49 protein-coding genes and 1 pseudogene (2 of these 50 running past the window's edge) are annotated in these 57,197 nt (G+C 63.7%); 34 read left to right on the forward strand and 16 right to left on the reverse strand.

Annotated features, from left to right (window positions below):
• The 9 genes and pseudogenes from LNV08_RS15700 to LNV08_RS15740 all read left to right on the forward strand — a co-directional run.
• Window positions 1–511, forward strand: the 3' portion of a protein-coding gene (locus tag LNV08_RS15700; RefSeq protein WP_263534663.1) for a substrate-binding periplasmic protein. 281 nt of this gene lie to the left of the window's left edge; 511 of the gene's 792 nt are visible here — the last part of the coding sequence; the start codon falls outside the window, past its left edge; it ends in the stop codon at window positions 509–511.
• Between the two features lie 86 nt (window positions 512–597).
• Complete coding sequence (gene msrP, locus LNV08_RS15705; RefSeq protein WP_263534664.1) at window positions 598–1,578, forward strand: protein-methionine-sulfoxide reductase catalytic subunit MsrP; 981 nt, start codon at window positions 598–600, stop codon at window positions 1,576–1,578.
• Between the two features lies 1 nt (window position 1,579).
• Entirely contained in the window at window positions 1,580–2,188 is a 609-nt protein-coding gene (locus LNV08_RS15710) for a sulfite oxidase heme-binding subunit YedZ (RefSeq protein ID WP_263534665.1), read from the forward strand.
• 34 nt (window positions 2,189–2,222) lie between these two features.
• Window positions 2,223–3,119: pseudogene (locus LNV08_RS15715) on the forward strand (NAD(P)/FAD-dependent oxidoreductase); the annotation flags it as partial.
• Between the two features lie 87 nt (window positions 3,120–3,206).
• Window positions 3,207–3,575 (forward strand): dihydroneopterin aldolase, encoded by a 369-nt coding sequence (locus LNV08_RS15720; protein ID WP_263534779.1) that lies wholly within the window; start codon window positions 3,207–3,209, stop codon window positions 3,573–3,575.
• Window positions 3,576–3,598: 23 nt separating this feature from the next.
• Entirely contained in the window at window positions 3,599–4,537 is a 939-nt protein-coding gene (ttcA, locus tag LNV08_RS15725; RefSeq protein ID WP_263534666.1) for a tRNA 2-thiocytidine(32) synthetase TtcA, read from the forward strand.
• Complete coding sequence (locus tag LNV08_RS15730; RefSeq protein WP_263534667.1) at window positions 4,538–5,278, forward strand: response regulator transcription factor; 741 nt, start codon at window positions 4,538–4,540, stop codon at window positions 5,276–5,278.
• Window positions 5,275–6,588 carry an ATP-binding protein gene (locus LNV08_RS15735; protein WP_263534668.1) on the forward strand — a complete coding sequence of 438 codons (1,314 nt, stop codon included), beginning with the start codon at window positions 5,275–5,277 and terminating at the stop codon, window positions 6,586–6,588. Before LNV08_RS15730 ends, LNV08_RS15735 begins: the two co-directional genes overlap by 4 nt.
• Before the next feature lie 85 nt (window positions 6,589–6,673).
• Window positions 6,674–8,200, forward strand: coding sequence for a Do family serine endopeptidase (locus LNV08_RS15740; protein WP_263534669.1), 1,527 nt, complete (start codon window positions 6,674–6,676; stop codon window positions 8,198–8,200).
• Window positions 8,201–8,231: 31 nt separating this feature from the next.
• Here the strand turns inward: LNV08_RS15740 and LNV08_RS15745 are convergent, their stop codons facing one another.
• Window positions 8,232–9,110: a Kdo hydroxylase family protein gene (locus LNV08_RS15745; protein ID WP_263534670.1), complete on the reverse strand. Its 879-nt coding sequence runs from the start codon at window positions 9,108–9,110 to the stop codon at window positions 8,232–8,234.
• A 135-nt stretch (window positions 9,111–9,245) separates the two neighbouring features.
• On the opposite strand from LNV08_RS15745, the gene glmU reads away from it, so the two are divergent.
• The 4 genes from glmU (at window position 9,246) to LNV08_RS15765 (ending at window position 12,892) form a co-directional block, all read left to right on the forward strand.
• The gene (gene glmU / locus LNV08_RS15750; protein WP_263534671.1) at window positions 9,246–10,631 is read left to right on the forward strand and encodes a bifunctional UDP-N-acetylglucosamine diphosphorylase/glucosamine-1-phosphate N-acetyltransferase GlmU; all 1,386 of its coding nucleotides are present in this window, start codon (window positions 9,246–9,248) and stop codon (window positions 10,629–10,631) included.
• A gap of 127 nt (window positions 10,632–10,758) precedes the next feature.
• Window positions 10,759–11,205, forward strand: a complete 447-nt coding sequence (locus LNV08_RS15755; RefSeq protein ID WP_263534672.1) for a hypothetical protein — start codon at window positions 10,759–10,761, stop codon at window positions 11,203–11,205.
• An 82-nt stretch (window positions 11,206–11,287) separates the two neighbouring features.
• Window positions 11,288–11,824: an SRPBCC family protein gene (locus LNV08_RS15760; RefSeq protein ID WP_263534673.1), complete on the forward strand. Its 537-nt coding sequence runs from the start codon at window positions 11,288–11,290 to the stop codon at window positions 11,822–11,824.
• Window positions 11,825–12,004: 180 nt separating this feature from the next.
• Entirely contained in the window at window positions 12,005–12,892 is an 888-nt protein-coding gene (locus LNV08_RS15765) for a LysR substrate-binding domain-containing protein (RefSeq protein ID WP_263534674.1), read from the forward strand.
• 2 nt (window positions 12,893–12,894) lie between these two features.
• Here the strand turns inward: LNV08_RS15765 and LNV08_RS15770 are convergent, their stop codons facing one another.
• Window positions 12,895–13,800 carry a transposase gene (locus tag LNV08_RS15770; protein WP_263534675.1) on the reverse strand — a complete coding sequence of 302 codons (906 nt, stop codon included), beginning with the start codon at window positions 13,798–13,800 and terminating at the stop codon, window positions 12,895–12,897.
• 140 nt (window positions 13,801–13,940) lie between these two features.
• Window positions 13,941–14,468 (reverse strand): thioredoxin family protein, encoded by a 528-nt coding sequence (locus LNV08_RS15775; RefSeq protein WP_263534676.1) that lies wholly within the window; start codon window positions 14,466–14,468, stop codon window positions 13,941–13,943.
• Window positions 14,469–14,562: 94 nt separating this feature from the next.
• Here LNV08_RS15775 and LNV08_RS15780 point away from each other — a divergent pair, with 94 nt between their 5' ends.
• From LNV08_RS15780 to LNV08_RS15795, 4 genes are all read left to right on the forward strand, one after another.
• Window positions 14,563–15,495, forward strand: a complete 933-nt coding sequence (locus LNV08_RS15780; RefSeq protein ID WP_263534677.1) for a DUF808 domain-containing protein — start codon at window positions 14,563–14,565, stop codon at window positions 15,493–15,495.
• Window positions 15,496–15,563: 68 nt separating this feature from the next.
• A complete protein-coding gene (locus LNV08_RS15785; RefSeq protein WP_263534678.1) occupies window positions 15,564–15,791 on the forward strand; it encodes a hypothetical protein in 228 nt (75 codons plus the stop codon).
• A 25-nt stretch (window positions 15,792–15,816) separates the two neighbouring features.
• Window positions 15,817–16,467, forward strand: a complete 651-nt coding sequence (locus LNV08_RS15790) for a UPF0149 family protein (RefSeq protein ID WP_263534679.1) — start codon at window positions 15,817–15,819, stop codon at window positions 16,465–16,467.
• 9 nt (window positions 16,468–16,476) lie between these two features.
• On the forward strand, window positions 16,477–18,006 hold the full coding sequence (locus LNV08_RS15795; protein WP_263534680.1) for a M48 family metalloprotease: 1,530 nt from the start codon (window positions 16,477–16,479) through the stop codon (window positions 18,004–18,006).
• Window positions 18,007–18,015: 9 nt separating this feature from the next.
• Here the strand turns inward: LNV08_RS15795 and LNV08_RS15800 are convergent, their stop codons facing one another.
• Entirely contained in the window at window positions 18,016–20,739 is a 2,724-nt protein-coding gene (locus LNV08_RS15800) for a S9 family peptidase (protein ID WP_263534681.1), read from the reverse strand.
• Between the two features lie 123 nt (window positions 20,740–20,862).
• On the opposite strand from LNV08_RS15800, the gene LNV08_RS15805 reads away from it, so the two are divergent.
• Window positions 20,863–21,174, forward strand: a complete 312-nt coding sequence (locus LNV08_RS15805; RefSeq protein ID WP_263534682.1) for a hypothetical protein — start codon at window positions 20,863–20,865, stop codon at window positions 21,172–21,174.
• 46 nt (window positions 21,175–21,220) lie between these two features.
• Here the strand turns inward: LNV08_RS15805 and LNV08_RS15810 are convergent, their stop codons facing one another.
• Window positions 21,221–23,086: an amidohydrolase gene (locus LNV08_RS15810; protein WP_263534683.1), complete on the reverse strand. Its 1,866-nt coding sequence runs from the start codon at window positions 23,084–23,086 to the stop codon at window positions 21,221–21,223.
• A 121-nt stretch (window positions 23,087–23,207) separates the two neighbouring features.
• A complete protein-coding gene (gene uvrA, locus LNV08_RS15815; protein ID WP_263534684.1) occupies window positions 23,208–28,877 on the reverse strand; it encodes an excinuclease ABC subunit UvrA in 5,670 nt (1,889 codons plus the stop codon).
• A gap of 391 nt (window positions 28,878–29,268) precedes the next feature.
• Here uvrA and LNV08_RS15820 point away from each other — a divergent pair, with 391 nt between their 5' ends.
• Window positions 29,269–29,793 carry a response regulator gene (locus tag LNV08_RS15820; protein WP_263534685.1) on the forward strand — a complete coding sequence of 175 codons (525 nt, stop codon included), beginning with the start codon at window positions 29,269–29,271 and terminating at the stop codon, window positions 29,791–29,793.
• 66 nt (window positions 29,794–29,859) lie between these two features.
• Here the strand turns inward: LNV08_RS15820 and LNV08_RS23080 are convergent, their stop codons facing one another.
• The gene (locus LNV08_RS23080) at window positions 29,860–31,401 is read right to left on the reverse strand and encodes a methyl-accepting chemotaxis protein (RefSeq protein ID WP_318014130.1); all 1,542 of its coding nucleotides are present in this window, start codon (window positions 31,399–31,401) and stop codon (window positions 29,860–29,862) included.
• 211 nt (window positions 31,402–31,612) lie between these two features.
• On the opposite strand from LNV08_RS23080, the gene LNV08_RS15835 reads away from it, so the two are divergent.
• From LNV08_RS15835 to LNV08_RS15840, 3 genes are all read left to right on the forward strand, one after another.
• Window positions 31,613–33,163, forward strand: coding sequence for a malonate--CoA ligase (locus LNV08_RS15835; protein ID WP_263534686.1), 1,551 nt, complete (start codon window positions 31,613–31,615; stop codon window positions 33,161–33,163).
• Window positions 33,160–33,384, forward strand: a complete 225-nt coding sequence (locus LNV08_RS23210) for a cysteine-rich CWC family protein (RefSeq protein ID WP_409993952.1) — start codon at window positions 33,160–33,162, stop codon at window positions 33,382–33,384. Before LNV08_RS15835 ends, LNV08_RS23210 begins: the two co-directional genes overlap by 4 nt.
• Window positions 33,385–33,527: 143 nt before the next feature.
• Complete coding sequence (locus LNV08_RS15840) at window positions 33,528–34,700, forward strand: response regulator transcription factor (RefSeq protein WP_263534687.1); 1,173 nt, start codon at window positions 33,528–33,530, stop codon at window positions 34,698–34,700.
• Between the two features lie 4 nt (window positions 34,701–34,704).
• Here LNV08_RS15840 and LNV08_RS15845 read toward each other — a convergent pair whose 3' ends face one another.
• From LNV08_RS15845 to LNV08_RS15875, 7 genes are all read right to left on the reverse strand, one after another.
• Complete coding sequence (locus LNV08_RS15845) at window positions 34,705–36,045, reverse strand: NRAMP family divalent metal transporter (RefSeq protein WP_263534688.1); 1,341 nt, start codon at window positions 36,043–36,045, stop codon at window positions 34,705–34,707.
• Window positions 36,042–36,476 carry a universal stress protein gene (locus LNV08_RS15850; protein WP_263534689.1) on the reverse strand — a complete coding sequence of 145 codons (435 nt, stop codon included), beginning with the start codon at window positions 36,474–36,476 and terminating at the stop codon, window positions 36,042–36,044. Before LNV08_RS15850 ends, LNV08_RS15845 begins: the two co-directional genes overlap by 4 nt.
• A gap of 81 nt (window positions 36,477–36,557) precedes the next feature.
• Window positions 36,558–37,043 carry a hypothetical protein gene (locus tag LNV08_RS15855; RefSeq protein ID WP_263534690.1) on the reverse strand — a complete coding sequence of 162 codons (486 nt, stop codon included), beginning with the start codon at window positions 37,041–37,043 and terminating at the stop codon, window positions 36,558–36,560.
• 32 nt (window positions 37,044–37,075) lie between these two features.
• Window positions 37,076–37,699 carry an EcsC family protein gene (locus LNV08_RS15860; protein ID WP_263534691.1) on the reverse strand — a complete coding sequence of 208 codons (624 nt, stop codon included), beginning with the start codon at window positions 37,697–37,699 and terminating at the stop codon, window positions 37,076–37,078.
• A 115-nt stretch (window positions 37,700–37,814) separates the two neighbouring features.
• Entirely contained in the window at window positions 37,815–40,799 is a 2,985-nt protein-coding gene (locus LNV08_RS15865) for an adenosylcobalamin-dependent ribonucleoside-diphosphate reductase (RefSeq protein WP_263534692.1), read from the reverse strand.
• Between the two features lie 235 nt (window positions 40,800–41,034).
• A complete protein-coding gene (locus LNV08_RS15870; protein WP_263534693.1) occupies window positions 41,035–42,087 on the reverse strand; it encodes a 2-dehydropantoate 2-reductase in 1,053 nt (350 codons plus the stop codon).
• Between the two features lie 48 nt (window positions 42,088–42,135).
• Window positions 42,136–42,681 carry a DUF962 domain-containing protein gene (locus tag LNV08_RS15875; protein ID WP_263534694.1) on the reverse strand — a complete coding sequence of 182 codons (546 nt, stop codon included), beginning with the start codon at window positions 42,679–42,681 and terminating at the stop codon, window positions 42,136–42,138.
• 251 nt (window positions 42,682–42,932) lie between these two features.
• On the opposite strand from LNV08_RS15875, the gene LNV08_RS15880 reads away from it, so the two are divergent.
• On the forward strand, window positions 42,933–43,556 hold the full coding sequence (locus tag LNV08_RS15880; protein ID WP_263534695.1) for a hypothetical protein: 624 nt from the start codon (window positions 42,933–42,935) through the stop codon (window positions 43,554–43,556).
• On the opposite strand, the gene LNV08_RS15885 is transcribed toward LNV08_RS15880, so the two are convergent.
• Window positions 43,507–44,076 (reverse strand): GNAT family N-acetyltransferase, encoded by a 570-nt coding sequence (locus tag LNV08_RS15885; RefSeq protein ID WP_263534696.1) that lies wholly within the window; start codon window positions 44,074–44,076, stop codon window positions 43,507–43,509. The genes LNV08_RS15880 and LNV08_RS15885 overlap by 50 nt on opposite strands.
• Window positions 44,077–44,277: 201 nt before the next feature.
• Here LNV08_RS15885 and LNV08_RS15890 point away from each other — a divergent pair, with 201 nt between their 5' ends.
• The 10 genes from LNV08_RS15890 to LNV08_RS15935 all read left to right on the forward strand — a co-directional run bounded on the left by LNV08_RS15890 (window position 44,278) and on the right by LNV08_RS15935 (window position 54,670).
• On the forward strand, window positions 44,278–45,516 hold the full coding sequence (locus tag LNV08_RS15890; protein ID WP_263534697.1) for an efflux RND transporter periplasmic adaptor subunit: 1,239 nt from the start codon (window positions 44,278–44,280) through the stop codon (window positions 45,514–45,516).
• 35 nt (window positions 45,517–45,551) lie between these two features.
• Complete coding sequence (locus LNV08_RS15895) at window positions 45,552–46,274, forward strand: ABC transporter ATP-binding protein (protein ID WP_263534698.1); 723 nt, start codon at window positions 45,552–45,554, stop codon at window positions 46,272–46,274.
• A 5-nt stretch (window positions 46,275–46,279) separates the two neighbouring features.
• Complete coding sequence (locus LNV08_RS15900; RefSeq protein ID WP_263534699.1) at window positions 46,280–47,590, forward strand: TolC family outer membrane protein; 1,311 nt, start codon at window positions 46,280–46,282, stop codon at window positions 47,588–47,590.
• Window positions 47,587–48,894: an ABC transporter permease gene (locus LNV08_RS15905; RefSeq protein WP_263534700.1), complete on the forward strand. Its 1,308-nt coding sequence runs from the start codon at window positions 47,587–47,589 to the stop codon at window positions 48,892–48,894. Before LNV08_RS15900 ends, LNV08_RS15905 begins: the two co-directional genes overlap by 4 nt.
• 27 nt (window positions 48,895–48,921) lie before the next feature.
• Window positions 48,922–50,142, forward strand: a complete 1,221-nt coding sequence (locus tag LNV08_RS15910) for an ABC transporter permease (RefSeq protein ID WP_263534701.1) — start codon at window positions 48,922–48,924, stop codon at window positions 50,140–50,142.
• Between the two features lie 19 nt (window positions 50,143–50,161).
• Window positions 50,162–51,511 carry a sigma-54-dependent transcriptional regulator gene (locus LNV08_RS15915; protein ID WP_263534702.1) on the forward strand — a complete coding sequence of 450 codons (1,350 nt, stop codon included), beginning with the start codon at window positions 50,162–50,164 and terminating at the stop codon, window positions 51,509–51,511.
• On the forward strand, window positions 51,511–52,842 hold the full coding sequence (locus LNV08_RS15920; RefSeq protein ID WP_263534703.1) for a sensor histidine kinase: 1,332 nt from the start codon (window positions 51,511–51,513) through the stop codon (window positions 52,840–52,842). Before LNV08_RS15915 ends, LNV08_RS15920 begins: the two co-directional genes overlap by 1 nt.
• Window positions 52,843–52,912: 70 nt before the next feature.
• Window positions 52,913–53,563, forward strand: a complete 651-nt coding sequence (locus LNV08_RS15925; protein WP_263534704.1) for a GGDEF domain-containing protein — start codon at window positions 52,913–52,915, stop codon at window positions 53,561–53,563.
• A gap of 196 nt (window positions 53,564–53,759) precedes the next feature.
• A complete protein-coding gene (locus tag LNV08_RS15930; RefSeq protein WP_263534705.1) occupies window positions 53,760–54,203 on the forward strand; it encodes a hypothetical protein in 444 nt (147 codons plus the stop codon).
• 86 nt (window positions 54,204–54,289) lie between these two features.
• On the forward strand, window positions 54,290–54,670 hold the full coding sequence (locus LNV08_RS15935; protein ID WP_263534706.1) for a PilZ domain-containing protein: 381 nt from the start codon (window positions 54,290–54,292) through the stop codon (window positions 54,668–54,670).
• On the opposite strand, the gene LNV08_RS15940 is transcribed toward LNV08_RS15935, so the two are convergent.
• The gene (locus tag LNV08_RS15940) at window positions 54,671–55,519 is read right to left on the reverse strand and encodes an alpha/beta fold hydrolase (RefSeq protein ID WP_263534707.1); all 849 of its coding nucleotides are present in this window, start codon (window positions 55,517–55,519) and stop codon (window positions 54,671–54,673) included.
• A 131-nt stretch (window positions 55,520–55,650) separates the two neighbouring features.
• Here LNV08_RS15940 and LNV08_RS15945 point away from each other — a divergent pair, with 131 nt between their 5' ends.
• Window positions 55,651–57,197, forward strand: the 5' portion of a protein-coding gene (locus tag LNV08_RS15945) for a molybdopterin-dependent oxidoreductase (RefSeq protein ID WP_263534708.1). 661 nt of this gene lie beyond the right edge of the window; the window shows 1,547 of its 2,208 coding nt (coding positions 1–1,547); it begins with the start codon at window positions 55,651–55,653; its stop codon lies off the right edge, out of view.

The raw sequence follows: 57,197 nt of genomic DNA on the forward strand, positions 1-57,197 counted from the left end.
GCGCGACTTTTTGCTCAGCGACAACATCCTGACCGAACAATGGCTGATCGTGCACCGCAAGAGCATCGCGCTGCAATGGACGCAGCCGCGTGATCTGCGCCCCTACACCCTGGGCGTGATACGCGACTACACCTACACCCCCGAGTTCTGGGCCTTGATCCGCAGCAATGAGCTGCGCAGCGACAACACGCCCAACGATCTGGCCGGTTTGCGAAAAATGATACGCGGGCGCATCGACGCGATGCCGATGGAGCGCAACGTCGCTTGTGACCTGCTAACTCATAACTTCAGCGCTCAGGAGCGGGAAGAATTCGCGGCCCACCCGCGCTTGCTGACCGACAGCTTCAGCACTCACCTGATCTTGCCGCCACAGCAACCCCGCAGCGCTGCGCTGCTGGCCGACTTCAATCGCGGGCTCAAAGCACTGCGCGACAGTGGTGAGCATGCGCGGCTCTTGCAGACCGTGCAATGCCCGCCAAGCTGGGCCAATAGCGCCCTGCCCTTGCGCTGACGAGATTTCGTCAAATCACGTAAGCTTTTGGCGATTGGCGCGACAGAAGATAAAGCCAGCGCCCACAACCGATTGAAAGTTGCCCCATGTTCAGCAAAAGTCCGCTCATCTCCGCCTCGGAAATCACCCCGCAAGCCGCCTACGAGGATCGCCGCCAATGGCTGCGCCTGATGGCCAGCGGGGCAGCAGGCACAGCCTTGGCCAGTTGGGCCGGCCGCGAGGCTCTGGCGCAGGTACCAGGCGGCGGCAAACTGGCCAAGTTGCCGGGTGCGCGCAGCGCGGTGGCAGGTAGTTTGGTGATGGACAAGCCGACCAGCTACCAAGATGCCAGCACCTACAACAACTTCTATGAGTTTGGCACCGACAAGGCCGAACCGGCACGCACCGCCGGCTCGCTCAAGACTCGGCCCTGGAGCGTGAGCGTCGAGGGCGAAGTCGGCAAGCCCGGCGTATTCGACCTGGACAGCTTGCTCAAGCTCAGCCCCATGGAGGAGCGCGTCTATCGGCTGCGCTGCGTCGAAGGTTGGTCGATGGTCATTCCATGGGTCGGCTACTCCTTGGCCGAGCTGATCAAAAAGGTCGAGCCCACCTCCAAGGCCAAGTTCGTCGAATTCACGACGCTGGCCGACAAATCCCAGATGCCGGGCCTGCGCGGCGGCTCGCTGGACTGGCCCTATGTCGAAGGCCTGCGCATCGACGAGGCCATGCATCCACTGACATTGCTGGCCTTCGGCATGTATGGCGAGGTCTTGCCGAATCAGAACGGCGCGCCGCTGCGCTTGGTCGTGCCCTGGAAGTACGGCTTCAAGTCTGCCAAATCCATCGTCAAGATCCGCTTCGTCGAGAAGCAACCGACCAGCAGCTGGACCAAGGCGGCGCAGCAAGAATATGGTTTCTATTCCAACGTCAACCCGCAGGTTGATCACCCACGCTGGAGCCAGGCGTCGGAGCGCCGCATCGGCGAAGACGGGCTGTTCGCCAAGAAGCGGCCGACGCTGATGTTCAACGGCTATGCCGACCAAGTCGCCTCGCTTTATGCAGGCATGGACCTGAAGCGCAACTTCTGAGATGGCGCGGCGCTCGCTCTGGCTGCACCCCGCCGCCAAACCGCTGCTTTTTGCGCTGTGCCTGCTGCCCTTGCTTTATTTGATCTGGGCGGCGGCGGGCAATCAACTCGGCGCCAACCCGGCCGAGGCGCTGATACGCGGCCTGGGTGACTGGAGCTTGCGCGCGCTATGCCTGACGCTGGCTGTCACGCCCGCGCGCCAGCTGTTCAATCTGCCGGCCTTGGCGCGTTTTCGCCGCATGCTGGGTCTGTTCACCTTCTTTTACGCATCGCTGCATTTGCTGTCTTACGCCTGGCTGGACATGGGCTTGGTGCCGGCCGATATCGCCAAAGACATCGCCAAGCGGCCGTTTATTCTGATGGGCTTCACGGCCTGGATCTTGTTGCTGCCCTTGGCCGCCACCTCCTTCAACCGCGCCATCAAGGCCCTGGGCGCCAAGCGCTGGCAGACCTTGCACAAGGCGGTCTACGCCGTCGCAGTGATAGGCATGCTGCACTTCATCTGGATGCGCGCGGGCAAGCAGAATTTTGGCGAGCCTTTGATTTATGGCCTGGTGCTGGCCGTGCTCATAGGCTGGCGCCTTCAAAGAGTTTGGCGCGGCCGGGGATAATCGGGCAGTCACCTCCACGCCTTCGCCCCTCGACATGCCCGATTCTCAGCCGCCCAACCCCTACGACGTTGCCATCATCGGCGGCGGGCCGGCCGGCTGCAGCGCGGCTTCTTGGCTGCATCAGTTGGGCCTGAGCGTTGCCCTGATCGAGCGCGAGCCGCAGCTATGCGCCGGCTTGCAGTCGCTGCAGTTCGGCCAAGACTGGGTGCTGGGCGCGCCGGGCCAGAACCTCGCGACCTTGGGCCAACAGTACGCGCGCCACATCGAAAGCCTGCCCGCCGTGCAAGTCTTGCTCGGCCAAGCACTTGCCCATCTGGATTGGGCCGCCGACGCAGCTTGGCGCCTACAGTTGGCTGATGGCCGCAGCCTGAACGCACGCGCGCTCTTGCTCGCCACAGGCCTGAAGCCCCTGCGCCCCGAACTCTATTTCCCTCCGGCCGCAAGGCCTAGCCCGCGCCTGATGGACGCGCTGAGCCTGACCGCTTGTCGCGATCAACTGCCCGCTGGCAGCATAGTGCTCTTGGGTGGCGGCGACAACGCGGCCGAAAACGCCTTGTTCCTGCAGGCGCGCGGCCACCAGGTCACGCTTTGGTCGCGCAGCGATTGGCGCGCCCAGCAAAGCCTGGTGGAGCGACTCAAAGCCCAGGCCGGGGTCATCACCATGCGCCCGCGCAATCCCATGCCGACGCGCTTGTTGGCTGATGAACAGGGGGTCACGGTGCAGTCACAGCAGTTCGGTGACGAGCGTTTTGACCATGTGGCCGTGCTCTTAGGCTTCGAGGCCGAACCGAGTGCTTGGCTCTTGGTTGGTGACGCGCTACAGCGCGCCGGCATCACCGCGCCGTCCCACCCCTTCCGCGACGAGCCGCGCTTTTCCCCGTTAGGCTTGTTCATCGCCGGCGACGCCAGCGGCCACCAGCATCCCAGCGTGCAGACCGCGCTTGGCGACGGCGTCGTCGCGGCCAAGGCCGTGGAGGCATTTCTGCGCCCCTTGAGCGAAGGCCAGCCGACGCTGGCAATGCGCCGCAACAACCGCCAGATCATCCACATCACCGGCCTGCGCTTCGGCGCGAATCTGGGTGTGCTGGACTTCGAGCGCGAAGGTCCACAACCGATTCAGGTCGATGCCGAGGTCAATCTGGGCGCGCAGGCCATCGTCTCGCGCGACGCCGACATCGGCCACGTGCTGGACTACCGCCGCGTGCGCGCCATCATCATCGACGAGTGCACGGCCGAGCACACCGATCTGCTGGAAGCGCTGCTGGGCAAGCTCTGCACGCGCTTGATGAAGCTGCCCGGCGTCGCCGGTGTGCGCATCAAAGTGACCAAGTTAGAAATTTTCCCCGACTGCCAAGTCGCCATCAGTGCCGAATGCGGCGCTTGGTAAACCCCTGAAGTCTTATGACCGCCATGAATACCGAAACCTTCGCCCGCCCCGAATTGGATGACGTCGAGACTAAAGACGACCCCAAGCTGTCGGTCGAGCTCAAAAAACTCTCCAAACGCCTGCATCGCCAGGTCGGCCAGGCCATCGTCGACTACAACATGATCGAAGAAGGCGACAAGGTGATGGTCTGCCTGTCCGGCGGCAAAGACAGCTATTCGATGCTGGACATCCTGCTCAATATGCAGCAGCGCGCGCCCATCAATTTCGAGATCGTCGCGGTGAATCTGGACCAGAAGCAGCCCGGCTTCCCCGAGCACATCCTGCCCGAGTATCTGAAGGCGCGCGGAGTGCCTTTCCATATCGAGGAGCAGGACACGTACTCCATCGTCAAGCGCCTGGTGCCCGAAGGCAAGACCACCTGCTCGCTGTGCTCGCGCCTGCGCCGAGGCAATTTGTACCGCGTGGCCGAGGAGTTAGGTGCCACCAAGATCGCGCTGGGTCACCACCGTGATGACATCATCGTCACCCTGCTGCTGAATATGTTCTTCGGCGCGCGCATGAAGGGCATGCCACCAAAGCTGGTCAGCGACACCGGCCGCCATGTGGTGATTCGCCCGCTGGCCTATGTGGCCGAACCCGATCTGGTGCGCTGGGCCGCGCACCGCGAGTTCCCCATCATTCCGTGCAATTTATGCGGTAGCCAAGAAAACCTGCAGCGCGTGCAGGTCAAGGCGATGATCAATGAATGGGAGACCAAGTACCCCGGCCGGCTTGAAAATATGTTCACCGCCATGAGCAAGGTCGTGCCCTCGCACATGATGGACCGCGAGCTCTTCCCCTTCCAAACCCTCAAAGCCACCGGCGTACCGGACACCAATGGCGACATCGCCTTTGACGAGGACGAGAGCTGCGCGCCGCAGCCGCAGGCACAGAGCTCGGTCATCACATTGCGCCCACGCTGAATGCGCCTGCTGCTGGTCGAAGACGATTTGATGATTGGCGAGAGCCTGCGTCTGGCCTTGCGCCAGGACGGCTACGCGGTCGACTGGGTGCGCGATATCAGCGCCGCCAAGGCTACGCTGGCGAGTGAGCGCTTCGACCTGGTGCTGCTGGATCTGGGCCTGCCCGAGGGCGGGCCTCAGCCTGCTCATCCCGCTCATCCCGCTCAGTCCAGCAGCGGCCCCGCTGCCAGCGGCTTGGATGTGCTAAAGGCACTGCGCGCACGCCAGGACAACACGCCGGTGATCGTGCTGACCGCACGCGACGGGCCGGGCGAGCGCGTGTTGGGCCTGGACAGCGGCGCCGACGACTATCTGGTCAAACCGTTTGAGCTGGATGAGCTCAATGCGCGCATACGCGCAGTGCTGCGCCGGCACAGCGGCCGCAGCCAGCCGCTCTTGACTTGCGGTGCCGTCAGCTTGGACCCCGCAACCCGTCAGGTCACGGTGGGCGGCCAGCCTGTCCTGCTGTCGGCCCGCGAGCTGGCCCTGCTGGAGGCCTTGATGCAGCGGCCCGGCGCCTTGCTGTCACGCGCCCAACTGGAAGACCGCCTTTACGGCTGGGGCGAGGAGATCGAGAGCAATGCGGTGACGGTCTATATCCACCAATTGCGCCGCAAACTCGGGGCCGACTTCATCCAGAATATGCGCGGGGTCGGCTACTACGTCGGCTCGCCCAAGGCTGGCGGCAGCGAAAGTTCATGAGCTTGAATTCGATGCGCGCGCGCTTGCTGCTGAGCCTGCTGGCTCTGTTGGCGGCCGCAGCGCTGGTGATGGGGGCCAGCAGCTACCGCACGGTGCTGGCAGAGACCGAGGCCTTGTTCGACTATCAGCTGCGCCAGATGGCTCTGGCGCTGCGCGATCAAGGCGAGATCGCGCCCAGCCAGGCGCGCACCTTGGGGGACGAGCAACTCGACTTCGTCGTGCAGATCTGGACCGCCGATGGCCGCAGCATCTATGCCTCGCGCGAGCATGCCAATCTGCCGGCGCGCGCCTTGCTGGGTTTGGCCGAAATCAATGTCGGCGGCCAGCGCTGGCGCACCTTCAGCGTGGCCACACCGGGCCGGGTGATCCAGGTCGCGCAGCCGGTGCAGATTCGCCAAAAGCTCGCGGCTGCGGCCGCCCTGCGCAGCGTGCTGCCGCTGCTCTGGCTGGCACCCTTGCTGGCCTTGCTGGGCTGGTGGCTGAGCGCTTTGACTGTGGCGCCGCTGCGAGCGGTGGCGGCAGAGGTCAGCCAGCGTGATGCACAGGCCCTGGCGGCGCTGCCCACGGCCGGTTTGCCCGATGAAGTCGCACCCTTGGTCAAGGCGCTGAATGCCTTGTTGCAACGGCTGGGCAGCTCGCTGGATCAGCAGCGTGCTTTTGTGGCCGATGCCGCGCATGAGCTGCGCTCGCCGCTGACCGCTTTAAAGCTGCAAGCCCAGCTGCTGCAGCGTGCACCGACCGAGGCCGACCGCGCCGCTGCCATGGCCGCCTTGACCGCCGGCATCGAACGTGCCGCCCGCTTGGTTGAGCAGTTGCTGGCGCTGGCGCGCGCCGAGCCCGGCGGCCCGGCGCTGGCCCTGCAGACGCTGGATTTGAGCGAGTTGGTGCGCGGCGTGATGGCCGACTGTCTGCCGCTCGCCCTGGCGCGCGGCACCGAGCTGAGCTTGCAGGCCGAGGCGCCCGTCCAAGTGCAAGCGGAGCCGGCGGCGCTGGCCATGCTGGTGCGCAATCTGCTCGACAACGCAGTGCGCCACGGCAAGGCCGGCGGTCAAGTCGAATTGAGCGTTACCAACACAGAAGGCCGAGCAACGCTGTGGGTTGATGATGATGGGCCCGGCATTCCGCCGCAAGACCGCGAGCGGGTGTTTGATCGTTTCTACCGCCGCAACCCCGGCGGCGCTGGTCAAAGCACGATCGGCTCCGGCCTGGGCCTGGCCATCGCGCGCAATCTGGCCGAGCAGCATGGCGCCAGCATCAGCCTGGGCGACTCGCCGCTGGGCGGCCTGCGGGTCAGCCTAACTTTCGCCTAATCTTGGCCTAATCAGGCCCTAATCGGCCAAGCCTATCGTTCAGTTCATGCGGAATCTTCCGCGGCTTTGACGACAGGAAAACGCCATGAACATCAAACCACTGAATGCAGCCTTGCTGGCTGCGGGCCTGGCCGCAGGCGGTGTGGCCACTGCACTGATCGCGCCGCAATGGCTGAAGTCTGACCCCGCTCAGCATCAAGCGACGAGTGCGAATGCGCTTGCAGCCGCCGGCACTAACGAAGCAACTGCTCAGCAGCTGCAAAGCCCACAGATCGCCCCCGTCCCCTATCTGAACGCCGGCGGTGCGCCCGACTTCCGCGCCATCGTCAAGCAGGCCGGCCCGGCCGTGGTCGGCGTGACCGTCGAAGGCATGCGCCATGCCAGCCGTGAAGAGCAAGGCATGCCCGAAGCCTTCAGCGACCCGCAGTCACCCTTCTCGCAGTTCTTCCGCGGCCAACCCGGCCAGCGTGGCCGCGAGCAAGGCGGTCAGCCTTTCCGCGGCCAGGGCTCGGGCTTCATCATCAGCAGCGATGGCCTGATCCTGACCAATGCCCATGTGGTCAATGACGCCAAGGAAGTCACCATCAAGCTGAGCGACCGGCGCGAGTTTTCCGCCAAGGTCCTGGGGCTGGACAAGGCCACCGACATTGCGGTTTTGCGCATCGAAGGCAAAGACCTGCCGACCGTGCGCCTGGGCGACCCGCGCCAGTTGGAAGTGGGCGACCCGGTGCTGGCCATTGGCGCGCCCTTTGGCTTGGAGCAGACTGCCACCCAAGGCATCGTCAGCGCCAAGGGCCGCTCGCTGCCCAATGACGCAGTCGTGCCCTTTATCCAGACCGATGCGGCGGTCAACCCCGGCAATTCCGGCGGCCCGCTGTTTGACGGTTCGGGCGGGGTGATCGGCATCAATTCGCAGATCTATTCGCAGTCCGGCGGCTACCAAGGCCTGAGCTTTGCCATCCCTATCAATGTGGCCTTGAAGGTCAAGGATCAGATCGTCGCCACCGGTAGCGCCCAACACGCCAAGCTCGGCGTCGCCGTGCAAGACCTGAACCAGTCGCTGGCCGATTCCTTCGGTATGGCGAGGCCCGACGGTGCTTTGATCGCGCAGGTCAGCCCAAACAGCGCCGCCGCCAAAGCCGGGCTCAAGCCCGGCGATGTGGTCACCGAGGTGGACGGCGAGCCGGTCGTGCGCTCGGGCGCCTTGTCCAGCCTGATCGGCCTGTCGGCACCTGGTGACAAGGTCAAGCTGAAGATCTGGCGCGACCATGCGCCGCAAACGCTGGACATCGTCTTGGGTGGCGCCGAGGCCGAGGCCAAAGTGGCCAGCACAGCCGCCGCCCCGCAAGGCCGGCTAGGCCTGGCGCTACGCCCCTTGAGCAAAGAGGAATCGCGCGCCGTAGGTGGCGCGGCCGGCCTCCTGATAGAAGACGCAGACGGGCCTGCAGCGCGTGCCGGCGTCAACGCCGGCGACGTGCTCTTGGCCATCAATGGTCGCCCGGCACAGTCCAGCGAGCAGGTGCGGGAAGTCTTGGCCAAATCCGGCAATATGGTGGCCTTGCTGATCCAACGCGGCGACAGCAAGATCTTTGTGCCGGTGAAGCTGGGCTGAGCCCTGCCCGCCGGGCCACTTGGGCAGCGGGCTAGCGCAGTTCGCGGCCGAGCAAACGCTCCAGCGTGCCCTGTGGCGATGCCTCGGGACGCTGCTGGTGCGCCGCGTCGAGATAGAAGGTTTGCTCCATCATGTACTGCCCGCCCATCGCGGCATGCAGCACTTGGTCGCTGAACACCACCCAGGTCGTACCGGGCGCAAAGTCGACTCGGGCTTGCGGACTGCTCCGCTGAAATTCGGCGTCAGCCTTGGCCAGATCGTGCAGCTTGAGCATCAGGTGGTCGCTTTCGGTGCGGCGGCGCTTGGTGATGTGCAGCATTTCCAACAAGGCTGCCGAGCCATAAATCGGCCGACCGATCTTCGGCAAATAGCGCTTGGCATGGTCCTCGAAGGGCTCGCCCACCCGCCATTGGCGCGGCAGCCCGTTTGGATTGATATTGCAAAAAACGCGCAGCAGCCTTGTGCCCTGCATGGGGTTGGACGGGAAGGCATCGACATGTAAACGCGTGTCGTCCTTGCGCCAGCTGGTCTCTCGCCCGGCCACATTGACCGGCCTGAACGAACTGTTGCCACGCCGCAGATGACCCCGGTAATGCGGGAACAAGCGCAGTGCCAGGGCCTCACTTTGCTCGGCGTAGCGGCCTATCATCGCCTGCAGCGCCGCCAGATCGGCAGCATCGCCGGAGGCACCCCGCAGTTCATTGGCCGGCCAACGCACCGAAATATTCTTGGCTTTTGCATCGGCCCAGCGAGGGTCCAAGAACTTGCGCTCGGCCGCCGTCAAAACAAATGGCAAGTGGGGGAACTGCAGAACTTCCCCGGCCTCAATCACAGCCTCAACGCCCCGAGTCGGCCCATCTTCGGACCAAGTGCTGTCGGGATACACGCGGATTGGAGTAATGCTGCTCATAGATTCAAGACTGGTCGATGACTGGTGATTTGACGCCTTGAATATTAACTTGCAGCGTCGTCGCCAAAGCTCGTCATTTCTCGGCCACGCGGCCCCGCCATAATTGCGACTTCTCAGACCGTACCCACCACACTCATGTCGCTGAATATTGTCATCATGGCCGCGGGCAAAGGCACCCGCATGAAGTCCGCCCTGCCCAAGGTGCTGCACAAGCTTGCCGGCCGCTCGCTGCTGCAACATGTGCTGAACATGACCGAAGGCCTAGGCGGCGCGCGCAATGTGGTGATCACCGGCCATGGCGCAGAAGTGGTCGAAGCGGCAGTCGCCGGCCCCGGTGTGCAGTTCGTGCGCCAGATGCCTCAGCTGGGCACCGGCCATGCGATCCAGCAGGCGGTGCCCGCCATCGAAGGTGATGGCACGACGCTGATCCTGAACGGCGATGTGCCCTTGATCAAGCAGGCCACGGCGCGCCGACTGGTCGAGGCCTGCGACGGCAAGGCGCTGGTGCTGCTGACCATCCATTTGAGCGACCCCAGCGGCTATGGCCGCATCCTGCGCCAAGGCGGCACGGCGGACGGCAATGTGCTGGCCATCGTTGAACACAAAGACGCAAGCCCCGAACAGCGCGGCATCAAGGAAGGCTATACCGGCATGATGGCCGCGCCCACGGCTGCGCTGAAGCGCTGGGTCAGCCAGTTGAACAACAACAATGTGCAGGGCGAGTACTACCTGACCGACATCGTCGCGATGGCGGTGGCCGAAGGTGTGCCGGTCTTGGGCATTGCCGCACCGAACGAAACCGAAGTCTTGGGTGTCAACAGCCCCGTGCAATTGGCCGATCTGGAGCGCCGCTTCCAGCGCGAGCAAGCGAATGACTTGCTGGAAGCCGGGGTGCGTCTGGCCGACCCGGCGCGCTTCGATCTGCGCGGCACTTTGAGCTGCGGCCAAGATGTCGAGATCGACGTCAACTGCGTCTTTGAGGGGCAGGTCAGCCTGGGCGACGGCGTGCGCATAGGCGCCAACTGCGTGATCCGCAATGCCACGATCGGCGCCGGCGCCCGTATTCATGAATTCACCCATATCGACGGCGAGGCCCAAGGCGTCAAGGTCGGCGCGGGCGCCTTGGTCGGGCCTTTCGCGCGGCTGCGGCCCGGTGCAGATCTGGGCGAGGAAGTGCATATCGGCAACTTCGTCGAGGTCAAAAACTCCACCCTGGCCAAGGGCGCCAAGGCCAACCACCTGGCCTATTTGGGCGACGCCACCGTCGGCGAGCGCGTCAACTACGGCGCCGGCTCCATCACCGCCAACTACGACGGCGCCAACAAACACCGCACCGAAATCGGCGCCGATGTCCATGTCGGCTCGAATTGCGTGTTGATCGCACCGGTGGTCATTGGCGCCGGCGCCACCATTGGCGGCGGTTCCACCATCAGCAAAAACGTTGCCACCGGTGAGCTAAGTGTTGCGCGCGGCAAACAGGTGGCCATTGCGGGATGGACAAGACCGGTCAAGAAACGCTGACGAATGCCGACCGCGTGCGCGATAATTCACGCCGACGGTCGCTTTCACCGCGCGCTCCCCCCGATTTGCGGGAAGCGCCGGCCGGGGCCTCCGCCTAGTATTGGGCCGATAGCAGTGAAAGCACATCATGGCGCGACATTCCAGGCTTCCCCCGATCCCGCAAACCCAGCAGGACGACAGCATTTTGATCGACAGCACTTGGCCGACGAGCTTGGATGAAGCACAGACGCGCCAAGAGCAAGCCGCTCGCAGCGCTGCGCTGGAAACGCAAGCCCAGTACCACGCTCAGTGCGACGACGCGGCGAGCGCCTGCTGGTATCTGTGCCGCAGCCTAGGTCTTGCTCGCCAAATGGAAGCCGGTGGCGAGCCCACGCTGGAGCTGCTGTTCGAATTGCTCGGCGCCTTGGCCGACCTGCCGGCCGAAATCGGCAATGCACCCATGCCCGAACATATCGGCGCCGACAAGCTCGGCGTGTTCGAGCTCTGCCAGCAACTGGCCGCCGCACGCGAAGCCAGTCAGGAAGCCTGGGTGGACGCCGATCTGGCTGCTCCCACGCAGGCTCAGACCCACTGAAGCTTGCTTGCCGCAGGTTTGCGAGGATTGCAATCTTCGCAGCCGGGCTGCATGCTGACGGGCAGTTCAAACGGAGCTGCGCATGAAAATCCTGAAAGTTCTCGGCCTCAGCCTTGTTGGCTTGGTGGCCCTCCTTCTGATAGGCGGCTGGCTGCTGCCCTCTACCTTCAGCGTCTCTCGCAGCGTGCAGATTGCCGCCAGCCCGGAGAAAATCTACCCATTGGTGGCCGCCCCCGGCGCATGGCGGCAGTGGAGCGTTTGGAACCGGCGTGACCCGGCCATGACGATCGAATACAGCGGCCCGGACACGGGGGCCGGCGCGGTCTGGGCCTGGAAGAGCGCCAGCGAGGGCGACGGCAAGATGACTTTCACGGCGGCCGAGGCGCCCAAACGGGTCGCCTACGATCTGTACTTCCCCGACTTCGGGACCACCTCCAGCGGTGAGTTTCGCTTCGAGGCGCAAGCCAGCGGCGGCACCCAAGTCACTTGGCTGATGAATGGCGATATGGGCAAAAACCCCTTGTTCCATTGGCTGGCTTTGTTCGCCGATGGCATGGTGGGCAAAGACTTCGAGGCAGGCCTTAAGAATCTCAAAGCGGTCGCAGAGACGAAACCTTAGGCCTGGGCTGCCCCAAAAAGCAGCAGACCGCTATAAGACCAGTCATATCAATGACTTAAAAGCGCTGGCCGCAGCTTGCCCACGGACTTTTCCACAGAAAGCAGGGATAGATCGGGCCGATTCCTGGGCGAATAGGCCCAAGAAGGTCAAAGTGCCACGCCCATCATTGAAAATGCCGGCATGCGTATCCGTTCCCCTTCTTTGCATGAGCTGCATGCATTTGCGGCTTCGGCCCGGCTCGGCAGCTTTTCGAAAGCGGCCGAAGAGCTCTGCGTCACCCAGGGCGCCATCAGTCGCGCCATCGCGCATCTTGAAGAGCAGTTGGGCCAGACGTTTTTTGTACGCCAGTCTCGCGGTATCGAATTGACGGCGCGCGGCCGTGACTATCTCAGCCAAATCAGCGCCGCCTTGCAAACCTTGGAGTCCGCAGCGACCGCCCAGCGTTCGCCGGACATCCCGACCCGGCTGCGCTTGGCCGTGCCACCCACCTTGGCCGCCAAATGGCTGATCCCTCGCCTGGCCGATTGGCAGGCCCTGCATCCGCAAATTTCGCTCTCCTTGGCCCCTTCGCAATATGACGAAGACTTCAGCGACGCTGACATCGACGCCTGGCTACGACCGAGCAGCGGCAGCTTCCCCAGCGGCATAGACGCCGAGTACATCGTCGGCCGCGAGCTGGTGGCGATCTGCCACCCCAAAGACCTGCAAGGCAGCGATGCGCTGAGTGAGCCGGTCGATCTTTTGAGTCGCCCGCTGCTGTGCAATACCAACTACCAACAGAACTGGCGCCTCTGGCTGGACTCCGTCGGCCTGGGCGCGCATGAGTTCAAGCCCAGCGCCGACTTCGAGCAGGTTTCCATGCTGGTGCAGGCAGTGGTGGCCGGCTTGGGCGTGGCCGTCGTGCAGCGCTGCTTGATAGACGATGAACTCGGTGCCGGGCGCATCGTCATGCCATTTGAAGACAAGGTTGCCTTCACGGTTGGCTATATGCTTTGCACCCGCCGCGCCAGTCACTCCAATCGGGCCTTGCAGCAATTGCTGCAATGGCTGAAGGCGCAGGCGGCTTAAGCCTACCTTGTCCCCAGTGCAGCCGCCTGTTCGTAGGCTGAGATCAGGCGGCTAACGCGCGACACCGACAGCCCCAAGAGCGCCGCCAAGGCACTCATCGTTTGCCCCGCCTCGGTGTGAGCGCGGTACAGCGCTTGTTCGCGCGAGTCGCTGTCGCGCAAACATGCTGGCCAGTCAAAGCCCCCGCTTACCGCAGGGCTGTGCGGGCTTTTGGCAGTTGGAGGCTTGGTTTGAGCTGCAGCTTGGGTGGACGTTGGGCCGAGCGCCAGCATGGCCTTGGCGAAGGCCTCATCACCCAAAAATATCTGCTGCCGCAAGCGCCCCGGCCAGAGCTGCAAAGCCGGCTCTTTGACGACCAATTTGGCATAGCGTTCGGCGGCCTGCCGTTGATCGGCCGGGTTACGCAGCTCCCGTCCAAGCACATAACGCCACAGGCCGACTACATCCAACCACGCCGGCGCGGCCTCGAGACCGGCGTGCGCAGCGAAGCTGGACCAGGGCCACTGCTCAGGCGAGGCCACCAGGCCCATGCGCAAGGGGTTGAGCTCCACATAGCGGCAGGCATCGAGCAGATGCGCCTCGCGATCAACCAAGACTGCCTTGAAGCGGCCACGGAACAGCGCGCCTTCGCCGCGCCGCTGGTGCATGTGATGCTGGGTGTAAACGCCGCCCAAATGGCGCATCAAACGCGACAGATTGGCACGGCGGGTGTACAGCAGCAAATGGTAATGGTCGGGCAGCACGCAAAAGGCCAGCAGCTGGGCGTCAAAGCGTTGCATGGTTTGGGCCACGAGGCTTAAGAAGGCCGCACGGTCGGACTCCTGCGCGAAGGCCGCGTGACCCGCCTCAGACCAAGCGCTGACGTGGTAAACCGCACCGGGGAATTCAATGCGTGGAGGGCGAGCCATGCCCAAACATAGTCCAGCCCACTCGAAAAGGCAAGGCCTGACCCCGCCCTAGTCCAGCCGAAGCCCGCATCAAAGCCACATCAGTCACGGCAGGTCCGACAGCCACGATCTGGTCGGGGGTCAGGTCATTCAAAAACTCGTCAATGCTTGGGATGCAGACCTTCAAGCACCGTCAACACGGCCGCGTCGCCCATATTGCGGGCGTCTGCCAACTCGCCGCCATTGGTGGCGCTGAGCACCTCGCCGTCGCGCTTGAGCACCGCCACCGCTGGGATGCCTTTCTTCAAGGACACGCCCATCTGGGCGGCCAAATCGGTGTTGCGATCAAAGCGCCCCACATTGACCTTCAGCAACACCAAGCGCTTGTCCACGTGCTCGGCCAAGCTGCCCGCGCTCATCTTCTTGTCGAGCGCCACGCAGTCACCGCACCAATTGGCACCGAAGACCACCAGCACATTTTTCTGCTGTGCCTGCGCCTTGGCCAGCGCGAGATTCAGCTCGGCGCGCGCATCGGCCGCCTCGTTATAGATTTGTTTGACGCTGCTCGGAACCGCCGTTGCAGGCAAAGCCCTCGGTGCGCTGGCCGAGCTGGCGGCCTGACTCTGAGCATGGGCGGGCAGCACCGCAGACAGCGAGGCAAAAGAAATGATGGCGGCAAGGAGCTTCATAGGAGGCGATGAAATTTGAATGAGGCCGAGTTTGCCACGCACGAGATGCGGTACAAAGCGGCACCTCCCTCGCTACGCATCGAAAGAAAATCCCATGGCGGCTTCCAGCCTGTTTGCCTTGATCGACGACATTGCCACTTTGCTGGACGACGTGGCCCTGCTCAGCAAGGCTGCCGCCAAGCAGACCACCGGCGTGCTCGGCGACGACCTGGCCCTCAACGCCCAGCAAGTCAGCGGCGTAGCCGCCGAGCGCGAGTTGCCGGTCGTTTGGGCCGTGGCCAAGGGCTCGGCTCGCAACAAGGCAATATTGGTACCGGGCGCATTAGCCATCAGTGCCTGGGCGCCCTGGGCCGTGACCCCGCTGCTGATGGTGGGCGGCACCTATCTCTGCTTCGAGGGCTTCGAAAAGATCGCCGAGAAGCTGCTGCACAGCGCCGACGATGAAGCCAAGACGCAGCAAGCACTGAAAACAGCCGCACTCCATTCGGCGCAAGACCTGCTCGACTTCGAGCGCGACAAGATCAAGGGCGCCATCCGCACCGACTTTGTGCTCTCGGCCGAGATCATCGCCATCACCCTGGGCACCGTTGCCGCCGCCTCCTTCCCCAAGCAGGTGCTGGTCTTGAGCGGCATCGCGGTGCTGATGACCATAGGCGTCTACGGCCTGGTGGCGGCGATCGTCAAGCTGGATGATGCCGGCCTCTATCTGAGTCGAAGCAAACTCGCACCGCTGCGCGGCTTGGGCAGAGGCATGGTCAGCCTGGCACCCGGCTTGATGCGCACGCTGATGGTGGTGGGCACGATCGCGATGTTCTTGGTCGGTGGCGGCATCCTCAGCCATGGTCTGCCGCAGCTCCACGGCTTGGCCCCGGCGCTGGCTGCCCACCTGGGCCCAGCGGCGCCGCTGGCTGGCTTGATTGTTGACGGCTTGGTTGGCCTGGCCGCTGGCGCCATCGCGGTGGCCGTGTTCACCTTGGGACAGCGGCTCTGGCGCATCGCCCGAGGCCAGGCCGAGGGTCAGGTCTGAACCCTGTTGAAAGGGCGGAGCTGCCGCAGCACTGGCGCGAATATGACAGTCCGGAGTAGGATGCCGGCATGAAAATTTACCAAATCGAAGTCCAGAAGTTCAAGGCCGCCTCGAACAATATCCACGGTCAGGTGCTGTTCAAGGTCGATGCCCTGATCAACCCCAAGGCCGAAGTCGAGGGCATTGAGCCTAGCACCATCATTGCGCTGACCGAGAAGAATGCGCGCGTGCTGATGGCCTTGCTGAAGGCGCAACTGGCTGAATTCGACGGCAAGAAAGCGCGCAGCCGCTTCTAAGACCTGGGCCTGCGACAATCACGCGATGGAATATCCCCAATACGATCCCCAATCCGACAATCTGCCACTCTCTGACGAGGAGTTGTCGACGCTGGATGACATGCTGACCAAATTGCCCACCGAGGCCTCGATGAATATCGAAGCACTGGACGGCTTCCTGGCAGCGCTGCTTTTGAGCCCGAAGCCCTTGGCCGATTTGCCCGGTGCAGCCTGGCTGCCGCTAGCCTGGGGCGGCGACGGTGACGACCTCGAAGCTTCGACCAAACCCGAAAACTACCCCTTCGCCAGCGGCAAGCAGCGCAAGCGCGTGACCCTGCTGGTGCTGCGCCATCTGCGCTCGATTGCCTGGCAGTGGACAGCCAAGCCGGAGTTGTGGGAGCCGATCTTCAGCGTCGCTGAAAGCGATGTCGAAGGTGAGCCCGATCTGACCGATGCCGAAGAATGGGCGATTGGCTTCCTGACCGCCGTGGACCTGGCCCCCGAGGCTTGGGAGCCGCTGTTTGACGACGCCGTCACCGGCCCACTGCTGGCTCCGGTCGCCTTGTTGGGTGGCGACGAGACGCAACTCAGCGATGAGGAGCGCGCCCGCCTGGCCGACCCCAAGGAGCGCGATGCTCTCAGCCGCGCGGTGCTGGACAATGTGCTGCTGCTCTGGGCCGCACGCAACAAGCATTGAATGAGGCCCTTGCCTAAGGCATTGCTTCGCCGGGCGGCCTACGCCGCCTTGTTGATCGCCTTGGGTGCCCTGAGCGCTTGCGGCACGACTTCGGTCAACCCCGTCACCGGCAAGACCGAGCGCACGGTGATGGACGAGGCCAGCGAAATCGCCGAGGGCCGCAAGGCCCACGCGCAGGTGCTGCAGGAGTACACCCAGCTTGCCGACCCCAAGCTGCAAGCCTATGTGAACGAGCTGGGCCAACGCTTGGCCAAGGCTTCGCACCGCAGCCACCTAACTTGGCATTTCACCGTGCTTGACAGCCCTGAGGTCAATGCCTTTGCGCTGCCCGGCGGCTATGTCTATGTGACACGCGGCATCATGGCTTACCTGGAGAGCGAGGCCGATCTGGCCGGCGTGATCGGGCATGAAATCGGCCATGTCACCGCCCGACACGGTGCGCAGCGCGCTACCCGCCAACAAAGCGCCGGCATCGGTGTGCTGGCCGCCAGCGTGCTCGGCGCGGTGCTGGAGTCGCAAGGCCTGGGCGGCGCCGGTCAGTTGATCGGTCAAGCCTCACAAAGCGTGGCCGCCGGCTATAACGCGTCCTATGGACGCGAGCAAGAATTGCAGGCCGATGGTCTGGGCGCCGAGTATTTGTCACGCAGCCACTACGACCCCAAAAACATGGTGGACGTGATCCATGTGCTGAAGAACCAGGAGCGCTTTGCCGCCGAGCAGGCTAGGCTGGAAGGTCGGCCCGCCCCCAGCGGTAGCAGCTGGCTGGCCTCGCATCCCAGCAATGATCAGCGTCTGAGTCAAATCAGCCAAACGGCCCAGCAATATGCCGGCATTGACGGCAGCAAGAATTACCAAGACGACGGTCGCGCCCGCTACCTGGCCGCCATTGAAGGTATCAGCTATGGCGAGAGCGCCGAGCAAGGCCTGAGCCGGGGGCGTAATTTCTATCACCCGGGCCTGGGCTTCGCCCTGACCGCGCCTGCCGGCTGGAAGATCCAGAACGGCGCCGAAGCGCTGATCCTGAGCAACCCGGAGCAGGATGCTGGCCTGGTGCTGCGCCCCGTGCCGGCCAAGTTCAGCGGCAGCCACGAGCAAATCCTGCGCCAGATCTTGCCGCAAGCAGAGCAGGTGCAAGTCGACAAGCTGTCGCTGGGCGGCCTGCCGGCCAGCCATATCAACGCCGTGCAGCGCAACGCCCAGGGCCAGCGTCTGCCGATCGAATTCACCCTCATCAGCGGGCCGAACAAGGCCAACTACATGCTGATCTACCGCGCCCGCGATGCCAATGCGATGGCGCGCGCCTCGCGCCGGATGCAGGAAGCCGAAGCCAGCTTCCGCCCCATGACGCCGGCCGACCGCGCTGCCGCCAAACCCTGGGTTTTGCGCAGCGTGACCATGCCGGCGGGCGGCTTCGCCCAGTTGGCCAAGACCTCGCCGCTGGGTGAACGTGCCGAGGCCCAGCTGCGCCTGCTGAACGGCGCCTTGGACGCTGACCCGAAACCGGGTCAGAAGGTCAAGATCGTGGCAAGCGCGCCCTGATCCGCTGCCTCAAGGCTGGGCGGGCTGGGCGCGGCCCAAATGCTGCAGCCAAAAAGCTTCGTACTTGCGGTGCCAGCCCACGGTCTTGACCGCGCCGCCCATGCCGTGCTCGCCGTCCGGGTCCAGGAAGAGATCAACCAAGCCTTCCTTGCCGGACTCCAACAGCGCGCGGTAGACATTCACCGTGTCTTGATACAAGACGTTAGGGTCCATCATGCCGTGCACCAGCAGCAGTGGCTTTTTCAGGCCTTTGGCCATGGGCAGCAGCGAGTATTTGCGCAGATTGGGCTTGCTTCTATCGACCTTGCCGATGGTGCGTCCGCTGTACCAGCTGTTGTAGTTCTCCCATTCGGTCGGTCCCGCTCCGGCGATGCCTGCGGCAAACAGATCGGGCTTGTTGTACATCGTGTACTGGGTCTGGAAACCGCCAAAACTCCAGCCATTCAGGCCGACACGTGCCGGGTCGATGCCGAAGTTGGCACGCATATGGGCGAACAAATCCTCCAAGTCCTCGGTCTGCGGCAGGCCAGGGTTCTCCCAGTTCGCATCGGAGAAGCGTCGGCCGTAGTTCGAGTGTCCGCGTGAATCGATCGTCACCATCACATAGCCATGCTTGGCCGCCATATACATGGCGAACACATAGGCGCTGGGCTGAAAGCTGTCGGCCTCGACCGAATGGCGGTCGTTCAAGGGGCCGCCGTAGATGTAGACGACCGCCGGGCGCTTGTCGGCAGCGGTCCAGCCATTGGGTTTGAACACATAGGCGGGGATGCTGTCGCCATGGCGGTTCTTGAACGAGAAGCCCTCGGGACGCAATACATCGACCTCGGCCCAGGCCTTGTCATGGCTGTCGGTCAAGACCTTGCTGGAGCCCTTGCCGGAATCGATCAGCTTCAGCTCCGGCCGAGCTGCCCAGTTGCCTGCGTTGGCCGATAACCATAGCCCGTCATAGGAGACCACGCCGTTGCGGTGATAGTCGCCGGTAACGCCCAGCGCTTGCATCGCGCCGTCGGCCAGATTGACGCGGAACAGATTCATTGCCGCCAGGTCACCCTTGTTGGCGACGACAAACATGGCCTTGCTATCGGGCGTAAAGCCCAGCACCTGATGCGCCTCGAACTCGCCCTTGCCGCCTTCCAGCAAGGGGCGCAGGCTGCGCGCCGCGATATCCCAGCCATAAGGCTGGCGAAAACCCTTCTCGTCCAGCGTCAGTACCAGCGTCTTGCCGTCCGGTGTGAACTGCGGGTTGACGACGTTGACAACCTCGTGGCCCACATCGCCGCGTCGCTCCAAAACCAGCTCCGGCTTGGCATTCTCATCCGCGCCGCCGATGTAGACGCGCAGCAATTCTTTCTCGCGCTCCCAGGTGCTGAAGGCATAGCGGCTGCCGTCGCGCGCCCAGGCAATCGGGCTCAGCTCAAACCAGCTGTCACCACCCGCATGGGTGAAGACCGGCGCAGGCTGCTTAGCCGGTGCATCCTCGAGGCCGGGCACCTTGCGGATATAGATCGCCAGCGGCTTGTTCGTCAGCTTGTCGTCGGAGACCTCGCGGTCGACCTTTTTGGCCGTGGCGAAACGCTCGGCGTAATTCATGATCTCGACCTTGCGGCCGCTCGGCTCAGGCGCGGGCTTGCCCTCTTCGGCAGGCTTGAGCGGTGCCCGGCCGACCAAGGCCATCCAGCGGCCGTCTTCGCTGATCGTGGTGGACTCGATCTGGTACTTCTTCTCGGCATCATCCGGGTGGATCAGCTCGCGGTTGAGCACTTGCACGCCGCCGGCGCCAAGCCTTGCGCGCAGCACGCGCTTGTCGTCCATATAGACATAAGCCTGATCATCGGCGCTGTAGGCGACCATGCGCAAAGCTCGCGAAGTCGACTGCAGCGGCATGATCTTGCTGTCACCGGCGACCCAGCGGAACAGACCGCCGCGGTAGGCAAAGATCAACTCATCCTTGTGATTGGCCCAGACGATTTGAGTCGCACCGGGATACAAATCGGTCGGCTTGAGCTTGTCCTTGGCCTGCTTTTTCTTCAGCTCGTCGCGCCACTCCCATTGCTCTTTGTCTTTCTCGGGCTTGTCGGCTGCCGCAGAGGCGGCCGAGGCTGGGCTCGCAGCTGCCAGCGGCTTGCCGGCCCGCTTGGCTTCCAATGCTTGCGCCGCGAGCTTCTCGGCCTCGGCTTCGGCCTTGTCGATCGCCTTTTGGGCGTCGTCGCGGGCCTTCTTGGCGGCGTAATCCTTCTTCACCTGCTCCAGGGCAGCCGCTTCCCATTGACCCAGGTCGACAGGGGCTCCGAGCAGATAGGCCGCCTGCGCCTCTTCCTTGGCTTGCCGCTCGGCGGTTTCGCTGCGCTTTTGCTGCAGTTTTTTATCGAAACGAGCCAGATCTTCCGGCGCATCAAAAGCGGCCATCAGCGCAGGCGAAGTCAGGCGCTGCGTCTTGCCGGTCTTGCTGTCATGCACATAGAGATCGGTCCCCGGCTCGCCGAAGGGATTCCAAAGGTAGGCCAGGTAGCGGCCGCTGTGGCTGAACTCGGGGGATTTGGCGTTCTCGCCGCGATACGGCTCGGCACGAAAGACTTGCTCCAGCTTCAAGCCGGCCGGCGCCGGGGCCACCGGTTGTGCAAGCGCCGACAAGGTCAGCGCGCTCATCAGCGCCGCCATCAGACAGCTGGTGGCCAAGGCCTTGCTGCGCTTGGCATTCTCAAGTGGGTGTGGGGTTTTCTTGTGGTTCAACAAACCGCGTTCTCCAGGCTCGCCCAGGGTCAGGGCAGCCGGCATTCTAAAAGGCCGGCCCCTGGTCAAACGATGGTCATGGCCGCTGAACGCCCTGTCAGCCAATTCAGGCAAACTCGCGCCATGAACCTCAGCACCGTGTTGGCCGCCGCCGGCCTTTTGACTTGTATCTTCCTGGCGATTCGCATGTGCTTGAGCCCACGCTTGCGCCAGCAAATGGACGCGCGCCTGCGCCGCGCCGCCTGGGGCTTGCGCGATGCCGGCCACCGCTTGGGTGTTTACTGGCGCAGCCGGCGCTTCAAAAAATCAGCCGCCAGCGAGGCCGACGCGGCGATACGCCGCGCCAAAACGGCGCACAAGCCCGACGGCGAATGGGACGGCAATGTCTACCGTCCCAAGAGCTTTGGCAAAGACAAGCCGCGCAAACCGCACTGAAGACCGTCTTCGCCAAGGTCAGCGCATTTGGCGCGGGCTCGCCGGCTCAGCGCTTCCCGTCGCCGCCCGCCATCACAGCCGTCATGCGGAACATCGCATCATGTGCACAGACCTCGCCGGGCTCGCCGCTGTGGCCGCCGAAGGCCGTCAGCAGCGGCGTGATGTCGGGTGCTGCGACGGCCTTCTTGGTGCCGGGCTCAAGGCGGAAGATGGTCTTGCCTTCCTTGATGGTCTCGGTGACCTTGATCTCGGCAATCGTGTCCGGCTTCACCGCCGTCGGGTCTTTCGACAGCAGCGCGAAGTCGGCCAGCTTGCCGACCTCCAAGCTGCCCTTGGTCTTTTCTTCGAAGTGGTGATAGGCCGGCCAGATCGTCATCGCTTTCAAAGCAGTGATGACATCAACCCGATGCTCTGGGCCAACGATGCGACCCGAGCCGCGCGCGCGGCGGGTGACGGTAGCGTCCAGCACCCGCATCGAGTCCGGGAAGGCCACCGGCGCATCGTGATGGCTGGAGAAGATCATGCCGCGCTTGCGTGCCCAGCCGGTGGGCGAGATGTTCAAGCCCGCCTGCGGGCCAACCGTGTGATCAAGATGCCAGTCACCCCAGTAAAAGGTATGCATGGGGAACAGCGAGGGAATGACGCCCAGCGACTTGTAGCTGTCGAGTTGATCCTCGCGCAGGAACTGGCCATGGATCAGCACTGGGCGCAGAGCCTTGGCTTGCGGGAAGCGAGCCTGCGCCGCTTGGTGTGAGGCAATCAAGAGGTCGGAGGCCCGCTCGCCATTGGAGTGAGTGATGACCTGGATGCCGTTTTCGGCCGCCCATTGCACGGCGCCCATCACGTCTTCGGCAGAAGCTGCGGCATAACCCGAATAACCCTCGGGATAGTTGCCGACCAGCTTGTAATAAGGCTTGTCACGCCAAGCGGTGAAACCCTGCGGGCTGCCGTCGATGGTGAGCTTGGCACCGGCGACGCGGAAGCGGTTGGTGTAAGTATTGCTCTGGTTCGCCTTGATGAAGGCCCGGTCCACCAGCACATCGGGATAGGTGTTGACGTCATTGGCGAAGCCGCCCTCGGCCGCCACCTGTTTCATGACGGCGACAATCTGCGGCGTGGACCGGCCTTCTTCGGCCGTGGTGTAGCCAAAGCGGGCCCAGAGCTTGGCGCCTTCGCGCGCAAAGGTCTTCAAGCCCTCAGGCCCCACACGACCCAACACCGCCGGGAGGGCGCTGGAAAAAGCTGTTTCTTCGATCGTGCCATTGGGCTCGGTGCTGCCGGGCTTGCGTTGGATCACGCCGCCTGCGGGGTTTTTGGTGCTGGCGTCATAACCGATGACCTTCAACATGGCGGAATTGGCAGTGGCCAAATGGGCCGACTGGTGCACGATCAGAATTGGAATGTCTTTGGAGACCTCGTCCAGCTCCTCTTTGGTCGGATGGCGCAGTTCTTTCAGTTGGGCGTTGTCATAGCCAAAACCAAGAATGAGTTGGGTCTTCTCGACCGCAGCGGCGTTCTTTTGCACCCAGTCACGCAGCGTCTGCTGCAGCGAGGCGATGTCCTTGACTTCACCATCGGGCGGCGCCAGCAGATTGGCCGAAAGTGCCTGCAAACCGCCACCAAAAATATGGCCATGTGCGTCGACAAAGCCGGGAATGAGGGTTTGACCCTTGAGATCCACGAGCTGTGTGGCGGGGCCCTTCAACTTCATCACCTCGCGGCTCTTGCCCACGGCAATGATCTTGCCGTCGGCGACAGCCACCGCTTCGGCGCGCATGGCCTTGTCGTTCATGGTCAGGATGGTGCCGCCCGACCAGATGCTGTCGGCCATCTGCGGGGCGGCCATTGCTGGCGCGGCAAGCGTGAGGATGGCCGCCATCAGTGCGGACGTATTCAGGTTTACTCGGTTCATAGCTGGGCTCCTCGCTGAGAGTGGGGTGTTTGATCGGTATGGTTTCATGCCGCGAGACTCGGGCGCCAACGGGCGCCAAAGTCAAACTACGCCGACGGATTTTGCCACCACAGATGAGCCGTTATGTGCCCCGCGCCAACACCGGCCGCAGCGCTACGCCGGTGTGCGAGCCCGCCGCCACGACCACCTCCGGCGTGCCCTCCACCACCACCTCACCACCTGCCGTGCCGCCATCCGGCCCCAGGTCGATGACCCAGTCGGCTTCGGCGATCACGTCGAGGTCATGCTCGATCACGACGACCGAATGCCCGCCCGCCACCAGCCGGTGCAGCACGCGGATCAGCCGCTCGACATCGGCCATGTGCAGGCCCACCGTCGGCTCGTCCAGCACATAGAGGGTGTGCGGCGCCTTCTGGCCGCGCCGCCCGACCTCGTCGCGCACCTTGACCAGCTCGCTGACCAGCTTCATCCGCTGCGCCTCGCCGCCGGACAGCGTCGGTGACGGTTGACCCAGGGTCAGATAACCGAGGCCCACGTCCTGCATCAGCTTGAGTGGATGACCAATCGCCGGCATCGCGGCAAAAAACGGCGCGGCCTCGTCGACCTCCATCGCCAGCACATCGCCGATGCTCTTGCCCCGCCAGCTAACGCCCAGCGTCTCCGGATTGAAACGTTGGCCATGGCATTGGTCGCACAGCACCTTCACATCGGGCAAAAAGCTCATCTCGATGGTGCGCATGCCCTGGCCCTCGCAACCGGGGCAGCGGCCTTCGCCGGTGTTGAAGCTGAAGCGATTCGCCGCATAGCCGCGCGCGCGGCTCTCCAGCGTGTCGGCAAAGAGCTTGCGGATCGCGTCCCAGAAACCGATGTAAGTCGCAGGGCAGCTGCGCGGCGTCTTGCCAATCGGCGTCTGGTCAACCTCCAGCACCCGGTCGACCAGTTCATGGCCTTCAATGCCGGCACAACCGATCCAATGCGCGGGCGCTTTGCGCAGCGGCACGGCCTGCGCCATATTCGCGAGCAGCACATCGCGGGCCAGCGTGCTCTTGCCGCTGCCCGACACGCCGGTCACCGCGACGAGGCGGTGCAGCGGCACATCGAGCGTGACGTGTTGCAGGTTGTGCAAGCTCGCATCCAGCACGCGCAGGCGCGGCGCACCTTCGACCATCTCACGGCGTGCTTGCAGCGGATGGATCAGCGGCTTGGACAGAAAGCGCCCGGTGACCGAGTCCGGCCGCAACGCCAGATCGGCGACCGAGCCCTCCGCCACCACATGCCCGCCGCGCTTGCCGGCACCGGGGCCGATGTCGATGATGTGGTCGGCGCGGCGAATCGTGTCCTCGTCATGCTCGACCACGACCAGCGTGTTGCCCAGGTCACTCAAGCGCCCCAGCGCCTTCAAGAGGATCTGGTTGTCGCGCGGATGCAGGCCTATCGTCGGCTCATCCAAGACATAGCAAACGCCTTGTAGATTCGAGCCCAACTGCGCCGCCAGGCGGATTCGCTGCGCCTCGCCGCCGGACAAGGTCGGTGCGGCGCGGTCCAGGGTCAGATAACCAAGACCCACCTCTTCCAGAAACTCCAGCCGGCCCTTGATCTCGCTGACCACATCCCGCGCAATTTCGGCGTCACGACCCAGCAGCGTCAGGCCGTCGACCCAGGCGCGCGCGTCCTTGACGCTCCAGGACGCCACCGTGCTGATGGCCTGATCCTCGAAGGTCACCGCCCGCGCGGAGGGGTTGAGCCGTGCGCCATGGCATTCACCGCAGGGCTGGTCGGCCAGGCCTTCGATCTCGACCTCCTGGCCGGCAAAGCTCTGCTCGCGGCCGCCCTTGTCGTCTTGAATGGAGTCGTCCAAGGCCTTGCGCTGCTCGCGCGTCAGCGCCAAGCCCGTGCCCACGCAGCCGGTGCACCAGCCATGTTTGCTGTTGTAGCTGAACATGCGCGGGTCCAGCTCGGCATAGCTGGTGCCACAGGTCGGGCAGGCACGCTTGGTGCTGAAGACCTTGACCGTACCGATGCCAAGCGTCGAATGCGCCTCGGCCAAAGCGCGGTGCAAGCCGTCCAAGGGCGTCAGCAAATGCAGCACGCCCTTGCCGAGGTCCAGCGCCTTGGCCAACATCTCGCGCAGCTCGCCTTCGTTGGCGGCCGAGATGACAAGATCGCCGACCGGCAACTCCAGCGTGTGCTCCTTGAAGCGATCCAAGCGCGGCCAAGGCGCGGTGGCAATGAACTCGCCGTCCACACGCAGATGCGTGTAACCGCGCGCCTTCGCCCATTTCGCCAAATCGGTGTAGAGGCCCTTGCGGTTCATCACCAAGGGTGCCAACAGGCCGACATGCTGGCCCATGTGATCGCGCAGCAGCTGCGCGGCGATCGACTCGACGCTTTGCGGCCGCACCGGCGTGCCGTCATGCATGCAATGCTGGACACCTAACTTCACATACAGCAGGCGCAGGAAATGCCAGACCTCGGTGGTGGTGGCCACCGTGCTCTTGCGGCCACCGCGGCTGAGGCGCTGTTCGATCGCCACCGTCGGCGGGATGCCCCAGACCGCATCGACCTCGGGCCGGCCGGCCGGCTGCACGATGGAGCGCGCATAGGCGTTGAGCGACTCCAGATAGCGGCGCTGACCCTCGTTGAACAGAATATCGAAGGCCAGCGTCGACTTGCCCGAGCCCGACACGCCGGTGATCACATTGAACTTGCCACGCGGGATCGACACATTGACCGACTGCAGATTGTGCTCACGCGCATTGACGATCTGGATTACCTCGTCGGCCTTGGCACGGGCGCGGCGGGCTCGGATCAAGCTCTGCAGCGGCATGCCCTCCTCGACCTTGTGATCCACCGCCACCGCCGGCCTGTCCATATGGGCCGAGTACTCGCGCAGCGCCAGCGCGGTATGCGATGTGGGGTGCTCCTTGACCTGCTCGGGCGTGCCGACGCAGACCAGCTCGCCGCCGCCCTCGCCGCCTTCGGGGCCGAGGTCGATCAACCAATCGGCCGCGCGGATCACGTCCAGGTTGTGCTCGATCAGGATCAGCGAATGGCCGATGGTCAGCAATTTGCGCAGCGCCCGCATCAGCTTTGCGATGTCATCAAAATGCAAGCCTGTGGTCGGCTCGTCGAACATGAAGAGCGTGCCTTTTTTGGCCAGCGCTTGGCGCGGCTTGCTCGCCGCCTCGGCGAGGAAACCGGCCAACTTGAGCCGCTGCGCCTCGCCGCCCGACAGCGTCGGCACCGGCTGGCCCAGCTTCACGTACTCCAAGCCCACATCGACAATCGGCTGCAGCTTGGCGACCACCTCGCGGTCGTCTTTGAACAGGCGCACCGCTTCGCTAACGGTCAATTCAAGCACGTCGGCGACGCTCATGCTGCGCTCGGCTCGTTCGAGCTTGACGTCCAGCATCTCGGCCCGGTAGCGCCGGCCATCGCAATCGGGGCAGCGCAGATAGACGTCAGACAAAAACTGCATCTCGACATGCTCGAAGCCCGAGCCACCGCAGGTCGCGCAGCGGCCGTCGCCGGCATTGAAGCTGAACATGCCGGCCGTGTAGCTGCGCTCGGCCGACATCGGCGCGGCCGCAAACAGCTTGCGCAACTCGTCAAACGCGCCGACATAAGAGGCCGGATTGGAGCGCGCGGTCTTGCCAATCGGCGACTGATCGACGAACACCGCGTCGGCCAACCAATCGGCGCCGAGCAGGCGTTCATGCTGGCCCGGTGTCTCGGTCTGCTGGCCAAAATGGCGCGCCAAGGCTGGATACAAAACATCTTGCATCAGCGTGCTCTTGCCCGAGCCGGACACACCCGTCACCACCACCATGCGCTGTAAGGGGAACTCGACCGTGACATTGCGCAGATTGTGCTCACGCACGCCTTCGATGATCAGCTTGGGCGTGCTGGCTTCGACCGGGCGCTTCACCCCCATGCCAACTAGCTTGCGCGCGCCCATATAGGCGCCGGTCAGCGTGTCGGCAGCGCGGATCGTCTCGGGCGTGCCGTCAAACACGATCTGCCCGCCGCGCTCGCCGGGGCCCGGCCCCATATCGATCAAGCGGTCGGCCGCCAGCATCACCGCCGGGTCATGCTCGACCACGACCAGCGTGTTACCGGCGTCGCGCAGCCGGTGCATGGCCTGGACGATGCGGCCCATATCGCGCGGGTGCAGGCCGATGCTGGGTTCGTCCAGCACAAACAAGGTGTTGACCAGCGAGGTGCCTAAAGCGGTGGTCAGGTTGATGCGCTGCACCTCGCCGCCGCTGAGCGTGCGGCTCTGGCGGTCCAGCGTCAGGTAGCCGATGCCAACATCGCAGAGGTATTTGAGCCGGTTGCGGATTTCCTCCAGCAGCAACTTGAGGGCATCGTCCAAGAGCGTGCTGGGCAGCTGCAGTTGGTCGAGGAAGCTGCGCAGCCGGTGGATCGGCAGCTGCATCAAATCGTGCAAGGCCAGGCCTGGCAAGGACTCCAGTTGTTCGCGCGTCCAGTCCACGCCTTTGGGCAACAAGCGCTGATGGGCCGGCAACCAAGCATCGGCCAGTTCCTTGCTGCCGACACGCCAGAGCAGCGATTCGGTCTTCAGCCGTGCGCCGTCGCAAGTGCCGCAGGTCGTGTAGCTGCGGTACTTGGACAAGAGCACACGGATATGCATCTTGTAGGCCTTGCTCTCCAGATATTCGAAGAAGCGCTTGACGCCATACCACTGCTTGTTCCAGTTGCCGGTCCAGTTCGGCGAGCCATTGATGACCCAGTCTTGTTGAGCCGACGAGAGCTGATTCCAGGAGGTGTCGCGCGGGATACCGGCGTCGGCGGCGTACTTGAGCAGGTCGTCCTGGCTGTCTTTCCAGGCCGGCGTCGACAAGGTCTTGATCGCGCCATTGCGCAGCGTCTTCTTGCCGTCCGGGATCACCAGGCCGAGGTCAACCCCGATCACCCGCCCAAAGCCCCGGCAGGTCTCGCAAGCGCCCATCGCCGAGTTGAAAGAGAACAGCGGCGGCTGCGGCTCCTGGTAGCGCAGATCGCTTTCAGGGCAATGCAGGCCGGTGGAGTAACGCCATAGTTCAGGCTCTGGCCCTTCTTCCTTGGGCAGAACATAAACATTCATCCGTCCGCTGCCGCGCTTCAGGCAAAGCTCAATCGCCTCCATCGCGCGTTGCTTGTCGGTGCCTTGCAACCTGAATCTATCCGCCACCACATCCAGCAGCTTGCGCGGGCCGGTGATGGAGGCCACTTCACGTTCGGCCTGCACCTTGGTGAAACCGCTGGCCGACAGCCATTGGGTCACCTCGTCCGAGCTGGTCGTCGCCGGCAACTCGACCGGGAAGGTCAAAACAATCCGGGGATCCAAGCTCTTGGTCCGCTCCAGCAACTCCAGGTAGACCGTCTGCGCCGTGTCATGCCTGACCGGCTGCGCGGTTTTCTTGTCGAACAACTCGGCCGCACGGGCGAACAAGAGCTTCAGGTGGTCGTTCAGCTCGGTCATCGTGCCGACCGTGGAGCGGGAGGTGCGCACCGGGTTGGTCTGGTCGATCGCGATCGCCGGCGGCACGCCGTCAACGCGGTCAACGGCGGGGCGATCCATGCGGTCAAGGAACTGACGCGCATAGGCCGAGAAGGTCTCGACATAGCGGCGCTGACCCTCGGCATAAAGGGTGTCAAAGACCAGACTGGATTTGCCCGAGCCGCTTGGGCCGGTGACCACGGTCAACTCCCCCGTGTGCAAATCAAGATCGATGTTCTTCAGATTGTGTTGACGGGCGCCGCGGATGCGGATGGTGCCTTCTGACATGGAGTAGACCTGCTGCTGCACTGGGACCGATCATTCTAGGAAGCCTGGATGACCAAAGCTGTCAGCAGACATCCCGTCCTGCCAAGAAAAAGGCCAAATCGGCGCTTGATGGCAGTGCAGACAACTATTCAGGCCGGTCAAGCCCCCCAATCGCGGGGGGTTGTGGGCTGCGCGGGACGAAGCACCGATCAAGCCTGTTGCAGCGCGGCCGCGCAGCAGCAACAATGCAGGCCGGCAGCAATTTGGCTCAAACAACGCTCGGATCAGCGCCTAGTCAAGCGCCCGAGGCTATAAAAAGCACTGCTGACGCCAGGCGCAGGAGCCGCCAGCAGCGCAGGCAGCGCCAAATTCGCGATGAGGTGTGCAAGCGGCACAAAGGGGAGGGAGCGATATGGAAACCAGCAGTTTTAAGAACGCCGTTGCGGCCAACTGGTTGCGCATGTCTGCTCAGCATTCGAACGAAGGCGGCATGCCGGACGAGCAAGACAGCCTGCTGGGCGGGGCCAAGTTCGCCGCCGGCACTGAGCCGCCCACCGTGCTCTTGGTGGAAGACAATCAAATCAATCAAGTCGTCGCCTTGGAATTCCTCGCCGTCATGGGTCTGCGCAGCCGCCTGGCCAAAAACGGCCTGGAAGCCCTGGCGTCTTGCAAGGCCAGCCCGCCCGATCTGGTCTTGATGGACATTCAGATGCCCGGCATGGACGGCCTGGAATGCACCCGCCAGCTGCGCGAGTTGCAGGCGACGGGCGCCTTGCCGGCCTTCCCCATCTTGGCCTTGACGGCCCATGCGCTGGAAAGCGATATCGCCGCCAGCATGGCCGCCGGCATGGACGAGCACCTGACCAAGCCGCTGGACTTCGTCGCCTTGCGTGGCCGCCTGGGCCGCTGGTTGGCGCTGCCGGGCCTGAAATCCTGACGACTCACACGAAAACGGGAATATTCACAATTTTCGTTTTCGGGCCCTTGCGGACCCGACCGGGCATCAGCGTTTGGTCTTGAACACCGCCACCGTATCGTTCAGCCCCTGTGCCTGCTGCTTGAGTGATTCAGCGGCGGCGGCCGTTTCTTCCACCAAAGCCGCGTTTTGCTGCGTCATGCTGTCGAGTTGGGTGACGGCCTGGTTGACCTGCGCGATCCCATCCGACTGACCCGCACTCGCCTGGCTGATCTCGTTGACGGTGGTGGTGACGCGTTGCACCGCGCCCAAAATCTCATCCATCGAGGCCCCGGCGCGGCTGACCTGCTGCGTACCGGCATTGACACGCTCGACCGAGTCCATGATCAGCGTCTTGATTTCCTTGGCGGCTTCGGCCGAGCGGCCGGCCAAGCTGCGCACCTCGCTGGCCACCACAGCGAAACCGCGCCCTTGCTCGCCCGCGCGTGCCGCTTCGACGGCGGCGTTCAACGCCAAGATATTGGTCTGGAATGCCACGCCGTCAATGACCGAGATGATGTCTGAAATCTTGCGGCTGGCGGCCGAGATGCCCTCCATCGTGCCGACCACCTCGCTCATCACCGCCGCGCCGTCGCGGGCACGGTCCGCCGCCGTGTCGGCCAGCTGATTGGTTTGCCGTGCCGCTTGTGCCGTGTGTTTGACCTGCTCGGTCAGGCCTTGCATGGAGGCCGCTGTTTCCTGCAGATTGGACGCCGCTTGCTCGGTTCGCATGGACAAATCCTGGCTGCCCGAAGCCACCTCGCTGGAGGCATGACCGATCGAGTCCGTCGCGCCGCGAATGGCCTGCACCAACTCACTGAGCCGGTCCTGCATCGCCACCACCTGCTCCATCACCAGGCCGATCTCATCGCGCTGGCCGACTTCGATCGTGACACGCAGATCACCTTCGGCCACCGCCTGCATCACGCTTTGCATCGCGCTCAATCGACGCCGCAGCCCGCGCACAAAGATCTCGACCGCCAGCATGGCCAGCGCGCCCACCACCAGCACCGCAACCATGCCAAATGCGGCATCGCCATTGGCGATCGCCTGCACGTCATCGATGTAAATGCCGGAACCAAAGACCCAGCCCCAAGGCGCAAAGCCCATCACAAAAGAGCGCTTGGCCACGGGCTCGGAAGCGCCGGGCTTGGCCCACAAATAATCCACATAGCCTGAACCGCTGGCCCGAACCACTTGCACCATCTCGACAAATAAGGCCTTGCCCTTGGGGTCTTTATTGCCACTCAGGTCTTTGCCGTCAAGCTCGGGCTTGATCGGATGCATGACCATCTGCGGCCCCATATCGTTGATCCAGATGTACTCGTTGCCTGAGTAACGAATCTTGCTGATTTCAGCGGCGGCGGCAGCCTTGGCGTCCGCCTCGCTCATCGCGCCCGACTTGGCCTTGTCATGAAAGCCGCTCGCTATTTTTTCGGCACGCTTGACCTGCTCTATCGTGGTCATCATCTTGACGGTCATCAGACTGCTGCTGGCTCTTTGAGCCAGCAAGACCATCAACAAGGCAAAACCCAGCACCGCCAACAGCACGGCCGCACGCAAACGCGTCGCCAACATCATCTTGGACATGGTTGTCTCCTCTTCTTTTCTATGACCAATTTGTGAATCGAGTCGATGGTCGTGTCAATTTTTCTCACTATGCTGGAGGAAGGCCGGGCGTGGCAAGCTGCGCAAACGGCGATAAGCGAGCTGAATCACTGCCTTTCTCGGTTCGGTACAGAGCAATCAGCGGCAGGTCACAATCGCTGCATCTGCTGTTTCAGCTCTGCCTCCAAGCCACATGAACGCCAATCTTTTTGCCGCCCTGCAGGGCGCCTTCCCCGCCGACCTGGACAGTTGCGCTATTGAATGCGCCGAGTGTTCCGACGGAAGCGCGCAGGGCCAAGCGCTGCACTACAGCTGGCGCGACCTTGAGCGCGGCACGGCAATGCTGGCGAACTTGTTGCTGTCGCTGGATTTGCCTGCCGGCAGCCGCATCGCCGCCCATACCGAAAAAAGCGTCGAGGCACTGATGCTTTACCTCGCCGTACTGCGAGCCGGCTACGTCTACCTGCCGCTCAACCCCGCCTACCAAGCGGCCGAGCTGGACTATTTCCTCAAGGACGCCGAGCCAGCCGTGCTGGTTTGCGCCGGAGCTCAGTTTGGCTGGGTCTCCAAGCTGGCGTTTCTGGCCGGCACGACCTATGTCTTCACCCTGAACAGCGACCGCAGCGGCAGCCTGCTGGACCGAGCCTCATCGATGAGCGATCGGCACGATGTCGCCGAAAAGAGCGCCGGCGACCTGGCCGCCATTCTCTACACCAGCGGCACCACCGGCCTGTCCAAGGGCGCCATGCTGAGCCACGGCAATCTGCTCAGCAACGCACGCACGCTCAAAGATTTTTGGGCCTGGCGCAGCGACGATGTCTTGATCCATGCGCTGCCGATCTTTCACGTGCACGGTCTGTTTGTCGCCTCCCATGGCGCAATTCTTGCTGGCGCCAAGATGATTTGGTTTGCCAAGTTTGAGCCGCGCGAGGTGATACGCCGCTTTGCCGACGCGACGGTCTTCATGGGCGTGCCCACGCTCTATGTGCGCATGCTCGGCGAGGCCGCCTTGACGCCCGCAGCCTGCGCGAGGATGCGGCTTTTCATCAGCGGCTCCGCGCCGCTGCTGCTGGACACTTTTGCCGACTGGCAGACCCGCAGCGGCCACATCATCCTGGAGCGCTACGGCATGAGCGAAACGCTGATGCTGAGCTCCAACCCCTGCCGCGCCTTGGACGGCGAGCGGGTGGGCGGCACGGTCGGGCCGGCGCTGCCCGGCGTTGAGCTGCGCGTGCAAGATGAGGCTGGCCGCCTCTGCGCGCCGGGCGAGATCGGAGCCATCGAGGTGCGCGGCCCGAGTGTATTCAGCGGCTACTGGCGCATGCCGGAGAAGACACAGCAGGAATTCACCGCCGACGGCTGGTTCAAGACCGGCGACGTTGGCAAACGCGATGCCAATGGCTATGTCACGATTGTTGGGCGCAGCAAAGACCTGATCATCAGCGGCGGCTTCAATGTCTACCCGGCCGAGATCGAAGGTTTTTTGAACGAGCTGGAGGGCGTTGCCGAGTCGGCGGTGATTGGCGTGCCGCATGCCGACTTCGGCGAGGCCGTCATCGCCGTTCTGGTGGCCAAGCCCGCCCACAGCCTCGACGGCGCGGCGCTGATCGCCACACTGAAACGCCAGATTGCCGGCTTCAAAGTGCCCAAGCAAATCTTCGTCGTCGGCGAATTGCCGCGCAATGCAATGGGCAAGGTGCAAAAGAAGCTGCTGCGCGAACAGCATGGCGGGTTGTTTGCATGACCGCGCTCGGCAAGCCACTTGAGGACCGCTGCCCACGCTGCGGCGGCAGCTTTCACTGCGCTGCGGCCGAGGGCTTTTGCGACTGTTTCGAACTGCAATTGAGCGCCCCGCTGCGCCAAGCTTTGGCCGCGCAGTACAGCAGCTGCCTGTGCATCAATTGCCTCAAACAACTACAGTCACAAACGCCTACACAGCTGGGAGCCGGGCCCGCTCAAGTCTGAGCGCTTTGGCGGAAAAGCGGCCCCAGCGGGGGGCATTTCCGAGCTATGCTGGCAAGCATCGCACCGTAATATGGAAGAGCAACGACAGTCTGTATTGCCTGGACTCACGCCCTCCACCTTCAAGCCTTGCGCCGAAAGTCAGCATGAACGCACCTCAGCACAACGCCGCCCTGCCCACTATTTTGGTCGTTGATGATTCGCCCGACATCTTGATCCTGATGGAAGAGTTGCTGAGCGATCAATACAACATCCTGACCGCCTCCGGCGGCGCCCAGGCATTGGAAATCATTGACGGCTCGGTGCCGCCGGATCTGGTGCTGCTCGACTGCATGATGCCGGGCATGGACGGCTACGAGACTTGCCGCAAATTGCGCAGCTCAAGCGCTGCCGGCACACCGGTGATATTTTTGTCTGCGCTGAGCTCGATCGAAGAGCGCCTACTGGGCTATTCGGCCGGCGGCGACGACTATGTCTGCAAGCCCTTCGACATGCCTGAGCTGATCGCCAAGATCGAGCGCCAGTTGGCCGTCGTGAGCTCCAAGCGCGAACTGGGCAACCAGCTCAACGAGGCCGTCAACGCGGTGATGAGCAGCGCCGATATGGTGGGCGAAGTCGGCGTGGTGCTGGACTTCCAGCGCGCCCTGAACGCCTGCACCGATTACGCCGGCATCGCCGCCCAGCTTTTCGAATCGTTCGAGAGATATCGCCTGGACGGCTGCATACGCATCCAGGGCAAGATGGGCATGGTTTCACTCAATAGCAAGACCACCTGCACCGCGCTGGAGCTGTCCATCCTGGACCACCTGGCGGCGCAAAAACCCGACCCGCGCATCCGCCCCTTCGGCCCGCACACCAGCTTCAACTTCGGCAGCATCATCCTGTTTTTGCGCGATCTACCGATGACGCGCTCACCCGATATGGACCCCGAGCTGGCCGAACGCCACGGCCGCGCCATTGACAATGTGGCGCTGCTGATCGAGGGCGCTTGCACCAAGGTGACGGCGCTTGACAACGAGCTGGCGGTGCGCGAACTCAACAGCACCGTGATCAAGATGGTCAGCATGACCCGCTTGGCGCTGGCGGATATTTCAGCCAAGAACAAGGCCATGTCCAACGAGGTGCAGACCTTGTTCGAGTCCTTGGCCAAAGATGTGGACGACAGCTATATGAATCTCGGGCTGCTGTCACAGCAAGAGGAATTCCTCAGCGGGCTGATCAAGTCCTATATGTCGGCGGTGATTCAAGCGCTGGCCAAAGGCCGTGAGACTGAAGGCAAGCTGGGCAAGGTGATTGAGCAGCTCGGTCAGCTGAAATAGCCCATCAGGCAATCACCCCCAGCCAACTCAGGCCCAGGGCACCCACGCACGCGACGATCAAGCCAATGCTGACCCAACCGGCCAGCGCACCCCAAGCGCCGGTGCGCGCCGTGCCCATCACGCCCGCATCGCGTGCCAGCAATTGCAGTGCGATCACATGCAAGGGCAGCATCACCGCGTTGACGACCTGGCTGGTGTAGATCAGCGGAATCAAGGGCAGGCCCGGCAGCGACACGACACTGGCCGCCGCCACCGTCAAGCCCACAAAGGCGGCATAAAAGAGCTGAAAGTGGCGCGAGTCCAGGTCCAGCGACGCCGGCGCTCCTATCCCTTCGGCGATCGAATAAGCGGTCGCCAAAGGCACGATGGCCGCGGCCAGCAGCGAGGCCCCGAGCAGGCCGGCGCCGAACAAAACGGTGGCGAAGTTGCCTGCCAGCGGAGCGAGCGCGGCGGCCGCGTCGCTGGCGTCGTTGATGTGCACACCGGCCCGGTTCAAGGTGGCCGCGCAGGCCACCGCAATCGCCAGCCCGATCACGCCGGTCAGCACCGACCCCACCACCACATCGACACGCTCCCAGCGCAACTTGTCCAGCGTCACCTTCTTGTCCACCGCATAGGATTGGATGAAGGCCAGGCCCCAAGGCGCCAATGTCGTGCCCAGGGTGGCGGCAATCACCACCCAACCGGCCGGGCTGCTTGGGAGATGGGGGACGACCGAGTTATGCAAGACCTGACCCCAATCCGGCCCGGCCAGAATCCCGGCGACGATGTACAGCGCCAGCGTGGACGAGATCAACAGCAAGACCCGCTCGACGCGGTGAAAAGAGCCGTAAACCACCAAGCCGCACATCAGCAGCGCAGCGAGCGGCGAGCTGATCCAGTTGGGAATGGCGACCAGCGAGCCGGCAGCGGAAATGCCAGCGTACTCGGCGCAGATGGTGCCGAAGTTGGCGAACAGCAGACCCAAGGCGCCAAAGTAGCCGGCGCTCTTGCCCCAGCGCTGCCGGATCACACCGACAAAGCCCAAGCCTGTCACCGCACCCAAGCGCACCGCCAGCAGATGGAACTGCACCAGCAAAATGGTCGAAGCCGGGATGATCCAAAGCAGCCGGTAGCCAAAGTCGGCCCCTAACACCGAATAGGTGGTGATGCCGGCCGGATCATCGTCGGACAGGCCCGCCAGCAGGCCCGGACCCAGTACCGCCAGGAAAGCGGCGAAAGCGCCGGCGCCGGCCGCCCGAAACCGCTGAAACCTTAAGGCAATGCCACGCCGATGATGCGCAAGCCCATGCGGCGGCGCTGTCAGGCGGGCATGATGAGGCGTCTTGCTTTTCTTTGCCCTCACTTCACAACCAAAACCGGCATCTTGGCGAGGGTCAACACCTTTTGTGCGACGCTGCCCAACAAGACTGCGTCCAGGCCGCGCCGGCCATGCGAGCCCATCACGATCAACTCGCAGCCGCTGCTGCCCGCATGTTCGGTGATCGCCTGCGCCGGGCCATGTTCACGCAAGACATGGCTGCTGTATGGAACGCCTGCAGCTTTGGCTCTTGAGGCTGCGCCGTCCAAGCCGACTTTGGCCGCAGCCTCCGCCGCATCCATGTAATAGGCCATGGCCTCGGCGCCGCCATCGGGAAAATACATAAAGGGCACCGGGTCGATGACGCTGACGATCTCCAGCGTGGCGCCGTAGCGGCCTGCCAAATCGATCGCGACCAGCGCCGCCCGTTGAGCGGTTTCCGACCCATCGGTGGGCAAAAGAATCTTCTTGAACATGGCGATCTCCTCGCTGAACAGTCAGCCATGATCCATCGGTGCAACCGGATCGGCCTTGCTCTGCATCAAGGCAAGCAGAGCCTAATCTTGCTTGACCCGCTGCAATGTCAGTTGCAAGACCAGCGCATCACTGCTGGCGCGGTGCCGGCGCAACTGCTGCTCGGCGCGCACCTGGTCTAAGACCTCGCCCCAGCGCATGGCTTCGGCCTCGCTGAGCAGGCTGCGCAAATCGGCCAGGCGAAAACTTGGCGCCAGGTCGCAGACATCGAAGAGCCGCGCGAGCCAAGGGTAGTCATGGGCCCAGGCATCGCAGTAAACGGTCTGGCCGGCCAAGCGCCGATTGATTTGCTCGGCCACCCATAGCGGCGGCTTACCATGACGTTGCAAGATTTCGCGCGTGATGCCGTGCAATGTCTCGGCCGAAGCGTCCCAATGCAACCAATCAGGTTCGGGCCGAATCAAACAACAGAAGACCGTACCCACCGGTTCAACAAAACCGATCTCGATCGGATAGCTGCCCCGGCCGAAGCCCGAGGCTTCCACATCAAGAATGGTGGGTGGCGTCATGGCCCTCAGTGTAGGCGCCAGCTGCATTAGCTTTAGTCAGGGTTGTCGATGATGAGTTCGCGTTCAAACAACTCGATTGCCGCCTTGGCAACTTGCTGGGTGTCGTAATAGGCATAGGCGCTGACGGCCGCCGCACCGACTACCGGCACCCAGCGCGACACGCCTTTTTGCAGCACCCGCTGGCTCAGCTTGGCGCCGACCGCGCCGACCACGCGCTGCACCAGCGCGCTGCTGGCCGGCCGGACCAAGACCCGTTGGCCGACCCGCACCGCCAGGTCGCGCACCGCCTGCGCCGCCGTATGGCGGAACAGGCAGTAAATCATTTGCGCCTGGCCGAGCTGCGCCGAGCGGCCGTAGAGTGCGGCGATGTCGGCCACCAATTGCGACTGGATATGCCAGACCGCCGCCATCTCCGGCAGGATCGTCAACCAGCCCAGCGGCCCTGGCGGCAGCGCGAATGCGCCGGCGGCCATCGCGGCTTTGGACGCCGCATCACTGGCTGCCTTTTTGGCAGCCTGCGCTGCCAAGGACGGGCTGGCACTGGGCAGAGCCTTGGATTCGGGCGCCGTGCCTATCAGTTTGAGCAAGGCAGTCGACAGCTTGGACTGCATTTGCTCTCTGGCAGGATCGATGGGCAGATATTCCTTTTGGGTCATGGCGTGACTCTACATGGCGCGGGGCGAGCACACTGCGTCGATAGTGCAGTGACAGGGCCGTTTGTCAGTCAATCTGCTCTCCCTCGGTGAGCATCAAGCCTCGCGCCCTACTCCCTCACCCACACTGCCCCACATACCCACAGGCGGTGCAGAAATCACAACCGTCCTTGTGAATCATCGTGCTGTTGCCACACTCCGGGCAGGGCTTGCCGGCCATCGCCTGGACCTTCTCGCCCACATGCGCCTTGGCAATCGGCGCCTGCAACAGCCCCATCTCGACCAAGGGCAGGCCCTGCTCATCCAACACACCTAACATCGCATAGCGATGGATGATCAGGCGCGCCACATAGGCCACCGTCGAGGGCCAGATCTGCTGGCGGCGCTCGCCGGTCAGCGTCGGCACCGGCGCCATGAAGTGGCCCAAGGGCTCGCCCACGTTCAGCAGCTTACGCAGCTTCATGCCTATCCAGGCCGGGTCCATCACCCGCATGTCCAGGCTCAGCAGTCGTGCCATGCCGTCCAGTGCCTTCGGATAATTGCCCGAGAAGCCCATCGCACAAGGCCGAGTGACGAAGCCACCTTCCGGCGTTGGCAGGCTGACCTCTTTCAGCGTCAGCGTGAATTGTTCGTTAGTGGCAGGATTGTCCACGTCCACCGCCCAGGCCAGCGTACCCATGGTGCTGGTGCGTGGTTCTTCACGGCTGAACATCGCGTCGATCACCGGCGTGGCGCCGCCGTCTTGCAAAGCTCCCAACTGCTCGCAGCGCCAGCGTATCACCGCGGCCGTCGCCGCCACCACACCGGGGAAGAGGCGCGACTCGCCGCTCGGCGGGATCGGCATCTCAAACGCCCGCTCCTCGGCCACCGTCGCCAGCGCATCCAGCTTCAGGCGCAACCAGGCCGCGTCATTGGTGCGCAGGTCCATAGACAAGGTCTTGGCCACCGCCGCCAAGCCGCGCGGCTGCTCGGCGCCGTTGACCCAAACCTCAAACGGCAGATTCTTGCCGAACAGACCGGCGTCAGGGCCTTCGGCCGGTAGCTCGCCGACGAAGAGCGCAAAGTCGCCATGCGGGTGGCGGATCATGTAGCTCCAGGCCGGGTTGCCGCCGGGCAACTCGGGCCGGCTCGGCCAACGCAGCGAGGCCAAGACAGCGTTCGGCAGGCGCGACACCAACATGCGCTGATTGCTGCCATCGGCCAACACCGGTTTCAAGGCTTCAGGCTCCTTGACGGCGCTCGGCTCGACGCTCAAGACCGAGCCCAGAATGCTGTTAGGCCGGTAGGTGGCCAGGCCCTTCAGACCCGCTTTCCAGGCATCGGTGTACAGATCCTGGAAGTCGGCATAGGGGTAGTCGGCCGGCACATTGACGGTCTTGGAGATCGAGGTGTCTACAAAGGGTGCCACCGCCGCCACCATGGCCGCATGGTCGGCCGCGCTCAGCTCCAGCGCGGTCACAAACGCGTCTGTCAGCTGCGCGTCTTTGCCAAACATATGACGGTACAAGCGCCAAGCATGGTCCTCGACCGCGTATTCCTTGAACGAGCCATCGGCCATGCGCTTCTTGCGCGTATAGCTCCAGCTGAAGGCCGGCTCGATGCCGTTGGAGGCGTTGTCAGCAAAGGCCAGGCTGATGGTGCCGGTCGGGGCGATCGACAGCAGGTGCGAGTTGCGCAGGCCTTGCGTGCGGATCTTGTCCTTCAAGCCATTCGGCAGCCGCGACGCAAAGTTGCCGCCGGACAGATACAGATCGGCATTGAAGAGCGGAAAGGCGCCGCGCTCAACGGCCAGATCGGCCGAGGCCTCATAGGCGGCATTACGCATCACTTCGCTCAAACGGCGCGCCACATCGCGTGCGGCCTCGGTGTCGTAACGCTGGTTCAACATCACCAAGGTGTCACCCAGGCCGGTGAAGCCCAGGCCGACGCGGCGCTTGTTGCGCGCTTCTTGCTGCTGCGCCGGCAGCGGCCAGGGCGTCACATCCAGGACGTTGTCGAGCATGCGGGTGGCAACCCGGCAAACCTCGGCATAGCCCTCTTCATCGAAGCTGGCATTCGGGCCGAACGGGTCACGCACAAAGCAAGTCAGATTGACCGAACCCAGGCAACAGCAGCCATAAGGCGGCAGCGGCTGCTCGGCGCAGGGATTGGTTGCCGCGATCGACTCGCAGTAATGCAGGTTGTTGTCGACATTGATGCGGTCCAGGAACAGCACGCCGGGCTCGGCGTGGTCATAGGTGCTGCGCATCACCTCGTCCCACAGCGCGCGCGCCTTGAGCTTGCGATAGACCCATTGCCCATCGGCGCGCTGATAGGCGCCGGCTTCGCGCTGTTTCTGGCCCGGCTCGGCCTTGTGGGTCAGCTCAATCTCGCCGTCAGCTTCAACCGCCTGCATGAACTGATCGGTGACGCCGACCGAGATATTGAAGTTCTTCAGGTCACCCTTGTCCTTGGCGCGGATGAACTCTTCGACGTCCGGGTGGTCGCAGCGCAAGACGCCCATCTGCGCGCCACGACGGCTGCCTGCGCTCTCGACCGTCTCGCAGCTGCGGTCGAACACGCGCATATAGCTGACCGGGCCAGAAGCGCTGCTCTGGGTCGAGCCGACCCAGGCGCCATGAGGACGAATACGCGAAAAGTCGTAGCCCACGCCGCCGCCACGGCGCATGGTCTCGGCCGCTTCGGTGAGCGCCGTGTAGATGCCGGGGTGGCCGTCTTCGCTGGACGCGATCGAGTCGCCAACCGGCTGCACAAAGCAGTTGATCAAGGTGGCAGACAGCTCGGTGCCAGCGGCCGAATTGATGCGCCCGGCGGGCACAAAGCCGCGCCGCTGCGCGTCCAGAAAGCGCGCTTCCCACTCGGCCCGCGCCTCGGGCGCCTCGGCCTGCGCCAAAGCGCGCGCCACGCGTTGGCGCAACTCGTCCAACGTCTGCTCGTCGCCCTTGGCGTATTTCTCCAACAGCACTTCGGCGCTGATCTCTTGGGCCGGCAGCGCAGCAGCAGGAGCGACTGCAACGCGGAAGGCCGGCAAGGCCGGCGCTGAGCCGAAGATGTCGCCTTGGGCAGCGTTGCTGGTGTTTTGAGTGGGGGTGGGCGAGGTCATGCAAAGTCTCCGGGACGGCGGGATCAAATTCGGTGCGCGATGTTGCAGGCATCTTAGCGAGCGGGGCTTGATGCCGATCATGAGCCGGGCCGCTGCAGCCCAAATTTCGAGCCAAACCGCTCGGCAAAAATCATCAATTGTGAGCGATCACTCTTGGCCAGAATTCGATAGAGACTCGGCCAAAGCGAAATCCTGCTGCGGCGCAAGGACTGAAAAATTCACCGATAGAAAAAACTCAAACGGCTCGCAAACCGAGTGCTATTTGCAGCTGTTCTGGGCTGTAACAACCCTGCTGATCTTGTGCCCAAGCCTGCACCAGCGCCTGCATGCGGGCGTTCAAGGGCGCTTGGCCGCCCTGCCCGGCGGCGAACCGAACGACCTCGCCGCATAGGGCGTCGATCTCGGTCGGACGACCCAAGGCGAGGTCGTCAGCCATGCTGGAGCGGGCCTTGGCGTCGATCTTGAGCATGCGCGCCGCCAGCAAACGAAACAGCGGCGTAGGCAGGCGCAGCATCGTGATGAGGCGGCGCGGCGGCAGCGGCGTCATCGCGGCGACCTCGATACCGGCTTGCTCCAACACATCCAAAGCCTCGCTTTGCAGCGCCGCAAAACAGCGCCGATAGCCACGCTGCAAGAGCTGGGCACGCAGCGGCACGCCGGACAGCGCATTGACCGGATTGTTAAGATTGATGAGGAGCTTGCCCCACTGCACCGCGCGCAGGTCGGCGTGCAGGCGCAAGTCCACGCACTGGCACTTGAATGCAGCTTGCAAGGCCAGCAAGCCCGACTCATCGGGCGAGCCCTGCATCGCCAGCGCGCCCATGGTGCCGCGGTGGAAATGCCCGGGCGCCAGCTCGGCCACATTGAAGGGTGTCATACCGGCTCGCCAATCAAGCGCCGGCGCGACGGTGCGCGCGCGCTCTGTATTGCCGACGCCGTTCTGCATTGAAACGACCAAACTGCCGGCCGGCAACCCCGCCTGAAGTTGCGCAGCGGCCTCGGCGGTGGCGCCACTCTTCACGCATAACAAGGTGATCGCGGGGCTGAGCCCGGACGGCAGGCTGTCATGCAAATGCAGCTCGGCAGCGGGCAAATGATGGCGGCCATCGCCCAGATCGCTAACGGTCAAACCCTGCGCACGCAAATCAGCCAGGACACGGGGCCGCCCAACAAAGTCGACCCGCAGCCCGGCCGCAGCCAAGAGCCCGCCAAGATAGCAGCCGATCGAGCCGGCGCCCATGATCAAGACGGAAATTGCTGCGGCCGCTGGGGCCCGCCCCCCGCTCATGCGAGAAGGACTATCAATCCGCTCATGCGAGCGCGACCCTCAATCCGCTCATGCGAGCGGATGGGCCAAATCGCGCAGATGGGTTGGGCCGACGCGGCGTTCAATTTCGCCTAGCAAGTCATGCCCCCAGCCGAGTGCAAACATCGCCTCGGCGACCACGAACATCGGGCCGACCAGCAGCCCCACCAGATCATCAACAAAGGCCGGCTTCTTGCCTTCGTAATAGTGACCGAGGAACTGGACCACCCAGCCGACGACAAAGGCGCCAACACCCCAGCTCAACCAATTGCCCAGGCTGCCGGCAGCCAGCGGCTCCGCCAAGGCCATCAACACGCCATTGACGGCACTAACGGCCAAGCCCAAGACCAGATTGCCGCGCGTCAAATACCAAGCCGTGCTGGCGCCCCAGAGCAGCCAAGCGGCGGTCAGCTGCACGCCGCCAAAGCTGAGTTCGGCCCGCGCCAGCAGCACACCGATGGCGAAAACGATCAGTGGAATGCCGACGAAATGGGTGGCGATATTGCGGCGATCGCGGTGGTAGCTGGCGTATTGCGCCATCAAATCGAGCGCTGAGCGGAACGGGCTTGCAGCCATAAAAGTCTCCCTAATCAAGGCTTGGAGCCTGCCAACCATACTAATTCAGCACGGAGCGGCTTGGCTGTCAAAATCAAGTCAAATTCTGCGGCAATTTGGCCAACAAAATGAACCCGACCCCAATATTCAGACAATTTTCAAGGGTTTGGCCGGCGATTCTTGGCGTCTGGCTTTTGATTGGCTGTGCTGCCGCGCCGCGGATCGCGCCAGCAACAGCTCAGGCGAGCGACTGGGCCGCGGACTTTGGCGACTTGCGCCAAAGCGCCGCCGCCCAGCAGCAGGCGCTGTGGCAGATTGACGCCGCCGCCTCTACGCTCAGCGTCCATGTATTCCGCGCCGGCCGCGCCGCCAAACTCGGTCACAACCATGTGCTGAACGCGCCCAAGCTGATGGGCAAGCTGCGCCTGCCCCAGGGGGAGCCGGAATTGGCCGCAGCCGGGTTCGAGCTGGCCTTGCGCCTCGACGAGTTGCAGCTCGACGCGCCGGCGGCCCGCGCGGCCTTGGGTGCGGCCTGGGCCTCGACCTTGGCGCCGGAAATGGTTGCCGCCACGCGCGCCAATATGCTGGGCGAGTCGGGCTTGCAGGCCGGCGCTTTCCCGCTGCTGCGCCTGCGTTCGCTGCGCCTGGCCGGCGCCTTGCCCAAATTGGCCACCTTGGTCGAAATCGAGTTGCATGGCCGGCGCCAGCAGCAATGGCTGGCCTTGCACGCGACCATGGAGAGCGCCACCGTCCATGCGCGCGGCGCCATGGTGCTGCGCCAGAGTGACTTTGGCTTGACGCCGTTCTCGGTCGCCGGCGGCTTGCTGTCGGTACAAGACGAGTTGCTTATCGAATTTGATCTGTTGGCGAGGCCGCAACAAGAGCCGGAGCGCTGACAAAGCATTGCACCAGCCCCTGCCACCAGCCCTCGCTCAACACATGCTCGGTGAAAGCGCCGCCCGTGTAGCCGGCAATGACGCGGCGCCAAAATGCTTGTGCCGCCAAGTTATCCCTCATCTGACCGACCTCCCACTGGCCGGGCAGCGCGCTGAACACCGCGCGGGCCAACTCGGCGCCCAAGCCGGTGCGGCGGTATTTTTTCAGCACGAAGAACTGCGCCATCCAATGCGCCGAGGCGCCGGGCTCACCCACTTTGAGCGCAGGATTGACCAGCGCAAACCCTGCGTAGCGGCCATTGACGAGAGTCACAAACGCATGGTGGCTGCGGTCGCGCCAATACTGATCAAGCTCGTAGCCGTATTCGCCATGGCTGTCCAAGTCCTGGTCCCAGATATCGGACAAATCATGCTGGTACAGCTCCAGCATTCGAAACAGCGGCAAGCGGTCTTCGGGCAAGGCCCGGCGTATCTGTAACTCGGTCAAGGTCATCGCTAGGTTCCAGCTTTGTGAAGGCATTGTCCGGTCGCCTTGTCCGCACATTCTGTCCGAATACTGTCCGCGGACAGTCCCCGACCCGGCCAAACCGTCCTAAGCCCTTGATTTGACTGACGCCCGGCAAATGGCAAGACCTGGCACGCCGCTTGCGTTGAATAGACCAAGCAGGCCACCCAACACAAGCACCCCATGATTCGAGACACCTCTGCGCAGGACCAAATCTTGCCCCCCACCAAAAACCGCCGTCGCTTCGCGCTGGCCGGCGCGGCCCTGGCTGCCTTGGTACTCGCCGCCTACGCCGGCCCAAAATTGCTGGGCCAGTTCGGCGGCGGCGCCTCGGTCGGCCTCGCCAGGCTGTCACTCGCCACCGTTGATATTGGGCCGCTGACCCGCGACATCGCCGCCGAAGGCCGCGTCGTCGCCGCCAACAGCCCGACCCTGTTTGCCGGCAACCCGGGCAGCGTCAGCTTGAGCGTGCAAGCCGGCGACCAAGTCAAACGGGGTCAGGTCTTGCTGAAGATCGCCAGCCCGGAGCTGACGGCGCGCTTGGGCCAGGAACGTGCCAATGCCGATGCATTACAAAGCGAATGGCTGCGCGCGCAAGCCGACTCGCGCCAGCAGCGCGCGCAGGCGCAAAGCCAGCTGGAGACCGCCCAGATCAGCTTCAAGACCGCTCAGAACGAGCTGGCGCGCCAGACCCAGGCCTTCCAGGCCGGCGCCACCGCTGCGGCCCAAGTCGATCAAGCGCGTGACACGCTGGCCAAGGCGCAAGTCGCCTTGAAGCAAGCACAGGAGCTGCTGGGTCTGAAAGATGACGCGCTCAAGTTCGAGCTGCAGGCCAAGCGCCAGGCCTTCGAGCGCCAGGCGCTGATGGTCAAGGATGTCGAGCGCCAGGTCGAGGAGCTGAATCTGCGCTCGCCTGTGGACGGCCAGGTGGGCCAGCTTTTTGTCATCGACCGGGCCAGTGTGGCCAAGGACGCCAAGCTGCTGTCGGTCATCGATCTGTCTGCGCTGGAGGTGCAGATCCAGGTGGCCGAGAGCCTGGCGCGCGAACTAACTCCTAAGATGGCCGGCGAAATCAGCGGTGGCGCAGATCAGAAGTGGCAGGGCTTGCTCAGTTCGGTCTCGCCCGAAGTCGTGAACGGTGAGGTGGCGGCGCGGCTGCGCTTCGCAGGCCAACAGCCCGAGCAGTTGCGCCAGAACCAGCGCCTGTCGGTGCGCATGTTGCTCGACCACCGCGACAAGGTCTTGACGCTGTCGCGTGGCAGCTTTGTCGAAGAAGGCGGCGGCCACTTTGCCTACGTGCTGCAAGGCGATCATGCGGAGAAACGCGCGATCAAGCTCGGCGTGCAAAGCCTCGCCAAGGTCGAGGTGCTGGAAGGCCTGAAGGCCGGCGATCAGGTCGTGATCTCGGGCGCAGACAACTTCAAGGACGCGCAGCGCGTCAACATCAGCCGTTAAGCAGCTAACTCTTCAATTACTCAGGAGTCAACCCCATGTTGAAAATGAAATCACTCGCCAAGGTCTACCGCACCGAGATGGTCGAGACCTATGCGCTGCGCGACTTCAATCTGGAGGTCAAGCAAGGCGAGTTCGTCGCCGTCACCGGCCCATCCGGTTCCGGCAAGACGACCTTTTTGACCATCGCCGGCCTGCTGGAAGCCTTCAGTGGCGGCAGCTATGAGTTGGACGGCGTTGACGTCAGCCGCATGAACGACGACGCGCGCTCGAAGATCCGCAACCAGAAGATCGGCTTCGTCTTCCAGGCCTTCAATCTGATCGGTGATTTGAACGTGCTCGACAATATCGAAGTGCCGCTGCGCTACCGCGGCATGGGCGCGGCCGAGCGCAAGAAGCGCGCCTCGGATGCGCTCGCCCGCGTCGGCCTGTCGGCCCGCGCCAAGCACTATCCGGCCGAATTGTCCGGCGGTCAGCAGCAGCGCGTGGCGATCGCCCGCGCCTTGGCCGGCGAGCCGCGTCTGCTGCTGGCCGACGAGCCGACCGGTAACCTCGACAGCCAGATGGCGCGCAGCGTGATGGAGCTGCTGGAGGAGCTGCACCGCGAAGGCGCCACCATCGTGATGGTCACGCATGACCCGCAGCTGGCCGCGCGCGCCCAGCGCAATGTGCATGTGATCGACGGCCAGGTGGTCGACATCGCCGCGGAGCTGCGCATGGACCCGGCGCTGTTCAAGGCCGAGTCGCCACAGCTGGGCTGATGACGATGAAGCTGCAACGTCTAATCCTGTTGACGGCACTGGCGTGGCCTGTGTTGGTCTTCCCAACGCTGGCGCGGGCCGACGACCTGTTGAGCATTTACGCGCAAGCGCTGGCGGCCGACCCGGTCTTGGCCGGCGCCAGCGCCAAACGCGGCGTGCAGCAAGAAGCCGCCACCCAGGCGCGCGCCGCGCTGCTGCCGCAGTGGAGCGCCGGCGTCGATCAAAATCACAGCAAACCCGGCACCACCGACAGCACGCTCGTCAACAGCCGCATCAGCCAAAGCCTGCTGGACATAGGTCAATGGCGCAGCCTGGAAGCCGAAAACACATTGCTGTCGGCCCAGGACGAGCGCTTGCGCGCAGCGCAGCAAGACCTTTGTGCACGGGTCGCTAACGCCTATTTCGGCGTGCTGATCGCCCAGGCCGGGCTGAACACCGCGCAGGCCAATGAGGCGGCCTTTGCCGAGCAAGTCAAGCAGGCGCAGAGCCGCTTTGAGGCTGGCTTGTCGGCCCAGGTTGATGTGGACCAGGCGCGCACCTTCCACGAGCTGGTGCGCGGCAATATTTTCCAGTCCGAGCAAGCGCTGGCCGATGCCAAGCAGGCCTTGACGGAGATTACCGGCAGCCCGGCCGGCGACTTGGCCGCCTTGGCGCAAGATTTGCCGGCGTTGGCGCCACAGCCGCAAGATCCGCAGGCCTGGGTAGAGCGCGCCTTGAGCGGCAACCCCCAATTGAAGGCCAGTGGTTTGGACCTTCGCGCCAGCGAGCGCCGCATCGAAGCGGCCCGCGCCGGCCATCTGCCCACGCTCAGCCTGGGCCTGGACAGCGATCGCCGCAGCCTCAATGATTCGGCCAGTGCTCGCACGGTCAACACCATTGGTCTGAAGCTGAGCATCCCGCTGTTTGCAGGCGGGGCGACCCAGTCCCAGGTGCGCCAGGCCGGCTACAGGCGCGACGCGGCGCAAAGCGATCAAGAGTCCACCCGCCGAGCACTGATCCGCGAAACCCAAGCCCAGTACCAAGCCGCGCTGTCGGCGATGGCGCAGATGGACAGCAGCCGCCTGGCCGTCGCCGCCGCCAATCAGGCACTCGCTTCCACCAAGGCCGGCCAAGCCCTGGGCCTGCGCAATATGACCGACCTCTTGCTGGCCATTCAAGCCCAGGCCTCGGCGCAAAACGCGCATGAACAAGCGCGCCACCGCTACGTCTTGGCCAAGCTGCTGCTCAGCGCAGCGGTCGGCGCACTCGATGTATCCGAATTGGCGGGCGTCAACCAATGGCTGCAAGCAAGTAATACCGAAAGGAAATCTTCATGATGCTCACCTATTACTTCGAGCTGGCGCTGCGCAGCTTCAAATCCTCGCGCGGGCTGACCGCGCTGATGCTCATCACCATCGCCATGGGCGTGGCCGCCTGCATGACGACGCTGACGGTGTTCCATGTGCTGTCGGGCAACCCGATTCCAGGCAAGAGCAGCCAGCTGTTCAATATTCAATTGGATGCCAATCCAATGAACGGCTACAAGCCCGGCGAAGAGCCGAATCTGCAACTAACCCGCTTCGACGCCGAAACCTTGCTGCGCGAGGCGCGCGCCGACAAGCAGGTGATGATGTCCGGCGGCAATATGGCGATCACCCCGCCACAAACCGGTCAGCAACCCTTCATCGCCAGGTCACGCAATACCTCGGCCGACTTCTTCGCCATGTTTGAGGTGCCCTTCCTCTACGGTCAGGGCTGGACGGCGGCCGATGATGCGGCCGAGGCGCGTGTGGCAGTGATTTCCAAGGCCTTGAACGAGCGCTTGTTCGGCGGCGCCGACAGCCGCGGCAAAACGCTGCGGGTGCGCGACAAGGACGTCACCATCGTCGGCGTGATGAACGACTGGCGCGTTGTGCCGCGCTACTACGACCTGACCAACGGGCCCTTCTCCAAGATCGACGAGATCTACTTCCCCTTTAGCACGGCGATGGCGCTCAGGTTCGGCATCTCCGGCAACTTCTCTTGCTGGGCCAGTCCTGCCGGTGGCAATGCCCGCGCCCTCAACGCGCCTTGTTCGTGGATTCAATACTGGGTCCAGCTCGACAGCCCCGAAAAGGCCAAAAACTACCTGAGCTACCTGAATCAATACTCGGAGCAACAGCGTGCCAGCGGCCGCTTCGAGCGCCCCAGCAATGTGCGCATGCGGGACGTGATGGCCTGGCTCAAACAGAGCCAAGTCGTGCCCGATGACCTCGGCCTGCAGCTTTGGCTGGCCTTCGGCTTCCTGGCCGTGTGTTTGACCAATACCGTGGGCCTGCAACTGGCCAAAGCGCTGCGCCGCTCGGGCGAGATCGGCGTGCGCCGCGCCCTGGGCGCGCCGCGCCGGCAGATCTTTGCGCAGTTCCTGGTCGAGGCCGGCAGTCTCGGTCTGCTGGGCGGCCTGCTGGGCCTGTGCCTGACCTGGCTGGGCGTGCTGGCGGTGCGCAATGGCGCCAGCGAATACGCCGCCCAGATCCAGATGGACGCCTTGATGCTGGCCACCACGCTGGGCCTGGCCCTGGCCGCCAGCCTGGTCGCCGGCATCCTGCCCGCCTGGCGCGCTTGCCAGGTGACGCCGGCCCTGCAATTGAAGTCTCAATAAAGTCTCAAGAAGGACGGAATCACCAATATGGACATCCTGCCCATCCTCGCCACGCTGAAGCGCCACAAAACGGCGTCATTCTTGATCGTGCTGCAGATCGCCTTGACCTGCGCCATCGTCTGCAACGCGCTGTTCTTGATCATGCAACGCATTGAAAAGATCAATGAACCCTCGGGCTTGGCCGACTCGGAGATCGTTGCAATCCGTATGGGAGGCATCGGTCCGATCCAGAACGAGGACGCACTGACCCGCGCCGATCTGCTGGCGCTGCGGGCCCTGCCCGGCGTCAAGGAAGCCACGCTGCTGAACCAGTTTCCCTTTGGCGACAATATGCAAATGAGCACCATGCGTCTGCAGCCGAAGTCGGATGGCAGCGGAGTCGATGCCTCGCTGTATGCGGCCAGCGAAGGCTGGTTGAAAGCCACCGGATTGCGCCTGGTCGCCGGGCGTGATTTTGAAGCCGGCGAGTACCAGAACCAATCCGATGTCGACAAGTCCGAAGACGCTAGCATTCCTGCCGTCATCCTCAACCGGGCGATGGCCAAGCGCATGTTCCCCAAAGGCGATGCGATCGGCCAAGTCATCTACGGCATTGGCGAAAAGCCGATCCGCGTCGTTGGTTTGATCGACACCTTGGTGTCGGCCCAACCGGGCGGCAAGGATGAGGCGCTGAGCTACAACATGGTGTTTCCGATTCGTTCGAGCTTTCGCAGCGGCACCTACTTGCTGCGCACCGAGCCGGGCAGCCGCGACGAGGTGCTGAAGGCGGCGGCCGTGGCGCTGGACAAGAGCGGGCCCAACCGGATCAAGTCAGAGAGCAAGCGCCTGGAAGACTACCGTGAGCGCTACTACCGCCAGGACCGCAGCATGATCAACTTGCTGGCTGCAGTCTGCCTGGCCCTGCTGGTGGTGACGGCCTTTGGCATCGTCGGCCTGGCCAGCTTCTGGGTCCAGCAGCGCACCCGGATGATTGGCACTCGCCGAGCGTTGGGCGCTACCCAGGGTCAGATCTTGCGCTACTTCCAAACCGAGAATTTCATTCTCTCGACGCTCGGCATTGCGCTGGGCATGGTCGCCGCCTACGGCATCAGTCTGCTGCTGATGAAGAGCTATGAGCTGCCGCCGCTGCCACTGTTTTTTCTACCGATCGGCGCCTTGATACTCTGGGGTCTGGGGCAGCTGGCCGTCTGGGCGCCGGCGCGCAGGGCCGCGGCACTGCCACCGGTGGCGGCACTGCGGGGCGCCTGATTGTTATGCTCGGGGCCAGATGAAAACCGTTCTGATCATTGACGACAACCCCGGCGTCGGCGAGGCCTTGTCGCTATTGCTGTCCCTGCACGATATTGAGCCGCTGTATGCCGCCAGCCCCGAGGCAGGGTTGGCCATATTGGCCGGCGGCAAGGTCGATCTGGTGATTCAGGACATGAACTTCACGGCCGACACCACTTCGGGTGCCGAAGGCGTGGCGCTGTTTCGGGCCATTCGCGCCAAGTATTCCGACCTGCCGGTGATCCTGCTGACCGCCTGGACGCGGCTGGAGGCGGCAGTGGAATTGGTCAAAGCCGGCGCGTCCGACTATCTGGCCAAGCCCTGGGATGACAACAAGCTGGTCATCACGATTGGTAATCTCCTGGAGCTGTCGGAAACCTCGGCCGAGCTGCGGCGCAGTCGTCAAGAGCGTCGCAGCCGCCGCGAGGCCCTGGAGCAGCGCTTCGACTTGGACGGGCTGGTGTTTGCCTCGGAGGCGATGCTGTCAACCTTGGAGCTAGCAGCGCAGGTCGCGCGCACCGAATTGCCCGTCTTGGTCAGCGGCCCGAACGGCTGCGGCAAGGAACGGGTTGCGGCGCTGGTGCACGCCAACTCGGCTCAGCGCAAAGGCCCATTTGTCGCCTTGAACTGCGGCGCTTTGCCGGCCGACTTGATAGAGGCCGAGCTATTCGGCGCCGACAGCGGCGCCTACACCGGCGCGCACAAAGCGCGCGAAGGCCGCTTTGAAGCCGCGCATGGCGGGACGCTGTTTTTGGACGAAATCGGCACGCTGCCGCTCGCCGGTCAGGTCAAACTCTTGCGGGTCTTGGAGACTGGCCGCTTCGAGCGCCTGGGCTCCAGCCGGACGCGCGAATCAAAAGTTAGGGTGATCAGCGCCACCAATGCCGACCTGAAGGCGATGGTGGCAGCCGGAACTTTCCGCGAAGACTTGTACTACCGACTCAATGTGTTCGAGCTGCGGCTGAGCGCCTTGGCCGACAGGCGTGATGACATCTTGCCGCTGGCCGAGTTTTTTCTAGGCAAGGGCAGCGGAGCGCGCATCACTGACGCGGCCCGCAGCGCCCTGCTGGCCCACCCCTGGCCAGGCAATGTGCGCGAGTTGAAGAACGTCATGGCCCGCGCCGGCTTGCTGGCCGGTGAAGGCAAGATTGAGCTCGGCCATCTGGGCCTGGCGAGCGCGGCCGCAGCGCCGGCCGCCACGCGCAATCTGGATGAGCCCAGCCGCGAGGCGGTGCTGGGGGCTTTGGCGACGGCCGGCGGCGTGGTCAGCCGAGCGGCTCAGGAGCTGGGCTTGTCGCGCCAGGCGCTGTACCGGCGTATGGAGCGTTACGGTCTGGACGCCGGCTGATGCGCGCACCCGGTCTGCAGACAAGGCTGAGCCTGGCGCTGCTGGCGGCGGCGCTGCTGGGTGGGCTGCTTCAAGCGGCTTTTTCTGCTCGGCCCTCGATGTGGATTTTGGCCGGGTTGTTGGGCGGCCTCGCCATGCTTTTGCTTTGTTTGAGCAGCGCCGTGCTGGCGCCGCTCAAACGGCTGTTGCGCGCACTGGAAGGCTCGGTGCTGAGCTACAGGGACGGCGACTTCAGCATGTCGCTGGCAGCACCCTCAAGCGGTCAGCCGCCCGAGCTGGCCGAATTGCTGCGTCTGCATAACGAATTAGGCCTGGCGCTGCGCGAGCAACGCCAGCTGCTTGCGCAGCGGGAACTGCTGCTCGACACCGTGGTGCAAAACACGCCCGTCGCCATGCTTTTATGTACCCAGCAGGGGCAGGTCAGCTATGCCAATATCGCCGCGCGCCAATTGCTGGCCCAAGGCCGCAGCTTGGCCGGCGCCGAGCTGGATGAACTGCTGAGCCATATTCCGCCAGCCCTGGCGCAGGCGCTGCGCAGCCAGCAAGATCAGCTGGTCAGCGTGCAAGAGCTGGACCAGGAGGAACAGTTTCATATCTCCCAGCGCATGCTCTTGCTACAGGGCCAAGCCCACCGGCTGCTCTTGATCAAACGAATGACGCGCGAGCTGTCGCGCCAAGAAGTCGCCAGCTGGAAGCGGGTGATCCGGGTCATGAGTCATGAGCTGAACAACTCGCTGGCGCCCATCTCATCGCTGGCGCACAGCGGCGCAGAGCTGGCGCGGCGTGGCCAGATCGAGCGGCTAGAAGGCGTGTTCAAAAGCCTTGGCGGGCGCGCCAGCCATTTGCATCAATTCCTGTCCGGCTATGCCAGCTTTGCCAAGCTGCCGCTGCCGCAGCCAACGACCGTTATGTGGGCAGACTTTCTGGCCGGCCTGAGTGCCCATTGTCAATTCAAGCTGGAAGCCAGCCCGCCCGCTGAAGCCGGTTACTTTGACGCCGCGCAGATCGAGCAGGCGCTGATCAATCTGATCAAGAACGCACATGAGGCCGGCGGGCCGGCCGATGAGGTCAGCCTGAGCCTGCGCCAGGAGCAGGCAACGCTGGTGCTGACCGTGGCCGACCGCGGTCCCGGCATGAGCGAGACGGTCTTGGCGCAAGCGCTGCTGCCTTTTTACTCAACAAAACGTAAGAGCCAGGACGGAGGGACCGGCCTAGGCCTAGCCCTGGCGCGCGAGATCGCCGAAGCACATGGCGGACGCATCACGTTGGCCAAGCGCAGCGGCGGCGGCTTGAGCGTCAGCCTCATGCTGCCGACCCGGCAAAGCGCATGATGTTGACTTGCGTTTGATTTGTTGGGCGCTATCCTTCGCCTTGTCACCCGCAGCCCCAATACCGTCCGCTATGCAAGCCGATATTGATTTATCCACCGCCAGCCGCGCCGCCTTGGAGCAGGCCCTGGCACAAGCGGCCACCCAGCCCCGGACGCCGGCGCTGACGGCCTATTTGAGCGCCTGCTATTTGCGCTTGAGCGAGCTGTGCGAGCAAGCCCAGGACTTCGAAGCGGCGCTGCAGCATTACCGGCGCTTTCATCAGTTCAGCCTGCAAGATCAGGGCGCGGCTTTGCTGGACCGCGCCACGCTGCTGCAAAGCCTGAGCGAGTTCGCCACCCAGCCGTTGCGGCTGGACGCCGGTTTATGCCTGGTCGCCCTGGAGGCAGACGGCAGGGCCGATGGCGCCAAGTTACAAGTGCAGCTCGCCGACTTGCTGCGCCGCCAATGCCGACCCGAAGATTTGATCGCTCACCAAGGTCGTGGCGCCGGCCATGGACTCTTGCTGGTTTTGAGCGATGTGGACCTGGCTTCGGCGCGCAAGGTCTGCGAGCGGGTTCGCTCTGCTTGGCCCAAGCAAGGTGCCGGCGCCAGCCTCAGCATGGGCTTGAGCGCCTGGCGCGGCCCAAGCGACGAACTTGCCCGCCTGCTGGAACGCGCAGAAAGCGCGTTGGCCGCAGCGCAGCGCGGCGGAGGCAACTGCTTGCGCAGCGGATCGGCCTGATGGGCTGGCCTGTTGAGGTCTATTGCGCCCCATGGCGTCCCTTTGCAATTGGCAGGGCTTTTTGCTCGCTCATCAAGCTTTGACTGCGGCCCGGCAGCGCCTACACTCAGGCGCTTAGCTGGCGAGTGTTTGCCTTTTGTGCGGTACTTGCTGAGTTTTCTGTGGCGACTCGCCATCCCCATCCCATCCCTGAGACATGAGTACACAAGCCGACTTATCCAAGCTGGCCATTGCCTTGGAATACGCCGACTTGGGCGCAGGCCTGTATCTGGCCGGCGGCAGCGATCACGCGGCCAAACTATTGGCCGCCGCAGCCGAGCAAGTGCTGGGGGATCTGGCGCGTCTGCTGGGGCCATCGGCCCACAACGACGAGGTGCAGACCCTGCTCGCCAAGATAGCCAAACGCTACAAGGCCGCGCCGCTGGAGCCCAACACCGCGCGCGCCAAGCGGGGTGAGGGGCTTTCAGCCCTGGGCTTTGCGCAGCCGGGAGAGAAGGCGAGCGAGGAGACCCGCGAGGCCACCGCCGCCTATCTGCGCGCGGCTTGGTACACCTTGGAAGCGATGGGCTTGGACGCCATCGTGCCGCTGCGCCTGCAAAAAGCGGTCGATCAAAGCACCATCTACGCCAACCACGGCTGAAGCGCCGAAACAGCGTCTTTGTCGGCGCTAATCTCGTCGCCAAGCACAGAGAGCATCTGCTAGCATCAAAGCCAAGCATCAAAGCGGTGCAAAAGGAGCTTGCTATCAATACCGACCGCCGCCATTTCGCCCGTGTCGCCTTCGACGTCGAGGCCGAGTTGATCACCACACAAGAACACCTGAAAGCTCAGGTGCTCGACCTGTCTCTTAAAGGTGCCTTGCTGAACCTGCCCGGCGCGACCGAGTTGGCACTGAACCTGCCCTGCTTGCTCAAGGTGCGCCTGAACGACCAGGAAACCGTCATCGCCATGGCCGGCGAACTGGCCCATATCGAGGGCGAGCATGCCGGCTTTCTGTGTCGCAGCATCGACATCGAAAGCATCACCCACCTGCGCCGCCTGATCGAAATGAATCTGGGCGACGCATCGCTGGTGGAGCGCGAACTAGGCGCTCTGGTCAGCAACTGATCAGGCCTGAATAAAGCGCCGCAGCGTGGCAAACGCGGCCTCAGGGTCATCGCGCCATGCGCCGTGGCCAACGCCGGGGAAGCTGGCGAATTGCGCCCATTGCGCCGGCAAAGCCGCCGCGATGTCTCGTGCATCTTCAAGCGGGCAGACTGGGTCTTCCTCACCGGCCATCACCAAGACCGGGCATTGCGCCCGCGCGAGGCCGGGCAAGAGGTCCATGCCCTGCTTTTCACCGCCGACAAAGTGCAAGAGGATATCCTCGCGTAGCAAGGTACGCTGGCCGGCATCGGAGTCGCGCGGCTCGGTGCTGTTATAGAGCTTGCGGCAGCCGCTCCAATAAGCCGCCCATGAAGCCGGTGTCGGCTCGGTCCAGAACTTGTTGGCCAAATCCCGAGCCTGAGCGCCGCCGAGCTTTTCGAACATCGCCAGCTTGCGCGCCATCACCATATTCGGTGAGGTGCTGGACAGAATGATCTTGGACGCATGCTCGGGGTGGCGAGCCAGGTAATGCTGGGCCACGAAGCCGCCGAAGGACTGACCCAGCACGATAGGCTTGACGATGCCTAACGCGTCACACAAGCGCACCACGTCATCGGCCCAGGTATCCAGCGTCCATTCGGCGCGCGGCCGCTCATCGCTGCGGCCATGTCCTCGGTGGTCGTAATAGATGATTTGCACCAGGTCGGCCAGGCGGCTGAAGATAGGCTTGAACGCGCTGTGATCAAAACCTGGGCCACCGTGCAAGCAAAGCAGCGTCGGCTTTTGACGCAAAGCGGGGCCGTCCGGCACCCACTCAGGCCCTTCCACATCCACGAATAAACGCACGCCGCCGTCGATAGCTATCTTCATCGCTGCATCCTCGCCAGACAAAGGCGCAGTATGCAAGATAGCGCGCCGCTGTCGCCTAGAAGACCTGCATAGCGAGGCTCAGGCCACAGAATTCGCTCCAACCTTCGTCGATTGATTTGGAATGGAGAACCATGAACGACACGCTAAAGACGCATTACCGCATCTGCCCTTTATGCGAGGCCTGTTGCGGGCTGGAGCTTCAAACCCAAGGCGACAAGGTCATCAGCATCCGCGGCGCAGAGCAGGATGTGTTCAGCCGCGGCTTTATCTGCCCCAAGGGCGTGTCACTGAAGGACCTGCACGAAGACCCCGACCGCCTGCGCCAGCCTTTGATCAAACGTGAGGGAAGCTTTGTTGAAGCCAGCTGGGACGAGGCGCTGGGTGAAGTGGCCAAGCGTTTGTTGCCGGTGATTGAACAATACGGTCCCGATTCGATCGCCAGCGTGATTGGCAACCCTGCCGCCCACAAGATCAGCCTCTTGAGCTACTTCCCGCGTCTGGCCCGTGCCCTCGGCACGCGCAATATTTTCTCGGCCTCGACCCTGGACCAGATGCCCAAGCAGCTCTCGAGCGGCCTGATGTTCGGGCATTGGCTGTCGATCCCGGTACCCGATATCGAGCGCTGCGACTGGCTCTTGATCCTGGGCGCCAACCCCATGGTCAGCAATGGCAGCCTCTGGACCGTGCCCGACTATCGCGGCAAGGCCAAAGCGATGCGCGCCCGTGGTGGCCGCATCGTCGTGGTTGACCCGCGCCGCAGCGAGACGGCAGCGGCGGCCGACGAGCATCTGGCGATCCGGCCGAACGGCGATGTTTTCATGCTCTTGGCCATGGTCAACACGCTGTTCTCCGAAGGTCTGGTGCGCACCGGCCGGCTGGGCGAACACATCAACGGGCTGGAGGAGCTGCGCGCTGAGACCGCTAACTTCACGCCCGAGCGCATGGCGTCCGGTTGCGGCATTGATGCAATCACGCTGCGCCGCTTGGCCCGCGAGTTGGCCGCCGCCAAATGCGCAGCGGTTTACGGGCGGACCGGCACTTGCACGCAGCGTTTCGGCACGCTCAATAGCTGGCTGGTCGATGTGCTGAACATACTCAGCGGCCATCTGGATGCGCCCGGCGGCGCGATGTTCCCCAAAGCGGCGGCCTTCGCGGCCAATACCCAGGGCAAGCCCGGCAGTGGCCGAGGCATCAGCACCGGGCGGCGCAGCAGCCGGGTGTCCAGCGCGCCCGAGGTGTTTGGAGAAATGCCCATCACCTGCTTGGCCGAAGAAATCGAAACCGCCGGTGCCGGTCAGGTCCGCGCCTTGATCTGCATAGCCGCCAACCCGGTGCTGTCGACGCCCAACGGGCCGCGCCTTGCCCGCGCGCTCGAGGGCATGGACTTCATGCTCAGCCTGGATATCTACCTGAACGAGACCAGCCGCCATGCCGACGTGATCCTGCCGGGGCTATCGCCGCTGGAAGACCTGCACTTTGACGTCGCTTTCCCGCAGCTGTCATTTCGCAACCACGCCCGCTTTTCCGGCCCGGTGTTTGCCAAGCCAAACGGGCAGCCCGAAGAATGGGAAACCCTGTTGCGGCTGACGGCCATGCTCGAGGGCCGCGATTGGCGCGCCGATTTGACCGAGTTGGACGACGCTGCCATCGCCGCAGATCTGCAGCGCTTGGGACCCGC

Source organism: Paucibacter sp. TC2R-5 (assembly GCF_025717605.1).
Taxonomy (GTDB): domain Bacteria; phylum Pseudomonadota; class Gammaproteobacteria; order Burkholderiales; family Burkholderiaceae_C; genus Paucibacter_A; species Paucibacter_A albus.

What these genes read in the sequence shown, in the direction of transcription:
- msrP (WP_263534664.1), top strand. Translation starts at nt 598, where the DNA reads ATGTTCAGCAAAAGTCCGCTCATCTCCGCCTCGGAAATCACCCCGCAA.
- LNV08_RS15710 (WP_263534665.1), top strand. Translation starts at nt 1,580, where the DNA reads ATGGCGCGGCGCTCGCTCTGGCTGCACCCCGCCGCCAAACCGCTGCTT.
- LNV08_RS15720 (WP_263534779.1), top strand. Translation starts at nt 3,207, where the DNA reads ATGCGCCGCAACAACCGCCAGATCATCCACATCACCGGCCTGCGCTTC.
- ttcA (WP_263534666.1), top strand. Translation starts at nt 3,599, where the DNA reads ATGAATACCGAAACCTTCGCCCGCCCCGAATTGGATGACGTCGAGACT.
- LNV08_RS15730 (WP_263534667.1), top strand. Translation starts at nt 4,538, where the DNA reads ATGCGCCTGCTGCTGGTCGAAGACGATTTGATGATTGGCGAGAGCCTG.
- LNV08_RS15735 (WP_263534668.1), top strand. Translation starts at nt 5,275, where the DNA reads ATGAGCTTGAATTCGATGCGCGCGCGCTTGCTGCTGAGCCTGCTGGCT.
- LNV08_RS15740 (WP_263534669.1), top strand. Translation starts at nt 6,674, where the DNA reads ATGAACATCAAACCACTGAATGCAGCCTTGCTGGCTGCGGGCCTGGCC.
- LNV08_RS15745 (WP_263534670.1), bottom strand. Translation starts at nt 9,110, where the DNA reads ATGAGCAGCATTACTCCAATCCGCGTGTATCCCGACAGCACTTGGTCC.
- glmU (WP_263534671.1), top strand. Translation starts at nt 9,246, where the DNA reads ATGTCGCTGAATATTGTCATCATGGCCGCGGGCAAAGGCACCCGCATG.
- LNV08_RS15755 (WP_263534672.1), top strand. Translation starts at nt 10,759, where the DNA reads ATGGCGCGACATTCCAGGCTTCCCCCGATCCCGCAAACCCAGCAGGAC.
- LNV08_RS15760 (WP_263534673.1), top strand. Translation starts at nt 11,288, where the DNA reads ATGAAAATCCTGAAAGTTCTCGGCCTCAGCCTTGTTGGCTTGGTGGCC.
- LNV08_RS15765 (WP_263534674.1), top strand. Translation starts at nt 12,005, where the DNA reads ATGCGTATCCGTTCCCCTTCTTTGCATGAGCTGCATGCATTTGCGGCT.
- LNV08_RS15770 (WP_263534675.1), bottom strand. Translation starts at nt 13,800, where the DNA reads ATGGCTCGCCCTCCACGCATTGAATTCCCCGGTGCGGTTTACCACGTC.
- LNV08_RS15775 (WP_263534676.1), bottom strand. Translation starts at nt 14,468, where the DNA reads ATGAAGCTCCTTGCCGCCATCATTTCTTTTGCCTCGCTGTCTGCGGTG.
- LNV08_RS15780 (WP_263534677.1), top strand. Translation starts at nt 14,563, where the DNA reads ATGGCGGCTTCCAGCCTGTTTGCCTTGATCGACGACATTGCCACTTTG.
- LNV08_RS15785 (WP_263534678.1), top strand. Translation starts at nt 15,564, where the DNA reads ATGAAAATTTACCAAATCGAAGTCCAGAAGTTCAAGGCCGCCTCGAAC.
- LNV08_RS15790 (WP_263534679.1), top strand. Translation starts at nt 15,817, where the DNA reads ATGGAATATCCCCAATACGATCCCCAATCCGACAATCTGCCACTCTCT.
- LNV08_RS15805 (WP_263534682.1), top strand. Translation starts at nt 20,863, where the DNA reads ATGAACCTCAGCACCGTGTTGGCCGCCGCCGGCCTTTTGACTTGTATC.
- LNV08_RS15810 (WP_263534683.1), bottom strand. Translation starts at nt 23,086, where the DNA reads ATGAACCGAGTAAACCTGAATACGTCCGCACTGATGGCGGCCATCCTC.
- uvrA (WP_263534684.1), bottom strand. Translation starts at nt 28,877, where the DNA reads ATGTCAGAAGGCACCATCCGCATCCGCGGCGCCCGTCAACACAATCTG.
- LNV08_RS15820 (WP_263534685.1), top strand. Translation starts at nt 29,269, where the DNA reads ATGGAAACCAGCAGTTTTAAGAACGCCGTTGCGGCCAACTGGTTGCGC.
- LNV08_RS23080 (WP_318014130.1), bottom strand. Translation starts at nt 31,401, where the DNA reads ATGTCCAAGATGATGTTGGCGACGCGTTTGCGTGCGGCCGTGCTGTTG.
- LNV08_RS15835 (WP_263534686.1), top strand. Translation starts at nt 31,613, where the DNA reads ATGAACGCCAATCTTTTTGCCGCCCTGCAGGGCGCCTTCCCCGCCGAC.
- LNV08_RS23210 (WP_409993952.1), top strand. Translation starts at nt 33,160, where the DNA reads ATGACCGCGCTCGGCAAGCCACTTGAGGACCGCTGCCCACGCTGCGGC.
- LNV08_RS15840 (WP_263534687.1), top strand. Translation starts at nt 33,528, where the DNA reads ATGAACGCACCTCAGCACAACGCCGCCCTGCCCACTATTTTGGTCGTT.
- LNV08_RS15850 (WP_263534689.1), bottom strand. Translation starts at nt 36,476, where the DNA reads ATGTTCAAGAAGATTCTTTTGCCCACCGATGGGTCGGAAACCGCTCAA.
- LNV08_RS15855 (WP_263534690.1), bottom strand. Translation starts at nt 37,043, where the DNA reads ATGACGCCACCCACCATTCTTGATGTGGAAGCCTCGGGCTTCGGCCGG.
- LNV08_RS15860 (WP_263534691.1), bottom strand. Translation starts at nt 37,699, where the DNA reads ATGACCCAAAAGGAATATCTGCCCATCGATCCTGCCAGAGAGCAAATG.
- LNV08_RS15865 (WP_263534692.1), bottom strand. Translation starts at nt 40,799, where the DNA reads ATGACCTCGCCCACCCCCACTCAAAACACCAGCAACGCTGCCCAAGGC.
- LNV08_RS15870 (WP_263534693.1), bottom strand. Translation starts at nt 42,087, where the DNA reads ATGAGCGGGGGGCGGGCCCCAGCGGCCGCAGCAATTTCCGTCTTGATC.
- LNV08_RS15875 (WP_263534694.1), bottom strand. Translation starts at nt 42,681, where the DNA reads ATGGCTGCAAGCCCGTTCCGCTCAGCGCTCGATTTGATGGCGCAATAC.
- LNV08_RS15885 (WP_263534696.1), bottom strand. Translation starts at nt 44,076, where the DNA reads ATGCCTTCACAAAGCTGGAACCTAGCGATGACCTTGACCGAGTTACAG.
- LNV08_RS15895 (WP_263534698.1), top strand. Translation starts at nt 45,552, where the DNA reads ATGTTGAAAATGAAATCACTCGCCAAGGTCTACCGCACCGAGATGGTC.
- LNV08_RS15900 (WP_263534699.1), top strand. Translation starts at nt 46,280, where the DNA reads ATGAAGCTGCAACGTCTAATCCTGTTGACGGCACTGGCGTGGCCTGTG.
- LNV08_RS15905 (WP_263534700.1), top strand. Translation starts at nt 47,587, where the DNA reads ATGATGCTCACCTATTACTTCGAGCTGGCGCTGCGCAGCTTCAAATCC.
- LNV08_RS15910 (WP_263534701.1), top strand. Translation starts at nt 48,922, where the DNA reads ATGGACATCCTGCCCATCCTCGCCACGCTGAAGCGCCACAAAACGGCG.
- LNV08_RS15915 (WP_263534702.1), top strand. Translation starts at nt 50,162, where the DNA reads ATGAAAACCGTTCTGATCATTGACGACAACCCCGGCGTCGGCGAGGCC.
- LNV08_RS15920 (WP_263534703.1), top strand. Translation starts at nt 51,511, where the DNA reads ATGCGCGCACCCGGTCTGCAGACAAGGCTGAGCCTGGCGCTGCTGGCG.
- LNV08_RS15925 (WP_263534704.1), top strand. Translation starts at nt 52,913, where the DNA reads ATGCAAGCCGATATTGATTTATCCACCGCCAGCCGCGCCGCCTTGGAG.
- LNV08_RS15930 (WP_263534705.1), top strand. Translation starts at nt 53,760, where the DNA reads ATGAGTACACAAGCCGACTTATCCAAGCTGGCCATTGCCTTGGAATAC.
- LNV08_RS15940 (WP_263534707.1), bottom strand. Translation starts at nt 55,519, where the DNA reads ATGAAGATAGCTATCGACGGCGGCGTGCGTTTATTCGTGGATGTGGAA.